The sequence below is a fragment of the uncultured Cocleimonas sp. genome, assembly GCF_947495625.1.
Classification (GTDB): domain Bacteria; phylum Pseudomonadota; class Gammaproteobacteria; order Thiotrichales; family Thiotrichaceae; genus Cocleimonas.
The window spans coordinates 1-57,671 of the sequence record NZ_CANLZW010000006.1; the positions used below are offsets into that span (position 1 = coordinate 1).

At 41.0% G+C, this 57,671-nt stretch carries 50 protein-coding genes and 2 pseudogenes (2 of these 52 only partly in view); 35 read left to right on the forward strand and 17 right to left on the reverse strand.

From position 1 onward, the window contains the following. Positions 1 to 219, forward strand: a pseudogene (locus Q1A31_RS04660) (hypothetical protein); the annotation flags it as partial. A gap of 140 nt (positions 220 to 359) precedes the next feature. Next, on the forward strand, positions 360 to 1,769 hold the full coding sequence (dbpA, locus tag Q1A31_RS04665; RefSeq protein ID WP_299873060.1) for an ATP-dependent RNA helicase DbpA: 1,410 nt from the start codon (positions 360 to 362) through the stop codon (positions 1,767 to 1,769). A 113-nt stretch (positions 1,770 to 1,882) separates the two neighbouring features. On the opposite strand, the gene Q1A31_RS04670 is transcribed toward dbpA, so the two are convergent. From Q1A31_RS04670 to Q1A31_RS04680, 3 genes are all read right to left on the reverse strand, one after another. Beyond that, the gene (locus Q1A31_RS04670) at positions 1,883 to 2,134 is read right to left on the reverse strand and encodes a hypothetical protein (protein WP_299873063.1); all 252 of its coding nucleotides are present in this window, start codon (positions 2,132 to 2,134) and stop codon (positions 1,883 to 1,885) included. 273 nt (positions 2,135 to 2,407) lie between these two features. Then, entirely contained in the window at positions 2,408 to 3,133 is a 726-nt protein-coding gene (locus tag Q1A31_RS04675; RefSeq protein WP_299873065.1) for a DUF3108 domain-containing protein, read from the reverse strand. A gap of 93 nt (positions 3,134 to 3,226) precedes the next feature. Further along, the gene (locus Q1A31_RS04680; protein WP_299873067.1) at positions 3,227 to 5,146 is read right to left on the reverse strand and encodes a 5'-nucleotidase C-terminal domain-containing protein; all 1,920 of its coding nucleotides are present in this window, start codon (positions 5,144 to 5,146) and stop codon (positions 3,227 to 3,229) included. A 493-nt stretch (positions 5,147 to 5,639) separates the two neighbouring features. Between Q1A31_RS04680 and Q1A31_RS04685 the strand changes: the two genes are divergently transcribed. The 3 genes from Q1A31_RS04685 to Q1A31_RS04695 all read left to right on the forward strand — a co-directional run bounded on the left by Q1A31_RS04685 (position 5,640) and on the right by Q1A31_RS04695 (position 9,091). Further along, positions 5,640 to 7,841: a PhnD/SsuA/transferrin family substrate-binding protein gene (locus Q1A31_RS04685; RefSeq protein WP_299873070.1), complete on the forward strand. Its 2,202-nt coding sequence runs from the start codon at positions 5,640 to 5,642 to the stop codon at positions 7,839 to 7,841. Next, a complete protein-coding gene (locus Q1A31_RS04690) occupies positions 7,838 to 8,449 on the forward strand; it encodes a response regulator transcription factor (RefSeq protein ID WP_299873073.1) in 612 nt (203 codons plus the stop codon). Before Q1A31_RS04685 ends, Q1A31_RS04690 begins: the two co-directional genes overlap by 4 nt. Before the next feature lie 123 nt (positions 8,450 to 8,572). After that, positions 8,573 to 9,091 (forward strand): hypothetical protein, encoded by a 519-nt coding sequence (locus tag Q1A31_RS04695; RefSeq protein WP_299873078.1) that lies wholly within the window; start codon positions 8,573 to 8,575, stop codon positions 9,089 to 9,091. Between the two features lie 120 nt (positions 9,092 to 9,211). On the opposite strand, the gene Q1A31_RS04700 is transcribed toward Q1A31_RS04695, so the two are convergent. From Q1A31_RS04700 to Q1A31_RS04715, 4 genes are all read right to left on the reverse strand, one after another. Next, on the reverse strand, positions 9,212 to 9,967 hold the full coding sequence (locus Q1A31_RS04700) for a VIT1/CCC1 transporter family protein (protein WP_299873082.1): 756 nt from the start codon (positions 9,965 to 9,967) through the stop codon (positions 9,212 to 9,214). 36 nt (positions 9,968 to 10,003) lie between these two features. Next, on the reverse strand, positions 10,004 to 10,345 hold the full coding sequence (locus tag Q1A31_RS04705; protein ID WP_299873085.1) for a chaperone modulator CbpM: 342 nt from the start codon (positions 10,343 to 10,345) through the stop codon (positions 10,004 to 10,006). An 88-nt stretch (positions 10,346 to 10,433) separates the two neighbouring features. Next, positions 10,434 to 11,399 (reverse strand): DnaJ C-terminal domain-containing protein, encoded by a 966-nt coding sequence (locus tag Q1A31_RS04710; protein ID WP_299873088.1) that lies wholly within the window; start codon positions 11,397 to 11,399, stop codon positions 10,434 to 10,436. 96 nt (positions 11,400 to 11,495) lie between these two features. Beyond that, positions 11,496 to 12,251 (reverse strand): endonuclease/exonuclease/phosphatase family protein, encoded by a 756-nt coding sequence (locus tag Q1A31_RS04715; RefSeq protein ID WP_299873091.1) that lies wholly within the window; start codon positions 12,249 to 12,251, stop codon positions 11,496 to 11,498. A 209-nt stretch (positions 12,252 to 12,460) separates the two neighbouring features. Here Q1A31_RS04715 and Q1A31_RS04720 point away from each other — a divergent pair, with 209 nt between their 5' ends. From Q1A31_RS04720 to Q1A31_RS04760, 9 genes are all read left to right on the forward strand, one after another. Beyond that, positions 12,461 to 12,808, forward strand: coding sequence for a TraR/DksA C4-type zinc finger protein (locus tag Q1A31_RS04720; protein WP_299873093.1), 348 nt, complete (start codon positions 12,461 to 12,463; stop codon positions 12,806 to 12,808). Between the two features lie 57 nt (positions 12,809 to 12,865). After that, positions 12,866 to 15,265 carry a Lon protease family protein gene (locus Q1A31_RS04725; RefSeq protein WP_299873095.1) on the forward strand — a complete coding sequence of 800 codons (2,400 nt, stop codon included), beginning with the start codon at positions 12,866 to 12,868 and terminating at the stop codon, positions 15,263 to 15,265. A gap of 9 nt (positions 15,266 to 15,274) precedes the next feature. After that, a complete protein-coding gene (locus Q1A31_RS04730) occupies positions 15,275 to 16,063 on the forward strand; it encodes a hypothetical protein (RefSeq protein ID WP_299873098.1) in 789 nt (262 codons plus the stop codon). 548 nt (positions 16,064 to 16,611) lie between these two features. Then, a complete protein-coding gene (locus Q1A31_RS04735) occupies positions 16,612 to 17,049 on the forward strand; it encodes a host attachment protein (protein ID WP_299873101.1) in 438 nt (145 codons plus the stop codon). Between the two features lie 39 nt (positions 17,050 to 17,088). Continuing rightward, positions 17,089 to 18,480: an MBL fold metallo-hydrolase RNA specificity domain-containing protein gene (locus Q1A31_RS04740; RefSeq protein ID WP_299873104.1), complete on the forward strand. Its 1,392-nt coding sequence runs from the start codon at positions 17,089 to 17,091 to the stop codon at positions 18,478 to 18,480. A 52-nt stretch (positions 18,481 to 18,532) separates the two neighbouring features. Next, positions 18,533 to 19,132 carry a flavodoxin family protein gene (locus Q1A31_RS04745; RefSeq protein ID WP_299873107.1) on the forward strand — a complete coding sequence of 200 codons (600 nt, stop codon included), beginning with the start codon at positions 18,533 to 18,535 and terminating at the stop codon, positions 19,130 to 19,132. Positions 19,133 to 19,235: 103 nt separating this feature from the next. Continuing rightward, the gene (locus Q1A31_RS04750) at positions 19,236 to 20,762 is read left to right on the forward strand and encodes a thymidine phosphorylase family protein (protein WP_299873110.1); all 1,527 of its coding nucleotides are present in this window, start codon (positions 19,236 to 19,238) and stop codon (positions 20,760 to 20,762) included. After that, positions 20,759 to 21,682, forward strand: a complete 924-nt coding sequence (locus tag Q1A31_RS04755) for a ribose-phosphate diphosphokinase (protein WP_299873113.1) — start codon at positions 20,759 to 20,761, stop codon at positions 21,680 to 21,682. The genes Q1A31_RS04750 and Q1A31_RS04755 overlap by 4 nt, the downstream gene beginning before the upstream one ends. A gap of 11 nt (positions 21,683 to 21,693) precedes the next feature. Then, positions 21,694 to 23,256, forward strand: coding sequence for a bifunctional aminoglycoside phosphotransferase/ATP-binding protein (locus Q1A31_RS04760; protein ID WP_299873116.1), 1,563 nt, complete (start codon positions 21,694 to 21,696; stop codon positions 23,254 to 23,256). Positions 23,257 to 23,324: 68 nt separating this feature from the next. On the opposite strand, the gene Q1A31_RS04765 is transcribed toward Q1A31_RS04760, so the two are convergent. Then, positions 23,325 to 24,101: a zinc-dependent peptidase gene (locus Q1A31_RS04765; RefSeq protein WP_299873119.1), complete on the reverse strand. Its 777-nt coding sequence runs from the start codon at positions 24,099 to 24,101 to the stop codon at positions 23,325 to 23,327. 209 nt (positions 24,102 to 24,310) lie between these two features. Between Q1A31_RS04765 and Q1A31_RS04770 the strand changes: the two genes are divergently transcribed. Further along, on the forward strand, positions 24,311 to 25,441 hold the full coding sequence (locus Q1A31_RS04770; protein ID WP_299873122.1) for a phosphatidylserine/phosphatidylglycerophosphate/cardiolipin synthase family protein: 1,131 nt from the start codon (positions 24,311 to 24,313) through the stop codon (positions 25,439 to 25,441). Between the two features lie 79 nt (positions 25,442 to 25,520). Here the strand turns inward: Q1A31_RS04770 and Q1A31_RS04775 are convergent, their stop codons facing one another. Then, positions 25,521 to 27,260, reverse strand: a complete 1,740-nt coding sequence (locus tag Q1A31_RS04775; RefSeq protein WP_299873125.1) for a DEAD/DEAH box helicase — start codon at positions 27,258 to 27,260, stop codon at positions 25,521 to 25,523. A 442-nt stretch (positions 27,261 to 27,702) separates the two neighbouring features. Further along, complete coding sequence (gene map / locus Q1A31_RS04780) at positions 27,703 to 28,491, reverse strand: type I methionyl aminopeptidase (RefSeq protein ID WP_299873128.1); 789 nt, start codon at positions 28,489 to 28,491, stop codon at positions 27,703 to 27,705. A 306-nt stretch (positions 28,492 to 28,797) separates the two neighbouring features. On the opposite strand from map, the pseudogene rpsB reads away from it, so the two are divergent. The 17 genes and pseudogenes from rpsB to Q1A31_RS04865 form a co-directional block, all read left to right on the forward strand. Continuing rightward, a pseudogene (gene rpsB / locus Q1A31_RS04785) lies at positions 28,798 to 29,469 on the forward strand (30S ribosomal protein S2); the annotation flags it as partial. Positions 29,470 to 29,499: 30 nt separating this feature from the next. Then, positions 29,500 to 29,907 (forward strand): helix-hairpin-helix domain-containing protein, encoded by a 408-nt coding sequence (locus Q1A31_RS04790; RefSeq protein ID WP_299873394.1) that lies wholly within the window; start codon positions 29,500 to 29,502, stop codon positions 29,905 to 29,907. A gap of 96 nt (positions 29,908 to 30,003) precedes the next feature. Then, entirely contained in the window at positions 30,004 to 30,885 is an 882-nt protein-coding gene (gene tsf, locus Q1A31_RS04795; RefSeq protein WP_299873131.1) for a translation elongation factor Ts, read from the forward strand. 398 nt (positions 30,886 to 31,283) lie between these two features. Further along, the gene (gene pyrH, locus Q1A31_RS04800; RefSeq protein WP_299873133.1) at positions 31,284 to 32,003 is read left to right on the forward strand and encodes a UMP kinase; all 720 of its coding nucleotides are present in this window, start codon (positions 31,284 to 31,286) and stop codon (positions 32,001 to 32,003) included. A 64-nt stretch (positions 32,004 to 32,067) separates the two neighbouring features. Continuing rightward, positions 32,068 to 32,625 carry a ribosome recycling factor gene (frr, locus tag Q1A31_RS04805; protein ID WP_299873136.1) on the forward strand — a complete coding sequence of 186 codons (558 nt, stop codon included), beginning with the start codon at positions 32,068 to 32,070 and terminating at the stop codon, positions 32,623 to 32,625. Between the two features lie 18 nt (positions 32,626 to 32,643). Then, positions 32,644 to 33,393, forward strand: a complete 750-nt coding sequence (locus tag Q1A31_RS04810; protein WP_299873139.1) for an isoprenyl transferase — start codon at positions 32,644 to 32,646, stop codon at positions 33,391 to 33,393. Beyond that, entirely contained in the window at positions 33,393 to 34,211 is an 819-nt protein-coding gene (locus Q1A31_RS04815) for a phosphatidate cytidylyltransferase (protein WP_299873142.1), read from the forward strand. Before Q1A31_RS04810 ends, Q1A31_RS04815 begins: the two co-directional genes overlap by 1 nt. Then, a complete protein-coding gene (gene ispC / locus Q1A31_RS04820) occupies positions 34,208 to 35,395 on the forward strand; it encodes a 1-deoxy-D-xylulose-5-phosphate reductoisomerase (protein WP_299873397.1) in 1,188 nt (395 codons plus the stop codon). The genes Q1A31_RS04815 and ispC overlap by 4 nt, the downstream gene beginning before the upstream one ends. A gap of 102 nt (positions 35,396 to 35,497) precedes the next feature. Beyond that, on the forward strand, positions 35,498 to 36,868 hold the full coding sequence (gene rseP, locus Q1A31_RS04825) for an RIP metalloprotease RseP (RefSeq protein ID WP_299873145.1): 1,371 nt from the start codon (positions 35,498 to 35,500) through the stop codon (positions 36,866 to 36,868). Positions 36,869 to 36,920: 52 nt separating this feature from the next. Beyond that, positions 36,921 to 39,206, forward strand: a complete 2,286-nt coding sequence (gene bamA / locus Q1A31_RS04830) for an outer membrane protein assembly factor BamA (RefSeq protein WP_299873147.1) — start codon at positions 36,921 to 36,923, stop codon at positions 39,204 to 39,206. A 129-nt stretch (positions 39,207 to 39,335) separates the two neighbouring features. Next, positions 39,336 to 39,929 (forward strand): OmpH family outer membrane protein, encoded by a 594-nt coding sequence (locus tag Q1A31_RS04835; protein ID WP_299873150.1) that lies wholly within the window; start codon positions 39,336 to 39,338, stop codon positions 39,927 to 39,929. After that, entirely contained in the window at positions 39,926 to 40,963 is a 1,038-nt protein-coding gene (gene lpxD / locus Q1A31_RS04840; protein ID WP_299873153.1) for a UDP-3-O-(3-hydroxymyristoyl)glucosamine N-acyltransferase, read from the forward strand. Before Q1A31_RS04835 ends, lpxD begins: the two co-directional genes overlap by 4 nt. Positions 40,964 to 40,971: 8 nt before the next feature. Then, on the forward strand, positions 40,972 to 41,448 hold the full coding sequence (gene fabZ, locus Q1A31_RS04845) for a 3-hydroxyacyl-ACP dehydratase FabZ (RefSeq protein ID WP_299873156.1): 477 nt from the start codon (positions 40,972 to 40,974) through the stop codon (positions 41,446 to 41,448). Next, complete coding sequence (gene lpxA, locus Q1A31_RS04850; protein ID WP_299873159.1) at positions 41,448 to 42,221, forward strand: acyl-ACP--UDP-N-acetylglucosamine O-acyltransferase; 774 nt, start codon at positions 41,448 to 41,450, stop codon at positions 42,219 to 42,221. Before fabZ ends, lpxA begins: the two co-directional genes overlap by 1 nt. Positions 42,222 to 42,384: 163 nt before the next feature. Further along, on the forward strand, positions 42,385 to 43,551 hold the full coding sequence (gene lpxB, locus Q1A31_RS04855; RefSeq protein ID WP_299873162.1) for a lipid-A-disaccharide synthase: 1,167 nt from the start codon (positions 42,385 to 42,387) through the stop codon (positions 43,549 to 43,551). A 2-nt stretch (positions 43,552 to 43,553) separates the two neighbouring features. After that, positions 43,554 to 44,135, forward strand: a complete 582-nt coding sequence (gene rnhB / locus Q1A31_RS04860; RefSeq protein WP_299873400.1) for a ribonuclease HII — start codon at positions 43,554 to 43,556, stop codon at positions 44,133 to 44,135. 70 nt (positions 44,136 to 44,205) lie between these two features. After that, entirely contained in the window at positions 44,206 to 44,859 is a 654-nt protein-coding gene (locus Q1A31_RS04865; protein WP_299873165.1) for a glutathione S-transferase family protein, read from the forward strand. A gap of 268 nt (positions 44,860 to 45,127) precedes the next feature. On the opposite strand, the gene dauA is transcribed toward Q1A31_RS04865, so the two are convergent. Both dauA and Q1A31_RS04875 read right to left on the reverse strand, forming a co-directional pair. After that, the gene (gene dauA, locus Q1A31_RS04870; protein ID WP_299873168.1) at positions 45,128 to 46,846 is read right to left on the reverse strand and encodes a C4-dicarboxylic acid transporter DauA; all 1,719 of its coding nucleotides are present in this window, start codon (positions 46,844 to 46,846) and stop codon (positions 45,128 to 45,130) included. A 564-nt stretch (positions 46,847 to 47,410) separates the two neighbouring features. After that, positions 47,411 to 48,781, reverse strand: a complete 1,371-nt coding sequence (locus Q1A31_RS04875; protein WP_299873171.1) for a hypothetical protein — start codon at positions 48,779 to 48,781, stop codon at positions 47,411 to 47,413. 298 nt (positions 48,782 to 49,079) lie between these two features. On the opposite strand from Q1A31_RS04875, the gene dnaE reads away from it, so the two are divergent. Further along, positions 49,080 to 52,601, forward strand: a complete 3,522-nt coding sequence (gene dnaE / locus Q1A31_RS04880) for a DNA polymerase III subunit alpha (RefSeq protein ID WP_299873173.1) — start codon at positions 49,080 to 49,082, stop codon at positions 52,599 to 52,601. Between the two features lie 8 nt (positions 52,602 to 52,609). Here the strand turns inward: dnaE and Q1A31_RS04885 are convergent, their stop codons facing one another. Together Q1A31_RS04885 and Q1A31_RS04890 are read right to left on the reverse strand one after the other, a co-directional pair. After that, a complete protein-coding gene (locus Q1A31_RS04885) occupies positions 52,610 to 53,140 on the reverse strand; it encodes a hypothetical protein (protein ID WP_299873176.1) in 531 nt (176 codons plus the stop codon). A 90-nt stretch (positions 53,141 to 53,230) separates the two neighbouring features. After that, positions 53,231 to 53,605, reverse strand: coding sequence for a metalloregulator ArsR/SmtB family transcription factor (locus tag Q1A31_RS04890; protein WP_299873179.1), 375 nt, complete (start codon positions 53,603 to 53,605; stop codon positions 53,231 to 53,233). Between the two features lie 188 nt (positions 53,606 to 53,793). Here Q1A31_RS04890 and Q1A31_RS04895 point away from each other — a divergent pair, with 188 nt between their 5' ends. Then, complete coding sequence (locus tag Q1A31_RS04895) at positions 53,794 to 54,795, forward strand: ArsJ-associated glyceraldehyde-3-phosphate dehydrogenase (RefSeq protein WP_299873182.1); 1,002 nt, start codon at positions 53,794 to 53,796, stop codon at positions 54,793 to 54,795. 24 nt (positions 54,796 to 54,819) lie between these two features. Continuing rightward, positions 54,820 to 56,040 carry an organoarsenical effux MFS transporter ArsJ gene (gene arsJ / locus Q1A31_RS04900; protein ID WP_299873185.1) on the forward strand — a complete coding sequence of 407 codons (1,221 nt, stop codon included), beginning with the start codon at positions 54,820 to 54,822 and terminating at the stop codon, positions 56,038 to 56,040. A gap of 234 nt (positions 56,041 to 56,274) precedes the next feature. On the opposite strand, the gene Q1A31_RS04905 is transcribed toward arsJ, so the two are convergent. Next, positions 56,275 to 57,300: an energy transducer TonB gene (locus Q1A31_RS04905; protein WP_299873188.1), complete on the reverse strand. Its 1,026-nt coding sequence runs from the start codon at positions 57,298 to 57,300 to the stop codon at positions 56,275 to 56,277. A 5-nt stretch (positions 57,301 to 57,305) separates the two neighbouring features. Further along, a protein-coding gene (locus tag Q1A31_RS04910; RefSeq protein ID WP_299873190.1) for a biopolymer transporter ExbD crosses the window boundary here: on the reverse strand, positions 57,306 to 57,671 show its 3' portion. 9 nt of this gene lie beyond the right edge of the window; the window shows 366 of its 375 coding nt (coding positions 10-375); its start codon lies beyond the right edge, outside the window; its stop codon occupies positions 57,306 to 57,308. Beyond that, positions 57,667 to 57,671: the 3' end of a TonB-system energizer ExbB gene (gene exbB / locus Q1A31_RS04915; protein WP_366942974.1), read on the reverse strand. 487 nt of this gene lie beyond the right edge of the window; only the last 5 of its 492 coding nucleotides appear in the window; its start codon lies off the right edge, out of view; the stop codon is at positions 57,667 to 57,669. Before exbB ends, Q1A31_RS04910 begins: the two co-directional genes overlap by 14 nt.

The following is a 57,671-nucleotide window of genomic DNA, read 5'->3' on the forward strand; positions in this document are numbered from 1 at the left end:
CGTTACATCCGTGAAGCACTTTATATGGCAGCATTAAGCGCCTCAAGTCATGACCCTCATGTTCGCGGGTTTTATTTGCATATGGTTGAAGATAACGGGTTAACTAAATTACAAGCCATCTGTGCTGTTATGCGTAAAATGCTGCTTGCTATGCATGGCATGTTGAAAGAGAACAAGCCTTTTGATGGTACACGGTTTTATGATTTAGTAGCATCGTGATTCATTAGTTTTTTCTATTCGTAATGGGATTATTCACTTGACGGCGAACAGAGTATCTTTTAGGCATTTTTTTGAAAAAATGCCTAAAAGGTGGGGGGTGTGTTTTAATACCCTTTTTTTAGACCAAATTGATTATTACCATGTCTAGCAACACATCTGAGCAACAATCCGCAACACAGAGTTTCTCTGTTCTCAAACTTCCTCAAGCACAACTCGAGAACCTGGATTCTTTAGGGTACGTGAACATGACCCCAGTGCAGGCAGCGAGCTTGCCACAGATCCTTGATGAGAAAGATTTAATCGTTCAGGCGAAAACGGGTAGTGGTAAAACCGCTGCGTTTGGTCTGGGTTTGCTGGATAAAATCAATCCGCGCTTTTTCGGTGTTCAATCTATGGTGCTTTGCCCAACGCGAGAGCTCGCAGATCAAGTGGCCAATGAATTGCGTTCGCTAGCGCGTTGTATTCCCAATATTAAAATTGTCACCCTGTGTGGTGGCACCAAGCTAAGACCTCAGGCTGATTCCTTAGAACATGGCGCACATATTGTGGTCGGTACACCAGGGCGAATTCAAGATCACTTGAGCCGTCAAACGCTGGATATTTCCCAACTCGAAACTCTGGTTCTGGATGAAGCTGACCGAATGCTAGATATGGGTTTCCAGGATGAGATCAATCACATCGTTAGAGAAACGCCAGAGAGTCGACAAACCCTGTTGTTCTCAGCAACATTCCCCGATTCAATTAAAAAGATGTGCCGCTCGATCCAAAAGGATTCAATTACGGTAAAAGTAGACTCTGAACATCAGGCAGATGTTATCCAACAGGTGTTTTATAAAACGAATCCTTATCAGCGCAAAGATACGTTATTGGGAATATTGGAGCATTACGCTCCCCAAAACACAGTGGTTTTTTGCCATACCAAAATTCAATGTGCAGAAATCGAATTATTCCTGCAAGAACATGATATTGATGCGTTAGCGTTACATGGTGATTTAGAGCAACGCGAACGTGATCAAGTCTTGGTGCGTTTTTCGAATAATAGTTGTTCGGTGTTAGTCGCGACGGATGTTGCTGCTCGTGGTCTGGATATTAAATCACTAGGGGCGGTCATTAATTATGAATTACCGCATGATCCTGAAATTTACGTGCACCGTATCGGGCGAACAGGCCGCGCTGGCGAGAATGGTTTGGCGCTAAGTATTTATCTTGAAGATGAAGTGTCGCGCATTATCGCGATTGAAGATTTTCTGGAAACAGAATGTATCAACGAAGAGGTTGAATCGCTCAATCGTAATATCAGTTTTAGTCTGGTAGCACCCATGACTACCTTGCAATTAGACTCAGGTAAAAAGAACAAGCTCAGACCTGGTGATCTACTGGGTGCATTGACCAAAGATGCAGGCTTAGACGGCTCTCAGATCGGTAAGATCAATATCTTTGATACGATGAGCTATGTCGCCATTGATAAAAGTGTGGCGGCAAAAGCATTGCAACACTTTAGGAATGGCAAAGTGAAAGGCCGCAATATTAGAGCCCGCGAAATCCGATAGGCATTAATGCGTTAAACGCAAAATACACCCCCACACTTTTAGGCGGTTTTTTCTCAAGAACTCTGTATAGACAGTTAGAGCAAAGTAATTAAATACTAGCCCTTTTAAACGGCTTACTTAGTACTTGATAAGAAGTGTTTAGCTCTATGCAAATGACTTTGTACGGCATAATCACGACGCTCACGATTTAACGCATGTGCTTCACGTTCGGTGCGTGCGGTGTTTGCCTGTCGACCATGATTTGAGACATATTGAGACGTTGATGATAGATATGCTCTTTCACAAGCCTTGTCATCGCAGGCTAATGCGCCTTGTGATGCGATCATGAAAGGAATGGATAATAATGCTGCTGCAAGTTTCTTCATTTTACTCACCTAGTTAATGGGATCTGTAATTCCCTAAATATTAACCCCGTGCTTTTTTGTTCTTTAAATGCGAAAGCTTAAAGACAGTTTGTCATATGAAAATGAAGCATTCTGTGTCTAATGTCACAGAATTGTTAGGACTTTGTATAAAAAGTAGGCAAATATAGTAGAAAATAAGCGCTCAAAGAGAAATAACTAGAATCTAAAGATTCTCATTTTTAAAGAGTATTCGATCGACCAGGAGTTAAAAAAATTAAGTGCCTAGTCGTTCGATCAGATTTTTTTGTAGCTTCTGATAACAGTAGTGATGACATCATCCTTCTCACGATGGCGTATTTTAACCGGTATGAAATCTATTTCTTTTGCCAGCCAAAAAACGGTTTCTCGTTTATTGCCGGTTCTAACTACTTTTACCTTAACCGTGTTAAAGGTACCAGCTGGTGTTTTAATCTGTTCATTACCTAATTTCTGGAAGTTGTATTGCTTTACTTTGCCTCGTTCGACAACGGTATAGTTTAGCTGCTGTTTATTGCTGCCAATATCATTCGCTAATACTAGTTCTAGCGATGCTCTATCTTGAATGCCAGATTGTACTGCCAGATTGAATTTATTATCTTTGTAACTACCAACGGCACTTTTGCCATTGAAGTGTACTTTGTCGATACGTGACTTACTGCGACGAGATTGATTGTATAGGTAATTTTGAGGCACAATATTTTGTCCAGAAAATAGACCATCTGTTTTTTCGGTGATCGTAATTCCTGTTAGCATCGCGGCAATGCCAGTGGCTTTTGTTGATTTTGAATAGATATAGCGATTGCCAGAATACTGGAGTGAAGCATTCAGGTTTCCAAGGCTCATGCTGCCTTTGGCAACTGAATAGTCAGCTTCAAATGCTTTGGGCAAAGCCTGAACAGCCTGAGTGGAAAGCAAGATCAAACTTAGTAGAAATGTATAGAGAGCATTCTTTTTGGTATTAAAAACTGTAGCTAGTCTCATTATGTAAACTCAAAAGGGATTACTATAAAGACTAGCACAGAATTTAAAAGTTCAGATTGTTTCAATCAGCAATGCTGTGTTGCTTGTTTTGAATTAACCCGTTTCACCTGCATAGTCAGCTAAGCCAGGGTTATCATTGATACCAACCAGTTTAGGACGATTCATTTTAGGTAGTTTAAGCACGTCGTCCTTGTCTTTATTTGCCAAGATATAGTCACGTACTACATCCCACATTAAACGACCATCAGGGGTGCGATTAACAGTGGCCCAACCTGCAAGCTTATAGGTTTTGTCTGGCTCAATTTTTTCACCATTGTCTAGGCGTGCGTCTGTAATACGTTCATAAAGCTTCTTGCTTGGGTCTATGGTGTAATCCAAACCACCCACTCGCACCATATCGCCGCCAGATTGTAAGTAAGGGTCTGGGTCAAATAGGTTATCAGCGATTTGCTCAAGGGTTTCTAAAAGCGCTTTACCTGTTATCTCACTGCCATAGGTTTCTGCGTAAGTCATGGAACATTGAGTCATTACATCTTCCATGGTGATCCAGTCACCTTTAAGGGTTGATGTACCCCAGCGAACGCCAGCAGAGAATGAAATATCTGCTTTATATTCGTGACGCAGTGCATTACACAACACCTGATCCCAGGTACCCATGAAATTTCCACGGCGGTATAAAGTGCGATCAGCTATAGCCAGTTTTTCAGTGAGGATTTCATCGTAGGTTTTACCTAATCGATCTTTATTTACTTTAAATTTTTCATTGCGCGCTTCGACAATTTTGTCATCATATTTAGTGCTACGCATTTGAGAAAGATATGCTTCCATTTCTTTATCTGCTGGCAACCAGTTCGTGATCACAGGCTTCATGTGGTAATGCATATTGGTTTTGCCATCAGAAATGTCAAAGTCCATCACGCCAACAAATTTACCGTTAGAACCAGCGTTCGTAACTAGCGTTTTATTACCGCCTTTGCTCGTAACTTCAATGGGTTTTGGCATTCCGTCGTGTGTATGGCCACCGAAGATTGCATCAATGCCACCCACGTTTTCTGCCATTTTGATATCAACATCCATACCATTATGAGAGAGCATGACGACTGCATCTGGTTTTTCTTCTGAACGGATTTTCTTAACAAGGTTTGCCATGTCTTCTTCGCGTAAGCCGAATGACCAGTCAGGGAAGAATTCAGGTGGATTTGCATTAGCCGTTCTTGGGAAAGCCTGACCAACTACCGCGATACGCTTGCCGCCCACTTCTTTCATTACATAAGGTTGGAAGGCATAGCCATTATCTTCATCAAATAAGCCTAATCCATCGTTTTCTTCAACCAGTTCGGCATAAGCGTCATCCATCAAAGAATCTTCTTTAACGCGAACATTCTGGCCGATGAAATCGCCTTTGAATAAAGCCACGTTACTCAGAACTTCTGCTTCGTTATAAGTGAATTCCCAGTGACCAATCATGACATCTACACCAAGAATGTTAGAAGCTTCAACCATGTCGACACCACGTGTCCAGAGCGAAGTACCGGAACCTTGCCATAAATCGCCACCATCCAGGGTAATGGTATTATCAACGCCACCCGCATCTTTTCGTAACGAATCTAGCAATGTTTTAAGGTGGGAATAACCCCCCATTTTTCCGTATTTTTTTGCAGCATTATAAAAATCAAGATAGGTATAAGCGTAAGCTTCAGGGCCATCTAATGGTAATTCCATTTTTTCTAAGAGTTTTTTACCAACGATATGTGGTGGTCTACCTAAAGCAGGTCCAACACCGAGGTTTACATTTGGCTCACGAAAATAAACCGGAAGTAACTGACCATGCACATCAGTCGTATGAAGAATACGTGCCTGACCTTTTTTGGGTATGGAATAATAACCTTCTGGCATCGGCGCTTGTTTGCCGCTAGCGGCTTGTGCCTGCTGCATTAGCCACGGCAATGATCCAGCACTAGCGGTGCTCACGGCAAGTATTTTTAGAAAGGTTCTTTTATCCATTATTGGCATGGAGGACTCCTGATTTGTAAGGGGATACGTAAAGAAGTCTGCTCAAGTTCTATAATTTCAAGTTCTGTAAAAACTAGGAAATCTCCCTGAAGCACCGATATATCAAGCGTCTCAAAGGCTCTCCTCTTGAACTTTACAGGCATTTTTGCATGCCTTTCATTATTATTAACTCGAATAGTCTTCCTTGGAATTTACTGAAATGAGTAACGAAAGTCTAGCTCATTATTAGAACTAATAAACAGTATTTCGGGCAATTCTGAGCTTCCATAATAATTGAGCGAGTTTGTAAGGGGCTATATAGTGATTATCATTACCGCTATGGTGGTATACCAGAATTATTCTTTTTCACAGATAATAAGCCATAGTTTTAGGCAGGTTACAAAGACCGCTTGGGTTATTGTTAAGCCCATCTTGCAACATAAATAGGCTAGACTGTGTTTACTTACCCCGTTACTTTTTATCTATGATACGAATTGTTTCTTTACTGTGGTTAATGCTTTTATTGACAATAAATGGTTTAGCCTATGCTGAAGAACCATTTATAAAAATTGGCGTGCTCAGTCATCGTGGCGATGCTTTTACGGTAAACGCATGGAGCCCAACAGCGCGTTATCTTACCAATCAACTACCCGATTACGATTTTGAAATCATCCCTTTGGATTTTGATAAGGTTGATAATGCTGTTAAGCAGGATGAAGTTGATTTCATTCTTGTTAATCCCGGTATCTATGTGAATCTGGAATATAAATACCGGGTTTCTCGTTTGGCGACAATGCATAACTTGCGTGGAGAAGAAGCTTATAAGGTATTTGGTGGGGTGATTTTTACCCGTAAAGACCGAAAAGATATCCAGACACTTGAAGACCTCAACGGTAAATCGTTTATGGCGGTCGACTCCACATCTTTGGGTGGTTTCCAAATGGCCTGGAGAGAATTGCAAGCCAAAGGCATTGATCCCTATAAAGACTTCACTAAATTAGAGTTTGGCGGTATTCATGACCGAGTCGTTCGTTCTGTAATAAACGGAGAAGTAGATGCCGGCACTGTACGAACCGATATTTTAGAACGTATGTCGAATAATGCTGGTCTGGATTTAGATCAGGTACGAATCATTAATCCGCAAACGGATATTAATTTTCCATTTAGATTGAGCACACGTTTATATCCTGAATGGCCTTTTAGTAAGCTGCAAAAAACTTCCGATGAGTTAGCAAAAAAAGTCGCGTTAGCGTTATTTGCCATGCCTAAAGATCACCCCGCTGCTTTGGCTGGTAGTTATGCGGTATGGGACTTGCCTCTGGATTACCAGCAAGTGCATGAGTTATTTCAGGAATTGAGGTTGCCCCCATACGATGTGATTGGAAAATTTACAGTCAGGGATGTTGTGCAAAAATATTGGTACTGGGGTTTGGCCGCTTTACTGATTTTATTGGGAATGGGCGTGTTGACTTCTGCCGTGGTTCGCCGAAATAAACGCTTGAAACGAATTCAACTTCGTATGGAAAGACATTATGAAAGGTTACTGGATTCTGTCGGTGATGGCATATATGGTGTTGATTTAAATGGTGATTGCACTTTTGTGAATAGAGGGATGGAGAAAATTACTGGATGGAAAGCTGATGAATTGATTGGTAAAAACCAGCATGAAATTCTCCACCATACGCATGCTGATGGTTCTAACTTTCCAGCAAATGATTGCCCTGTTTATCGAACGTCAAATGATAGTAAACCACGATTTATTAATGATGATGTATTTTGGAAGTCAGATGGCACATCTATGTCAGTCGAATACAGCTGTACCCCAATCAAAGGACCAAGAAATACAACGATAGGAAGTGTGGTGGTTTTTCGTGATATCACGGAACGTGAGCTTGTTAAGAAGAAAACCACAGAGCATCAGCTGCAGCTTTTTCATGTTGCTCGATTAAGTACATTGGGAGAAATGGCATCGGGTATTGCGCACGAGTTAAACCAGCCATTGACCGTGATAAATAACTATTCTCGAGCCTGTATCCGCATGCTGGGGTCTAAAGACAAATCAGCGGAAGGAAAATTAAAAGAAGGCCAATCAACGGAAGATCAATGTGCCGAAGTGATGGAGAAAATTTCAAAGCAGGCTGAGCGCGCCGGTGCAGTGATTAAACAAATCAGGCATTTTGTGAATAAGGATTTGCCTGATAAAAAACCTGTCAAAGTGTCACAAATGCTCAATGTGGTGCTAGAACTAACGCATATGGAAATTGAACGAAGGCAGGTCGATCTTCATTTAGATATCGACGAATCTGTAAACTGGGTGTTGGCGCAAGACACACAAATTGAGCAGGTTATGATTAATCTGGTTAGAAACGCAGTTGAGGCGATGGAAGACATTCCAGAAGAGCAGAGAAATCTGATCATCAAGACTGAAAATCAACATGATGGTAAGTTAAAGTTTAGTATTTCGGATTCTGGTACAGGTATTGATAAAGAGGTATTGGAGCAGCTTTTTGACCCATTTGTTACCACCAAAGAACAAGGAATGGGTTTAGGCTTATCAATCAGTCAGGGTATTATCGAAACACACGATGATAAGATAATCATCGAAGATAATGTCGACGGTGGTGTTAGCTTTAGTTTCAAGTTACCCATTATTAAAGCTTCAAAATTGGAAATGGAAAATAACAAAAGAAACGCCAACAACAAGGAAGTTACATGAGCGAGCAAATCACAGTTTTTATCGTAGATGATGATGAAGAAGTCAGAAGCTCTTTAAAGCTATTGATAGAATCGGTCGGACTCGAGACAGAAACCTACGACTCTGCGCAAAGTTATTTAGATAGTTTTGATGGTTCCAGAGCAGGTTGTTTGATTCTTGATGTGCGCATGAAAGGTATGAGCGGACTCACATTACAGGAACAACTGAGTAAAGAACCTATCTGCCCTCCCATTATTATCATTACTGGTCATGGCGATGTGCAAATGGCGGTTAGAGCCGTTAAAGCAGGTGCTTCTGAGTTTTTAGAAAAGCCATTTAATGAACAGGAATTATTAGACAGTATCCACGTTGCCATCGAAAGAGATGCAGAGCAACGCGGAAGAGCATCGCGCCTTGCTGAGATACAATCTAAAGTGGATAACCTCACAGATCGCGAAAAAGAAGTGATGGAATTGATTGTAACCGGCATGCAAAATAAGAATATCGCCAGCGAACTTCACATTAGCCAATCGACGGTAGAAGCACACCGTTCCAAAGTCATGGATAAAATGGAAGCTCGAACACTTTCTGACTTGATGCGCATGATTATTTCTTTAAAGCCCATGTGAGCAAATAAAAAAGTGCCTATAAGTACGGGGGTGTCAATTCAAAAATAACGAAATCAGATTTAAACAGGGAGCAATATGAAAAACACAATTAATCAAAATTTAAGTCACTTTTCCGGACTGCTTATGAATTTTAGTCTTTCCCGTTTACTGCTTGCCCTAATACTAATATCGTTTATTTATCCTCAGATAACTTCGGCTTCAGAGAAAAAACCATTTAGACCAGATCTGCATAAGTTCTGGGATAAAAATTGTTCTGAATGCCATGGTCATTCGGCTGATTTCGCACGGAAATTTCTAAAGGTTGTCGATGGCAAGCTACAAGGCCCCTTACATAAAGATAGCTTTCATTTGTTTCTACATAACCATTATTTGGTAAAGAATCAGCAAGATGCCATTTATGACATGCTACTTGCAGAAACAGAAACCCTGCCTCGTTTTAGAGATGAATGCAGTTCCTGCCACAAAAGAGCGGCGGAATTTGTGCGAGAGTCTTTGGTGTTGAAAGATGGTGAGCTTTATAACAGAGAAGATGATTCGGAAACTGGAGATTTTCTCCAATCCCATCAAGACTTGAAGGCAGAGGATATTGAGTTCTATATGACTTTATTAACACGGGTAGCAAACGAAGTTTATCGGCCATAAATCTCCGATATAGAATTTTTTATTCAACCTTCGAGATTTACAACTAGAGCAGTTTTTAGTAATTATTTAAAAAAAGCGCCGGAAGGATGGGGGGGGGGTGTTAAGAAATGCTAAGCAACGTTAAGCAATGTTAAATACTGTTCTTAATATATAACCAGTAAGGTAGGCAAGACCAGCTGCCGCACTTCCGGTCAGAAGCGTACGTAAGCCAGATACGAACACTGGCATGGCGAATAAAAAGCTTTTCAGCATGCCGATCGAAAAGAACATAACCCCAGCAATTCCACTGCTGATTAAAAACTGTTGCTGCATGCTTAGTGAATTAATAAGAAAAGGTAACAGCGGCATTGCACCCACTATCAAAAATGCCGCAAACGTAGTGAATCCGGATCTCCAAGGAGATGCGGTTGCTTTTGGTATTCCATACTCTTCAGTAAGCATGGTTTCTACCCATAAACGCCTATCCTGGCTGATAGTTTTTACAATTTCTTCTAAGATTTCCCCAGAAAACCCTTTTTGCTGAAAAATTTGTCTTATCTCTTCTCGTTCACCTTCAGGGATGTTATCTATGTGTTCTTCTTCGGTGCGTTTAATCGCTGCAGTAAATTCTTTTTGAGCAATAATAGACTCATAATTACTCACACCCATGCTAAAACCATCTGCGAATAAATTCGCAAAGCCTAAGACCAAAGCAACACTGGAGGGGAAGCCTGCACCCACTGCTCCAGAAACTATAGCAAAGGTGGTAACACATCCATCTATTCCACCCAAAACGGCATCGGATACATTTTGTGGCTTTGAAGCATTTTTCAGACGTAGTTTGATTGCCTCGGGACTGTGCTCATGACTAAGTTTTTTATTTACTTTTTTTTTCATTTAAAGAAAGAGTTGATTACTGAAGTAATAGACCAATCAATCAAATAGCTGATTTTGAGCGATATGTTTAAGCTGGTTTAGCTCTTTCTTCAAATTATCTATTTCATCCAGTAACTCCAGAGATAGTGCCACTCCGGACAAGTTAATGCCCAAATCTTGTCTTAAGCGCAGTGCTTTGTGCGTGCGTATTTGTGCGCTTTGATGGAACCGCCATTGACGGGTGGATTCGCCTTCGAGGGGTGCAATAACGCCTTGATCAACCAGCCGGATGATAAACTCGGCAGGGGTTTGACAGCACTGGCATAGCTCGGCAAGATTTAGGGTTGGTTCTTCTTCGAGTATGCTTCCAGATATAATATTTATCACATTTGTACTCATCGTATTTTCTCTATGTTCTTGTTTGTCGCCTTATTATTACGTTTTTAAGTAATTAAAGAAGGCTTTCAATAATTGGCTTTAGCCGATTTTAGAATAAATAACTGCGCGGATTAAAGTCGATCTCGTCGCGCATTTTTTCATTGTATTCCTTCACTTTAGGGTTTGAAGATGGTGGCAGTGTAATTTGTAACACTACATAAAAATCCCCTGCATTTTTACCCGGCAGACCTTTTCCTTTCAATCTAAGCTTACGCCCCTGTTGAGAATCTGGTGGAATTTTCATATCCATTTTTTTGCCATCTGGCGTGGGTACTTTTATCTTTGCGCCTAAGGTGGCTTCCCAAGGAGCAACAGGGACATTCAAGGAAATATCTTTTTCGTTGATGTTATATAGTTTATGCGGGTTGAAGGCGACTTCAATCAGCAAATCACCTGGCTCGCCGCCGCCATGTCCGGGATTACCTTGTTTGCTGAGGCGAATAGTTTGGCCTTCTTTGATTCCCTTGGGGATTTTTATGCTTAAGGTTCTATGTTTGCTGACGATTTGCCCTTGTTCGTTGATTTCGGGAATCGCCATTTTTACGGATTGCTTGGTGCCGTTTAGTGAGTCTTCTAAGTCAATCATGATCTTGGCGCGAACATTCTCACCCTTGGCCTGAAAGCCACCACTTGGACCGCCAGAGCGATGGTAACGACCACTGCTAGCACGATCGCCACCAAACAAGTCTTCAAAAAAACTACTGTAATCTTCAGCATTGCCTTGTGTATAGCCACCGCCACCAAAGTCAAAATTCTGTTCCCAATCGGGTGGCGGTTGAAAGCCATCCTGACCAGCTTTCCAGTTCTCGCCTAATTGGTCATAAGCTTCGCGCTTTTCCGGGTCTTTAAGGACTTCATAGGCTTCGCCGACTTCTTTGAATTTCACTTCGGCATCTGCTTCTTTGCTAACGTCAGGATGATATTTACGTGCAAGTTTTCGGTAAGCACGTTTAACTCCATCTTGAGGGGCATTTTTTTTCAGCCCGAGAATTTCGTAATAGTCTTTATATTCCATAGTTTTCTACTTTAAAGCTGTAACAACAGTGAAGCATTATCGGCGTAGTAAATGAGCAATGCGCTGTTGAAAATGGTTAATAAATATCGGTAACAATTAATCAAATAATTCAAATTCAGTAATTATCGGCAAATGGTCGCTGGCTATTTTAGATAACTTGTAACGACAGCGTTTCGCTGAAAGTAACCGTAAACCACCGCGATAATAGATACGATCTAAGCCACCTCTGGGTGAGAACGAAGGGTAGGTTTTAATCGCCTTGGGTGAACCCGTTTTACTCTCTTTATCGGTGGCACACTGGAATTCTAAACCTTCAATAAATAATGAGCGTAATAGAGAGCGCCAGTCGTTAAAGTCACCGCCGATAAGACAGGCAGCATCCTTATCTAAATCTTCATATTCTTTCGATCGGCATAACACGCCTGCTTGCTTTTGGCGTTCTTTCGCAGACAACCCTAAATGTAAATTGAAGACTTCCAAAGGATAGGTTTTACCGCTACTGCTTTTAACTTCTATGGTTGAATGCTGGCAACCTCTGCGCTTGCGCTGACCAATGGTCAGGTCGATATTACGCTCGCGTAAAATAGGGAAACGGCTGAGTGTGGCATTACCATACCAGCCTTTTTTTACACTGACGTTGTGCCCCATAACGTAATGAGGATAGCCCAGCGCTTCGGATAATTCCTTGGCTAGCTCTAATTCACGAGAGCGAGGTACGCCTTCATCAACCTCTTGGAGTAGTACGATATCGGCATCGTGTTCGCTTAAAATTTCAACAATTCGCTCAGGAGCGAAGCGCCTATCAAACCCTATGGCACGGTGAATATTGTAACTGAGAACACGAATTTTCAATTATCGATCCTTTTTCATTCTTGTTTATCATTAATCATACTCAGTTTCTATTATTTAGCATAAGTTCTGAGAATAATATGACACTCATCAAGTCTTTGGTGCTTAAGGCGGTCTATTCTAAATAGAAAAGCCACCCCCCTACTTTAGGGCGTTTTTTTCGGGTGAGCATCCTGTTTATTGAGCATAGCGTTAATTTTGGAGATAGGAACATGAATAATCAAATAAATAAAAATAGTAACAAAGAAAACGAGGTAGCCCTGCAACAATTGACTGAGTTGCAAGATGAGTTAGCGCAGCGTTTAAAAAATTTATCAGCAGACAGATCAAGCAGCCACAGTATTGACTCATCCGAACAAGCAGTAGAGCGAGAAAATGATGAAGTTGTCGATCAGTTAGAAAACGATACCAGAGAAGAATTAGAGCAAGTGCAACATGCAATAAAGCGCATCGAGAATGGCACTTATGGAATTTGTGCTAAATGCGAAGAAGAGATTTCACCGCAACGTTTAAAAGCAATACCGTATGCAACCCTTTGTATTAATTGTGCGGACACCTAGGATTTGATCAGCTAATATAAATACTATAAAAATTAAATAGAATGAGACAAGGGTAAGATGAGTAGTATCAAATTAAAGCCCGAGGAACTTTATAGGGTAACGAATCCGGCAGACATTAAATATGACACGACTGCTGAAATCGATAACTCGAAATACGGTGCTATAGGTCAATCACGCGCTTTAGAGGCGATTGAATTTGGCGTTGGCATGCGCCGTGAAAACTACAATATTTATCTGGCTGGTTCCAAGGGGCTGGGCAAACATGCGGTTATGCAAAAAATATTGGAACAGCACGCCAAAGATGAGAGCCCTCCATCAGATTGGTGCTATGTCGATAATTATGAGGAATTCTATAAACCAATTGCGCTTGAGTTACCAGCGGGAGTAGGCTTCAAATTGCGCACAGACATGGCGCAGTTAGTGAGTGATTTATTACTGGCAGTGCCCGCCGCTTATGAGAATGACGAATACCGCACTCGCATTCAAGAAATAGAAGGTGCCTTTGAAGAGCGCAGAGAAAAGGCGTTTGCAGAACTTGCCGAAGAGGCTGATGCAGAAGGCATCACCATGATCAATACGCCGACAGGCTATACCATCGTCCCTATTAGTGACGGCAAGCCGATGTCGCAGGAAGATTTCAAAAAGCTGGATGAGATTGAGCAAAACACAAAACAGGAAAAAATAGACGAGATAAAGGAAAAACTAAAAGATCTGGTGATGGAAGTACCTGTTTGGGAAAAAGAAACCAGAGAGCAATTCAAAGAGCTAAATACCAGCTTTGCTAAATCATCCGTTAAACCCTTTCTGAAAGCGTTAATGGACAAGTATTCGAAAACACCAGAAGTAAAGAAGTATCTTGATATCGTCAGTAAAGATATCGTTGAGAATATGCAGTTTTTCCTACCGGTAAATACGAACCCTGGCTTACTTGAAGGGCAGGGAGCACCACCATCGGCAGAACTTAGGCGCTATGAAATCAATGTGCTGGTTAATAATGCCGAGCTCCAAGGTACGCCCATCGTATATGAGAATAACCCTACCTATAATAACCTTATCGGCAGGATAGAACACATCGCACAAGATGGCGCTTTGATTACCGATTTCACGTTGATCAAACCCGGGGCATTACACAAAGCCAACGGTGGTTATTTGATTCTTGATATGCAGAATCTTTTAATGAATCCATTTGCATGGGACGGTTTAAAACGGACCTTATACGCCAAAGAAATTCGCATGCAATCGCTAGAAAGAATGCTCAGTATCGTGAGCACGGTGACTCTAGAGCCAGAAGCGATTCCTTTAAACATCAAGGTTGTATTGGTTGGGGATCGATATCTTTATTATCTGTTAAAAACCTATGATCCCGAATTCAATGAATTATTCAAAGCGACCGCTGATTTTTCAGAATCGTTTGATCGAGATGCGGATTCCGTCAATCAACTGGCGCAGATTATCTCTATCGTTACAAACATAGAAAAAACACGCCCAATAAAACGCGAAGGTGTTGCCCGAATCATTGAGCATTGCTCCAGGGAAACGGGCGATGCTGAAAAGCTCTCTTTGCATCGGGGAAAGCTCAAAGATTTGATTGTCGAATCAGATTACTGGGCAGGCAAAAATGGTAAAGATGAAGTTGAAGTAGCGCATGTACAAAGCGCTATTGATTCACGTATTCGTCGAGCCGATCAAATACAGGAACAAGTTCGGGAACAAATTTTACGTGACATCATTCTCATTGATACGGAAGGCGAATGTGTCGGTCAAATCAATGGCTTATCCGTTTATCAGCTTGGCGAAGACAGTTTTGGTCAGCCATCGCGGATAACGGCAACGGCGCGTTTGGGTCATGGCAATGTATTGGATATTGAGCGTGAAATTAAACTTGGCGGACCGATTCATTCCAAAGGTGTGATGATTTTATCGTCGTGTCTGGCGAATCGTTATGCCAAAGATCGACCCCTTTCACTCTCTGCCACACTGGTGTTTGAACAAAACTATGGTGGTGTTGATGGCGATAGCGCATCCATTGCTGAGTTTTGCGCGCTGATTTCAGCCCTCTCTGGGCTACCCATCAATCAAAGCTTTGCGGTGACAGGCTCCATTAATCAGCATGGTGCAGCGCAGGCAATTGGTGGTGTTAACCATAAAATCGAAGGCTTTTTCGATATATGTAATGCCAGAGGTCTCAGCGGAAATCAGGGGGTGATTATTCCTCGCGCTAATCTAAAACATTTGATGTTAAAGCATGATGTTGTTGCAGCCGTAAAGAAAAAACAGTTTCACGTACACACAATTGATGACGTTAATGATGCACTTGAATTGCTCATGGGAAAGAAAGTGGGCGTTGCCAATCGCAAAGGCAATTACCGCAGGGGCACGATAAATCATCTGGTAATGAAGCGTCTGGAAGAGCTGCATCAACTGCACGGTAAATACGCCATGACAGATAAAAGCTAGATAACCGTAATGTCGAATGAGCTAAATCAGAGAGGTAGAGGAGTACAGATTTTACTGGATAATCAGAAGGATCAACATGAATCGCTTTTGACTGCTGCTTTAATAGCCAGAAAACTAAAACTAGTACTGCAAGGTTTATTTATTGAAGAAGAGAACCAGATACGAGCTGCAGATTTGTCCTTTTCACGTGAAATTTCACTCTGGTCTGCTAAGGAAAGACAGATATCTAGTGAGAGCGTACATAGGATTTTACGCGCAAATGCGCGCCTTACACAAAAAGAATTAAAGAAGGTCGCGAATAGTGTAAAGGTCGATTGTTCATTTCAAGTTATTCGTGGTGAAAGAGTTCAGTGGATAAAAGACAATATTGATTCAGCGGAAATACTTTTTTTAGGGGGGAATAAATTAGTAAATAGATCGTTTCAGTCGCTTAAGTATTGTTGTGAAGTCACCCCCCCACTTTTAGCCGTATTTGATGGTTCAAAGGCATCGGAAAATGCTTTTAAAATAGCGGTGCAGATAGCCGAGAATAATAAAAAGTCTTTATTAGTACTCTTGCTTGTTAATGATTTGTCAGATGAACAAGCTATAAAAGATCAAATAAATCTGTTGATCCAAGACCATCCAGATATCACTTTAGGCATTGAAACAATGACACAAAGCCAGTTTTCTAATAAATCAGGACAGATGCGCGCTCATATGCTGATCATTCCCCGTGATATGCAGTGGCTGCAAAATAAAGCACATTTTGGTGCATTTATTCAGCAAGCACATTGTCCGGTTGTATTAGTTAGATAGGGGTTAGGTAATAGCTTGGTTTTTGCCTAAAAAAAGCCCCACATTTGCCTGACTATTTAAATACTGAGCATGTTGGCTGAGTTTAGTGATTCTAAGATTATAACCAGCCTACCAGCTGTGCATGTACTCCACTATCTTTAACCCCATTAAGTACCTGCAAAGATTTTGTAGTCTCAGAATTAAAACCAACAATCATTAGATGAGGTTGTTTGTCAGGAAGTTCGGCTGAGACCACGCCTGCAAGTTTACAAACCTTTTGCGATAAATCATCTCGGTGTTGTTTATTTAATTCCTAGTTGATGTGCACGACTACTTCTGTATTTTTCATGGAATTAATCCTCTGATTATTCTTGTTAAATGCGCATAATATTCTCATGAACGAATATAGGCCTTTGGTTTTTTGAGTTCTGTGAAATAAGTCACTTATGAATAAAAATTAAGACATATTAATGATAGAGGTCAAGACGTTAAACAGACATTCATGCCAGTATGACGTCGAAGTGGTTTAATAGAAGATTTGTCCTTAACTCAAAAAGAGGAGAATTAAAATGTCTAAGATATGGATACTAGTAGCAGATGAAGCGAGAGCTAGAACTTTCACTGCCGATAAACCTGTAGATCCAATGGTTGAAATTAACTCAATGACCTCACCCGAGGCAAAACTGCGAGATCAGGATTTGGTATCTGATAAACCCGGTAGAGTAATAGGCGGCTCTGATCAGAGCAAGCATGGTGTCGGAGAAAAATCAGAACATAAAGAGCAATATGCTGTTCGATTTGCAAAAGAAATTGGTGCTTATCTTGATGATAATTTACGTGATAAGTCATTTGGTAAATTAATTCTGGTAGCGGCGCCTCATTTTCTGGGTTTGCTCCGCAAAGAATTAAGTAAAGAAGTTGAAGCGGTTATTTCACTTCAGCTTGATAAAGACTTAAGCAATATGGAAACCGAAGAGATTCGAGAGCATTTACCAAAATATTTATAGTTATTCTTCGTTAGCTAACTTACTACAAGGATTGGATTAATGAAAATTAGTTTTCATGGTGCGGCAGAAGGAGTGACAGGTTCTTGTCACCTTATTCAAGTAGCGGGTAAGAAGCTATTGATAGACTGTGGTCTGTTTCAGGGTTCAAGAGAGGTTGAGGAAGACAACGCTAAACCTTTCGGATTTGATCCCGCCGCTATCGACTACCTTTTATTGACTCATGCGCATCTGGATCATTGTGGTCGTATCCCATTACTCGCTAAGCAGGGATTTGAAGGGGAAATTATTACGACCATGGCGACTCAGGAATTAGCCCGAGTCGTGATGCTGGATTCTGCTCATCTAAATGAAGAAGACGTGCGCCGAAAAAATCGTAAGCTGAAGCGTAAAAGACATGTTAAAGCACTGATTGAGCCTTTGTACACAACAGAAGATGCACTTTATGCGCTAAATTACTTCGGTCGTAGAGCAAGCTATAACAAGCCCATTCAAGTAGCAAAAGGCATCAAAGCAACCTTTATAGATGCCGGGCATATTCTCGGTTCGGCATGTATTTTTCTTGAACTGGAAGAGGAAGGTCGTAAACGCACCGTATTGTTTTCTGGAGATTTGGGTACTAACGGTAGAGCTATCCTTCGAGACCCTGACACCCCTCCGCATGCTGATGTTGTGGTTATGGAAACGACTTATGGTGATAGAGCACATAAAGAACTTGAGCCGTCTATTGATGAGTTTTTTGAAGCGATTAATCAAACCGTATCACGTGGTGGAAATATCATTGTTCCAACATTTGCGCTAGAAAGAGCGCAAGAGCTTTTATATTACTTGCACGAGGGCTGGAAAGAAAAGCAGCTACCAAGAGGTTTGCAAGTGTTTCTTGATTCTCCTATGGCGATCTCAGCAACCAATATTTTTGCGCGCCATCCTGAATGCTATGACAGCGAAACCAAAAAGTTATTTGCCAGTGGTCATGATCCGTTTGATTTTCCATCCCTACATTTTTCTCATGAGGCATCAGATTCAATGGCGTTGAATAATATTCATAGCGGCGCGTTGATTCTTGCAGGTTCTGGCATGTGTACGGGTGGGCGAGTTCGTCATCACCTGAAAAAAAATATATGGCGAAAAGAATGTAGCGTTATCTTTGTTGGCTTTGCTGCCAGAGGAACACTCGCGCGTCGAATTGTTGATGGTGCTAAAACCGTTTCAATTTTTGGTGAAGAAATCGCAGTCAATGCTCAAATTTATACTATCGGTGGTTTCTCTGCGCATGCCGGACAAGGTGAGTTACTCGCATGGCACAAAGCGATCAATAAACCTCAAATCACCTATCTCGTGCATGGTGAAGTGGATGCGATGGAAACATTTGCAGGACTTTTAGAAGATACAGAAGTACGTATAGGTAAGCGCGGTCAGGAGTATGACCTTTAGTTCTCATTAGACAGTTTTACCTTCAACTATTGTCGAAAATAGGAATAACATCATGACTAAAGTATTAGCAGTGAATGGTTCTTATCGGGATGATGGTGTAACTGATAAAGCGGTAGATATACTCATTCAAACACTCTTGATTCAGGGGGTTGAAGTCGAGTATATCCATCTGCGTGATCATCCCATTGAATTCTGCCTAAATTGCCGAGAATGCACACAACAAGCCGGAGAGAAGCCTGGCAAATGTGTCATCGATGATGGCTTAAATGAGTTGGTAGAAAAAATAGAAAACGCAGATGCTTACATCTTCGCTTCCCCAACGAATTTTGGCTCTGTTACCGCCTTATACAAACGCTTCATGGAAAGATTAGTCGTTTATGGTTATTGGCCGTGGGGTGCGAAGTTTCCCCTGTTTCGAAAAGCTAAGATAAACCCGAAAAAGAAAGCTATTTTAGTGTCTTCGAGTGCGGCTCCCGGCTTTATGGGGCGGTGGTTGTTCGGAACGATTGGGCAACTAAAAAAATCAGCAGAAACGGTGGGCGCTAAACCTGTAGCGGTTTTATTTACGGGTATGGTAGCAAGTAAACCAGATCAGGAATTAACCGAAACAAAAATAATGGAAATACAACAGATGGCTGAAAAACTAATTTAAAAAAAACGCGTCAAAGTTGGCGGGTGGGTTAAAAATGAATTGTAAGATTTATCCTCTATTATTTATGCAATAAACTGGTTTTTCAGCTGCTTATGGACTCAATATGACCACTTTAAAATTACGTAAAATTGCCATCGATACCTACAAGGAAAATGTCGCATATCTGCATCGCGATTGTCCCCTTTATCACACGGAAGGTTTTCAGGCGCTGAATAAAATCGAGATTTGGGATGGCGATGGAAGAGCGCCAGTCATTGCGGTACTAAATATCGTTGATGATGAAAATATCGTTGCGCCTGACGAGTTAGGATTGTGCGAACGAACGTTTCGCCAGTTTGGCGTAACCGAAGGTGAGTCTGTCAGCATCAATCACGCGACACCTCCTGCTTCTATTCTTGCGGTACACAGTAAAATCGCGGGTAATAGTTTAAGCGCCGATGAGTATTTGAATATTTGTAAAGACATCGTAGCGAATCGTTATTCTAAAATTGAGATTGCCGCATTTTTAGTGGGAACGGCAGAATCAGGTTTGGAGCGCGAAGAAATTCTCTATTTAACGCAGGCTATGGTTGCCACAGGTGAAACGCTCGATTGGGAAGAATCTCTGGTTGTTGATAAGCATTGTATTGGCGGCATTCCCGGAAATCGTACCACCATGATTGTTACCCCTATTATTGCTGCGCATGGAATGCTGATGCCAAAGACATCAAGCCGTGCAATTACATCACCTGCAGGAACAGCCGATACGATGGAGGTGTTGGCTAATGTCGATTTGCCGCTAGATAAACTGCATTCGATTTTACGCCACCAGCGCGCATTTATAGCATGGGGCGGCACCGCTAAACTCGCACCAGCTGATGACTTTTTTATCTCCGTGTCGCGTCCGCTTTCACTGGATTCATCCAGTCAAATGATCGCGTCCATTTTGTCGAAAAAAGTTGCTGCTGGCTCAACGCATTTACTCATCGATATTCCTATCGGCCCCAGTGCAAAAGTGAAATCACAATCTCATGCCTTAAAACTCCGTAAAATGTTTGAATATGTCGGTGACCGAATGGGGCTTGAAATTGATGTGGTGATCACTGATGGTAAACAGCCCGTAGGCAAAGGAATTGGGCCGGTGCTCGAGGTTCGCGATGTGATGCAAATACTGCAGAATGATCCTGAAGCGCCTCGTGATTTACGCGAAAAGTCATTGCAATTAGCGGGTCGTATACTCGAGTTTGATCCTGATGTTAGAGGCGGTGAAGGTTATAAATTAGCCTGCAATATACTCGAATCAGGGCGTGCGCTGGATAAAATGCAATCGATTATCAAAGCACAGGGTGAAAATACTGAGCCGGCTTTGCTGGGAAAATTAAAACATACTGTTACTGCGCTGGAGAGTGGAACTGTAGAGGCGATAGATAATTTACAAATGGCGAAGATAGCAAGATTGGCAGGCTCGCCAATGGATAAAGGAGCGGGGGTTGATTTGCATAAAAAAATAGGCGATCAAGTTAGCCAGGGCGATCCTTTATATACTATTTACGCTGAAATTAATGCTGACTTTAATTTTGCCAAAGACTCTAGTGATAAGAATAATGGTTATCGAATCGAGTCTTCTAATCAGACATCGAGCCAGACATGACATCGTCTTCAACGTATTTATTGCTAGGTTTTCCTGAGTCAAAACGACAAGCCCAAGAGTTGGCGAAACTCACAGGAATTTCGTATGCAGATATTGATATCCACGTCTTTCCTGATGGTGAAAGCAAAATCACTTTGCCAGCAGATGCATTGAAATCTACAACTCAGATAGTCATTTATCGTAGTCTCGATCATCCCAATAATAAACTCTTAGAGCTAATTATGGCCGCACGAGGCGCAAGGCAACTCGGGATTAAGAAGATTATACTGGTAGCCCCTTATCTGGCTTATATGCGCCAGGACATAGCGTTTAACCCCGGTGAAGTCGTCAGTCAGAAAGTGATTGGTAAACTATTGTCAGAAAGCTTTGAGGGCGTGATTACCGTAGATTCACATCTGCATCGCATCAGTAAACTGTCTGAAGCCATCCCGGTTGAATATGCGATTAATTTAACCGCGACTGAGCCCATGGGAGAATTTCTAAAACAACATGTTGATAGTCCTTTTTTGCTTGGCCCTGATGGAGAATCACGGCAATGGGTCGAGGCTATTGCCTTACCGAATAAAATGGACAGCAGTGTCGCTACTAAAGTACGTCGTGGTGACAAAAACGTAGAGATCAATTTGCCCGCTGGTGATTATCAAGGGCGGAATATGGTACTGGTTGATGATGTGGCAAGTTCCGGTCAAACACTGATTCAGGCGGCAAAACAACTTCAGCAATATCAACCTGCTTCTATATCGGTATTGGTGACGCATGCTTTATTTATGGAAGGTTCTATCGAAGCGTTGAAAGAGCAAGGTGTAATCAATATCTGGAGTTGTAACAGCATTAAGCATCCAACGAATCAGGTTTCTTTGACGGGTTTATTAGCAAGAGAATTAAAGGAAATTCTGCAATTAACTGGTGAAAATACTTAAAGGTCCTGAAAATGAGTTTTAACATTAAGAAGCTGTTAAATCCCGATGTTTATGATCATCCTGTTAAAAACATTGAGTTAATTGAAACCCATATCTCCTGGGTTGTGTTAACCGGTGACTATGCCTATAAAATTAAGAAACCGGTGAATTTTGGCTTTCTGGATTTTTCCACCTTGGAAAAAAGAAAGAAATACTGTGAGCAGGAATTAAGCCTCAATCGCAGATTAGCCCCTGATATCTACTTGGATGTTGTTACTATTTCAGGCACTCCTGAATCTCCTTTGATTTCAAATGGCAGTAATTCAATAGAATATACAGTTGAATACGCGGTGAAAATGCGCCAATTTCCACAATCGGTACAACTCGATAATATGCTTCACGCAGGTAAACTCGGGAATAAGCATATCGATAGCATTGCGCAGATGGTTGCAGCGTTTCATGAAAATACAGCGGCAGCAGGCGCTGACACGAATTACGGTAAGCCTGAAAGAATTTCCCAACCAGTCAAAGAAAACTTTGAGCACATAAGCGAAGCGTTGAAAGTATCTGCTTATGACGAAAAGTTGAGTGCGTTAAAAAAATGGAGTGAATCTGAATTTGCCCGGTTACAACCGGTTTTCTCCCAGCGCAAACGCGATGGTTTCATCAAAGAATGTCATGGTGACATGCACTTACGCAATCTCGTGTGGTTGAATGACAAAGCATTGGCTTTCGATTGTATAGAGTTTAATGATAACTTACGTTGGATTGATGTCATCAGCGAAATAGCTTTTTTGATTATGGATTTACAAGATCGCAAGCAAGATCATCTCGCTTATCGTTTTTTAAATGCGTATCTGGAAATTACAGGCGACTACGAAGGGCTTTCAATCCTCCCTTTTTATCTCAGTTATCGTGCGATGGTGCGAGCCAAAGTTGATGCCTTGCGTATTCAGCAAATAACAGATGATTCGAAAAACACAGCGCTGGCAGAGTTTGATTCTTACATCGCGTTGGCTTTACGCTATGCCAAAGAACGATCTCCTGCATTAATCATTATGCGGGGTTTATCTGCATCGGGTAAAAGTACGGTATCCCAGCAAATTCTGGAGAACACTGGCGCGATAAGAATACGTTCCGATGTCGAGCGCAAGCGCATGTTTGATGTATCTCTTGATGTTACAGCGAAAACGTCGAATGGTGTTAATGAAGGCATTTACACTTCTGAATCATCTGAACAAACTTATGAAAAGCTTCTTGAGCTAGCATCGATAATCATAAATGCTGGCAATACCGTTTTTGTCGATGCTGCATTTTTAAAACAACAACAACGAGAGCCTTTTAAAAAACTGGCTAAAAGTAGGGGGGTGTCATTTGTTATTGTCGAAGTCACTGCTTCCCATGATGTGTTGCGAGAGCGAATTATTGCGAGAAAAAATGACGTGTCGGATGCGGATCTTGCGGTGCTTGAGCATCAAATAGCTCAATGGAAAGCGTTGAATGAAGAGGAGCTTGAGTTTGCTGTTACCGTGAATACTGAAAAGCCGTTGCAGTTGAAATGCCTGCTTGATGAGATTAAAACGTTGACTGACTAATCCCAATTATTGTTGTGGGGTTAGATATAGTCTCAGTTATAGGTCACCCCGCCACTTATGGGCACTTTTTAGTACTTATCTAATTTTAAATAATCCTGCTTATAAAACAGCACCAATTGCTTATAGACCTCTGCACAATATTCAAAGAGAATTTCAGGCGCAGTAAAAAAGTATTCACTGATCACGGCAAAAAACTCAGCGGGATTGGTCGCAGCGTATTCGTTGATTGTTGTTGGCTCGAAATTTTCTATTTGATTCACCAGAATATCGTAAGCGTGGCTGAGTGAATCGGTCCATTGCTTGCGGTGCATTTTCGGATGCAATGGTGGCATACCATTGGCACGACCATTGAGCATATCCAGTTTGTGCGTAAATTCATGAATCACAACATTACGCCCGGGGTGATTATGTAAGCTGTCGCGTTCGACGTCAGTCCATGCGAGTATTACTGGTCCTCTGGACCAGGCTTCACCACTTAACGCAGAACTGGTTTCGTGAACTAGCCCGAAATTATCGGTGACGTTTCGATATACCACAAAGTTATCAGGGTAGACGACGATTTCTATCCAGCCATCGTAATAGCTCATATTGAGGTTTAAAATAGGAAGGCAGGCCTGTGCAGCGATCATCAGCTTTTTTTCATCATCGACGACAAACCCACGAATGCCAGTGAAGGTTTTTTCGTAAATAAATAGACTGCTGAGCCTTTTTAATCGCGCTAACTCTCTGGGTTTTAATGATTTTAAAATTTGAATTTTATTGATTGCCTTAAGCCACAAAGCATCATCAACTAAATGTTTTCGCAGGATAAATTCTTCTTTAAATTTTCTAATCAAATCGAACATGAAATTGTTACCGTGTAGTGCGTAAACTCTGTTATTGAAAAAGTTGGCCAGTTTGTAAAGGTTATTTTCTAGAATGCGCTTAAATTGTTATTGTGGCTTTTAAACTATAGTTGGGCTGGACTACAGTTATTCAATAGGTATCTATATGAGCCACAATCAATACAGGTTAAGATCAGAGCATTTATTCATGAATATGACAGCTTAAGTTAATGAAGCACAAGCACTCACAAGAGACCTTTCCATGGCGTGAAGGACATTCTATTGAATTCCTCATCGATGGTGAGCAGTTTTTTCCTGCTATGTTGAAAGCCATAGAAAAGGCAGAAAACTATGTGTTAATGGAGATGTATTTATTTGAATCGGGGGCAGTCGCAAATAAATTCATCAAAGCCTTTTCTAACGCGGCATTAAGAGGCGTCTGTGTGCAGTTACTTGTTGATGGTTATGGTGCAAAGGCATTGTCTTCGCAGGATAGAGAACGACTCACATCTTCAGGTGTGCAGTTGGCTTTTTACAATCCGCTCAGTTTCAAAACGCTCAAAGGACTAAAAAATAATTTAAAACGAACCCATCGAAAGTATCTGATTATCGATGGCGAGAGTGTGTTTGTCGGTGGCGCAGGTATTACAGATCATTTTTATGGTGATAACGCCTGGCGTGAAACGGTTGTGGATATTAAAGGAGAAGTGATCTCTGATTGGCATACCTTGTTTCTCGATATGTTTAGTCAATGGTCAGGCCAGCCTGTACCAGCAGCGATACAACCAGCATCGATTGATAATGATATTCTGGGGCGCTTGTCCTACACCAGCGGTGGTGAAAAATTAGAAATTAAACGTGTTCTACTTAATCGCATGAATAAATGCCAGAGCCGCGTCTGGTTTGCTTCCGCCTATTTTATCCCCTCGAGAAAAGTCAGGAAAGCGCTGCGACGTGCTGCATTGCGAGGCAATGATGTGCGTTTATTATTGCCGGGACCTATTACGGACCATCCATCTGTGCGTTACGCCAGCAGACGATATTATGCGAGATTGCTACGTTTTGGTGTCCGAATTTACGAATACCAGGGGCGTTTTACGCATACTAAAATGGTGTTAATCGATGATTGGTATACGATCGGTTCTTCAAATGTGGATCGCTGGAATTTTCGCTGGAATCTGGAAGCTAATCTGGAAGTTCGGAGTAAACAAAGTGCTGACATCGCCCGAAAAGTTTTAGAAGATGACTTCCATAACTGCGAAGAAATTCACTATAAATTATGGGTCAATCGCTCGAAAATACAGCGATTTAAAGAGTGGCTATGGGGCAAAGTCGATCTGTGGATGACTCGAAACCTTTAAAAGTCACCCCCCTACTTTAGGGGGCTTTTTTAATGATGTTTAATAGTTGTCTAGAGCTTTGTTGTTTAGAGCTTTAAGCTTAATCGGGATCAGGTGATTCGATTTCTTTTGGTCTCTTAACGCTCAATGAGCGTTTTTTACTATAGCGAATAGCTACAGCTGGCTTGTCTTTGTCGGCTGATCTTTCCTTCGGTTCTGCAAAGTCTGATTGCCAACCTCTACCACTATCTTTAGGTGCATCAGTGCCGACTCTGCTAACGCCAACCTTTTTGCCATTATTCTTTCTGTGCGTTCCACCATTTAATCTGCCAAATGGACCTTTATGCTGGCGGCGAGAAGTTGCCGTACCGTCAGCCGCTTTTTGTGTATTGTTATTTGGGTTCGCTCTACCACCTGGTTTTGTTCTTCTTGGGTTTTTGGCGTTCTTGGCATTTTTAGGATTTTTGGGTTTTAGGTTTTTCTTGCCGTTTTGATTTCTTTTTGGCTGGTTTGATCGATTGTTTGGCTTTGGCTTGCTTAAATTCACAAACGGTTTTAACGGCTCAAGCCCTGGAATCGTAGCTAATGGAAGCTTTTCTCCAAAGGTTTTTTCAAGATGCTTTAATTCATTAAAATTGTAGCCATCTATGATCAGCAGTGTAGGTTTTTTCCTGTCTTGATTGTGATGTTCTAGTCTTTTTAGATAGTTTTCAGTTTTGTGTGGCAGGTCGAAATTGATGATATTAGTGTCTGCAGTTTGAAGTTCTTCATTGCTGAATGAGTTATTCTCCTGATCGCTATAAATGAGGATATCGCATTCATCGAATTCTTCTGCATTAAGCTCACTGATTAGTTCCGCAGTGTGCCCGTGATTAGCCAGATTTTCTTGCAGTGTTTTAGCCGCTTTATTAGTTGCTGTGTATATCAGTGTCGACTCACCAGAAAACTCATCCATGAGATAATCCATCATGGCTATTTTATGCGTGTAGTCGTCTGCAATGTGTACTTTTTGTGGCATCAGTGACTTTATGTCGACCTTTTTAATGTTTTCTTCCGCTTTCTTGGTATCGTTATTTGCGTTTTTATTAGGACTTTGAGCAGTTTTCTTCGCTGAAACTTCTTCTTTTGAATTCTTTTGTACTTTTTGTCGCGGTTGTTGTTTTTCTTGTTGGACCATAACTTCGTTTGACTCTTGTTTTTCTTCTTCCTCTTCCTCATCAACAGTGATTTGAACCGCATCAGGAAATAGGCTAGTGGCATAAGGGGTAATTTCTTCATCACCTCTTACAAATGTAATCGATGAGCAATCAGGGTCTGCCTGTTGCAAAATATTTTCTACTAAACCTTGTAAATTCTTTTTATAAATACTCGATAGATCATCGATGATTAACATTTCCAATTGAGAAAAGTCGGCTTTGCCATTATTCATCAAGTCATTAAGGCGACCTGGTGTTGCAATCATGATGTCTAAAGGGCGTCTCATTAAGCGCATTTGCGTTTGATAAGGACGACCGCTAACAATAAAACCGAAGCGCATGACTAAATCATTACTCAAACGTTTTATTGTGTAGTTGATTTGGCTAACCCGATCGCGTCGAGAAGTAAGAATTAAAACGCGTGCACCACGCTTTTCTGGAGCTGGGTTTTCAAGAATATAATTCATTGCAGGAATTAAGAAAGCGCCGGTTTTGCCCGATGCGGATTGGCTCCAGATGAGCGCACTTTTTCGTTCTGCTACTAAAGGAATCAGTTGTGTTTGAAGCTCTGTCGGTGATTTATAACCCGACTCTTCAATCGATTTAATGAAGTCTTTATTTAAATTAAAGTCTGAAAATGACAAATTTTGTCCCCCCCGCCTGAATTGCGGGTGTTACTCTATGGCTGATGTTTTATAATATTATTAATAAAAATAACGGCTTAGTTAGTTTGAATGGTTTATTTCGCTCTGGAAATTTACATTATTAGAAAATATTGGATGCCAGTCCCCATCGTTCTTTGTATAAATCACCATATTAAATATGATTTAATTGATTGGCATCACGACACCCCTAACGGGTGTAAGCATAAGCAATGTTTCATGAGGATAACGCGTTATAAAACTTTCGTTACAAAGCAATTACTTGGTAGTTACTTGAAAAATACATTGCACTCAAATATAAACTTATAACAATTGAGGTTTTTAGTCAAGCATAGCGGCTCTGAGGGCTGTTTTGTCAGCTTCAGCGGTCATTTTTGTGCTTTATGGTGTGTAAATTATAAAGGTGCAAACTATGATCTTTCAATTAGCTAGGCAAAAGATCGCGCCAGTTTTTCTCTTCATCTCGCAAAGTGAGGATTTCAACACCATCAGATGTCACATTAAGAGTGTGTTCCCACTGTGCTGAAAGTTTGTGGTCCTTAGTTATTACGGTCCAGTTGTCTGGCAGAGTTTTTATATGACGTTTGCCCTGATTAACCATAGGCTCGATAGTGAATGTCATCCCTTCTTCTATAGTAACGCCAGTATCTGGTTTGCCGTAGTGTAGAACTTGAGGTTCTTCATGGAATACTTCTCCAATACCATGCCCGCAATATTCACGAACGATAGAGTAGTGCTGTGCTTCTGAATAAGTCTGGATTGCATGTCCGATATCACCCAGTTTAATCCCAGGTTTAACCATGTCGATACCGATATATAATGCTATTTGAGCAACCTCACAAAGGCGTTCAGTCGCTACATTTGGCTTACCAACATAGAACATTTTACTGGTATCGCCGTGAAAACCATCTTTGATAACCGTGATGTCGATGTTAATGACATCGCCTTTTTTAAGTTTCTTGTCACTAGGAATGCCATGACAGACTTGATAATTGACTGATGTACAGATTGATTTAGGAAAGCCGTGGTAATTCAGCGGGGCAGGAATGGCTTCTTGTTCATTGACGATATAGTCATGACAGATTTTATCCAGTTCATTTGTTGTAACTCCCGGAACAACGTGCGGACCTATCATATCTAAAACATCTGCGGCGAGACGACCGGCAACACGCATTTTTTCTATTTGCTCGGGTGATTTGATCTGAATAGCCATAATGTCCTTTAGATATTTATGTAATAAGTTAGGTAAACGCGAATTATGCTACTTTTTTAATGATAGTGAAACAGTTGTGAGATGTATCTGTTTATGATATAAAGTGCGCCGCGTTGAATTTGCTAGATATTTGGTGGTTTTTCGCGAAATTAAATGGAATATCGAGGGTAGTGCCTTTTTATTTCAAATTCACACACATGTCGTCAAGATGTAGCAGGGTGCTTGTGGGTCTTTTTCTCAATTATAGAAAAAACTTACAGGTTGTTATGTTGGATATGTGGAGGCCTAACCCAAGAGGATATTATTATGGCTAAAGTTACTATGCGCCAAATGCTGGAAGCTGGTGTTCATTTCGGACATCAAACCCGCTACTGGAACCCTAAGATGGCACCTTATATTTTTGGTGACCGAAATAAAATTCATATCATTAACCTTGAAAAGACGTTGCCGTTATTTAACGACGCGTTGAACTTTGCTGGAAATATCGCAGCGAAGGGTGGCAAGGTAATGTTCGTTGGTACTAAACGTGCTGCACAAATCTCAGTTCGTGATGAAGCAACTCGTTGTAAAATGCCTTTCGTTGACCAACGTTGGTTGGGCGGAATGCTTACTAACTACAAGACTGTTAAGCAGTCAGTTCGTCGTATGCAAGAAATCGAAAAGATGGAAGCTGATGGAACAATCAATCGTGGTGGTAAGAAAGAAGCATTAATGCTTACTCGTGAATACGAAAAATTGAACAAAGGTCTTGGTGGAATTAAAGACATGCGTTCTCTCCCTGATGCGCTTTTCATTGTCGATGTAGGACATGAAAGCATTGCTGTTAAAGAAGCAAAAACGCTAGGCATTCCAGTAATCGGTATTGTTGATACAAATAACTCAGCAGATAACATTGATTATGTAATCCCGGGAAACGATGACGCGATTCGCGCGATCCAGCTTTACACGTCTGCAATTGCTGATTCAGTAGTTGAAGGTCATTTAGCTGCTGCAACTAATGCTGAAGAAATGGCAGCTGCTGCGCCAGCTCCTAAAGCTAAAGCTGCTGAGAAGCCAGCTGCTCCAGCTGCAAAAGTAACAAAGAAAGAAGCTCCTACTGCTGCGAAAGAAGAAGCGCCAGCTAAAGAAGCGGCTCCGGCTAAAGAAGAAGCACCTAAAGCTGTTGCAGAAGCAGACGACCTAAAGAAAATTGAAGGAATCGGTCCAAAGATTGCTGAAGTTCTAGGCGAAGCGGGTGTTACTACTTATGCTCAATTGGCAGGTATGGAACGTGATGCAATTAAGACGATCCTTGATACTGTAGCTACATTAAAGTCTAAAGAGCCTAAAACTTGGCCACAGCAAGCACAATTAGCTGCTGATGGTAAGTGGGATGAGCTAAAGACTTTGCAAGATGAGCTTATGGGCGGCCTTTAAGCCCCCATTAAAATTCAATACGTTTAAATTTAGATTTTAGGGGGAATGTTTCAGAGATGAATGCATTTCCCCTATTTAATTTCTGAGGAAATAGACATGGCTATTACAGCTACAATGGTTAAAGAACTCCGTGAGCGCACTGGCGCTGGCATGATGGAGTGCAAGAAAATGCTTACCGAAACAGGTGGCGATATGGAAGCTGCAATCGACTTGATGCGTAAATCAGGTGCGGCTAAAGCTGACAAAAAAGCAGGTCGCGTTGCTGCTGACGGAACGGTTGTTATAACAGTATCTGAAGATGGTAAAGAAGGTTCTATCGTCGAAGTTAACTGTGAAACTGATTTTGTTGCTAAGGATGAGAATTTCATTAACTTTTCTAATGCAGTTGGTGCTCGCGTACTTGCTGATAAGCCAGCTGATGTTGAAGCATTGTCTGCAATGCCATTGGATTCAGGCGAGACTGTTGAAGAAGTGCGTGCAAACCTAGTTGCTAAAATTGGTGAGAATATGCAAGTTCGTCGTTTTGAAGTGCTTACTTCAGACGCTGGCCAGGTATATGCTTACAGCCACGGTGTTCGTATCGGTGTTGCAGTGGCAATGACTGGTGGTGACGAAGCGCTTGGTAAAGACGTTGCTATGCATATTGCAGCAAGTCGCCCAGTTTGTATTTCAGAGAATGAAGTTCCTGCTGAAACGCTTGAAAAAGAGAAAGAAATTCTTATCGCTCAAGCAGAAGGAAGTGGTAAGCCAATGGAAATCATCGAGAAGATGGTTGAAGGTCGTATGCGTAAGTATTTGGCTGAAATCACTTTAGTTGGTCAGCCATTCGTAAAAGACCCAGATCAAACTGTTGGTCAATTATTGAAAGCTGCTGGCGCAGAAGTTACTGCATTTGTTCGCTACGAAGTGGGTGAAGGCATAGAGAAAAAACAGGAAGATTTTGCGGCAGAAGTTATGGCGCAGGTGAAAGGAAGCTAAACTAATGTTTCATTAGTTGGAAAAGGAGCGTTTACGCTCCTTTTTTTTGTCTGAGATTTTTATATAGTGGTCATGATTTATGCGGATTAAAAAAACGGCCTAAAAGTAGGGGGGTGACTTAAATTTATTTTATTGAGCGCCAGTAGTTTTGCTTAATATGTTTCAATGCTTTCTCTCTATATTTAAATGCTAATTTATGGGTTGTTGATGCGCTTATCGTTTTGTTATTTAAAACATAAAACTAAACAGTTTTAATTATCGTTTAAGGATCAGGCTTTGTCAGGAAGTGATAATCAACTTCGTTAAGTATGTTTTGCGGGAATTGTGCAAAAATACATTATGGTAAGTAATCATATAATTGTGTAGTCTATGCAAAAATTTAAAGGAGCCGAGCTACTATGAACCAAAACTATAAAAGAATCTTACTAAAGCTGAGTGGCGAAGCCCTAATGGGTCAATATGAATTCGGAATAGATTCTGATGTGTTGGCACAAACAGCTACAGAAGTCGTTAAACAACAACAGTCTGGTACTCAGGTAGCCTTAGTCATCGGTGGTGGCAATATCTTCAGAGGCGCAGGTCTCGCACAAGGTGGAATAGACCGAGTGAGTGCTGATCAAATGGGAATGTTAGCTACCGTTATGAATGCACTGGCTATGCAGGATGCGATCAAAAAACAAGGAGTGAATTGCCGTGTAATGTCAGCGTTAAAGATTGATCAGCTGGGTGAAGAATATTCTGCTATTAAAGCTCGTGAGTTTTTATCTGAAGGTGAAGTGGTGATCTTTGCGGCAGGAACGGGTAATCCATATTTCACTACGGATACTGCTGCGAGTTTGCGTGCGATTGAAATCGAGGCTGATTTGTTGTTAAAAGCAACTAAGGTTGATGGCATATACGATTCTGACCCAATGAAGAATCCAGATGCGAAACGTTATGATCAACTTGGTTTTGATGAAGCAATCGCTAAAGAGTTAGGTGTAATGGATCTCACTGCGATGGTATTATGCAGAGAGAATAATATGCCGCTTTGTGTGTTTAATATGTTTGAAGCAGGCGCGCTAGATAAAATTGTTAATGGAGACAAGCTCTCTGGAACACTTGTAATGCCTGTGTAACGGCGTTATAACAAAAAGAATTTGTGAAATTTAAAAAGTTTAAAGATTAAGCAGGGACTGAAACATGATTAATGACATTATTAAAGATGCTGAAACAAGAATGAAAAAGAGTATCGATTCTTTAAGAGGTGAGTTGGCAAAAGTTAGAACTGGACGTGCACATCCAAGTCTTCTTGAACATATCATGGTCGATTATTATGGAAGTGATACTCCGTTAAGTCAGGTAGCAAGCATCGGTGTTGAAGATGCGCGTACGCTAACAGTAACGCCTTGGGAGCGTCCAATGGTTCAGGCTGTTGAGAAAGCTATTATGAATTCTGATTTGGGTTTGAATCCTAATTCAGCGGGTACTGTAATACGTATACCCATGCCACAACTTACGGAAGAGCGTCGTCGTGACCTTGTGAAAGTAGTTAAAGGTGAAGGCGAAAATGGGAAAATTGCAGTACGTAATATTCGTCGAGATGCAAATTCTGATTTTAAGATGTTAGAAAAAGAAAAAGAAATATCTGAAGACGATGAAAGAAGAGGTCAGGAAGAAATTCAGAAATTAACGGATAAGTATGTCAAAGAGATTGATGATGTGGTTGCCATTAAAGAAGAAGACTTGATGAAGGTTTAATACCTTCAACTCTCTGATATGACTGATAAATTAACAATTCCCCGCCACATTGCCATTGTCATGGATGGTAATGGTCGCTGGGCAAGAGCTAAACACCGCCCTCGTTTGTTAGGGCATAAAAAAGGTGTGGAAGCAGTTCGCGAAATTGTAAAAACCTGTGCTAAGTTAAATGTTGAGTGCCTGAGTTTATTTGCTTTTAGTAGTGAAAACTGGAAGCGCCCAGAAGAAGAAATATCAAATTTAATGTCTTTGTTTATGTTGGCATTAGAGCGTGAAGCAAAAGCCTTGGCGAGAAATAACGTTAGACTTCAAATTATCGGCGATCTCAGTCAGTTTTCAGAAAAATTACAACAAAAAATTAAACAAGTGGAAGATCTTACTGCTGATAGTGATGGCCTGAAGCTTGTGGTTGCTGCTAATTATGGTGGTCGCTGGGATGTGACTCAGGCAACTAAATCGATTGCCCAGAAAGTTGTCGATAAAGATTTGAATATTGATGATATCTCTGAAGATGATATCTGTGAGAGCGTTTCGACTTATGGAATTCCAGATCCAGACTTGTTTATCAGGACTGGTGGTGAAAAACGCATTAGTAATTTTTTAATTTGGCAGATGGCCTATACAGAATTGTATTTTACCGATGTTTTATGGCCCGATTTTGATGCTAATGAACTGAATTTGGCGATAACAGACTATTCATCTCGCCAGAGACGCTTTGGTAAAACGAGCGAACAGGTTCTTGCAGAAAAAAATGGTGAAGGTGAATAATGGATTCAGTTCTTAAGCAGCGAATCATTACTGCATTTGTATTAATCGCTGCGGTATTTGCGTCTGTATTGTTGTTACCGAACATTTGGTTTGCCGTAGTCGCACTGCTGGTTTTTGTCAGTATCAGTGGCTGGGAATGGTCTCGTTTAGTTTCTTTAGAAGGTTTTCACCGTGGCTTGTATGTGGCCTGGTTGTTATTAGTTGCCTACTTTGCTTATCGATGGAATGATTTTCGTTTGATAGTCATGGTATTAGGGCTTTTCTGGTGGGCCTTTGTGCTGGTTCTTCTAGCTATATACGAGCAAGGTACAATGCTTTATAAAGAAAATAAGTGGCTATTAAGGGTATCTGCATTTTTTGTGTTAATCCCGGCTTGGGTAGGATTAATCACTCTGCATCAACTTCATCCTTCATTGGTTATATATCTTATTGCTTTGGTTGCAATGGCAGATACAGGTGCTTACTTCACTGGAAAGGCATTTGGCAAAAACAAACTTGCTCCAGAATTAAGTCCAGGTAAGACCAGAGAGGGAATGCTTGGTGGTCTTTTAGGGGCAACGACATTATCCATTTTTGGAGCTTGGTATTTTGCTTTGCCTGTTCATGACTGGGTTTACTTTATATTTCTTTCAATGGTAGTGGCAATAATGTCAGTCGCTGGTGATTTGTTTGAAAGCTTAATGAAGCGAGAAGTAGGACTAAAAGACTCCGGAAATATACTTCCGGGTCATGGTGGTATTTTGGATAGAGTTGACGGGATATTGGCTGCTCTTCCTATATTTACTATGGGTGTTCTTTGGGGCGCAATTCAAGTATGAATTCTAAAAAAGGAATTTGTATATTAGGCTCTACTGGAACTATTGGTGTTAATACCTTAGATGTTATCTCAAGACATCCAAATGATTATGAAGTCATTGCACTTACTGCTAACGAAAGTACGAACTATCTAGAAAAACAGTGTCTGGAATACCAGCCCCTCTATGCTGTGATGGTCAATGAAGAGAAGGCTGAAGACTTACATAAACGTCTAGCGGCTGTTGGAAGCAATACTAAAGTTCTGGGGGGTAAAGACGCTTTAGAAGTAGTTTCGGCATTAGATGAAGTCGATTATGTCATGGCGGCAATCGTGGGGGCTGCTGGCTTGTTGCCAAATCTGGCTGCTGCAAGAGCGGGTAAGCGCATAATGCTCGCTAATAAGGAATCCCTTGTTATGTCCGGTTCTCTTTTTATGGATACAGTCCATGAAAATGGTGCTGAGTTATTGCCTATAGATAGTGAGCACAATGCTATCTTTCAATCCATGCCTCCCTTAGTAAATGGTTTGCACGAAAAATCCGGTGTTACAAAGATATTGTTGACCGGCTCTGGCGGGCCATTTCGTCAGAAATCTTTAGAGTCCTTGATTAACGTAACTCCAGAGCAAGCGGTAGCTCATCCTAATTGGGTGATGGGGCGGAAAATATCTGTAGATTCTGCAACAATGATGAATAAAGGACTGGAAGTGATAGAAACTTGCTGGCTATTCGATGTGAAAGAAGATCAAATTCAAGTGGTTATCCATCCAGAAAGCACGATTCATTCAATGGTTTCTTATAACGATGGATCTGTGCTCGCCCAGCTTGGAAATCCTGATATGCGTACACCTATCGCCTATGCCTTGGGGTATCCAGAGAGAATTGAATCAGGGGTGGAGCAGCTTGATATTTTTGATGTTGCCCAGTTAAATTTCGAAAAACCTGATTTTGAACGGTATCGTTGTTTGCAGTTGGCCTATGATGCTCATCATGCGGGTGGTTATGCGACAATTGCGTTAAATGCAGCGAATGAAATTGCAGTTGAGGCTTTTCTGGATAATAAAATCAGATTTACCGATATACCGCCCATCATAGAAAACGCACTGGCGCAGGCTTCATCGGGGACACCGTCGAAAATAGATGATATACTTGCTCAAGATTTAGTCAGTCGAAAACACGCAAAGAGCTGTATGAAAGGGTTGCAATAAAAAAATAATTAAACCTTTTTAGGTATGCTTTTCTTGAAACTTATCTTTAACGTTCGATGACTAACATTACACAATTATTTACAAAAATTAAGTTTAATAACTATGACAATATTAATCTCGGCTCTATCTTTCCTTGTTGCCATCGCTATTCTTGTTGGAATTCATGAATTCGGACACTTCTGGGTTGCGCGTAAATTAGGAATTAAAATCATTCGTTTTGCTATTGGTTTTGGTAAACCAATATGGACGTATAAATCCAAGGATAAAGATGGCACAGAGTATGTATTAGCTGCTATTCCTATGGGGGGCTATGTAAAGATGCTCGACGAAAGAGAAGGCGATGTAGCTGAAGAAGAAAAGCATCGAGCGTTTAATACTCAACCAGTTTGGAAGCGTTTCCTAGTTGTTTTAGCCGGTCCTATGTTTAATTTCTTTTTTGCTATTGCTGCGTTTGCGGCAATTCAAATGATGGGTGTGGAGTCGGTTAAGCCTTATGTTGGTGTAATTCAAGCGAATACAGCGGCGGCACAATCTGGTTTTGAGACAAAAGATTTAATCACTGCAATAAATGATGTTGAAACTGACTCAATGCGTCAGGTTCGTTTAACCCTATTGAACGAGTATCTGAAAGATCCTAAGTTAACAGTACATGTTAAGACCGAGTCAGGAAGCACGGCAACAAGAAATCTAGATTTGAGTGACACCTTGTTATTAGCTGATGAAGGTGATTACTTTGCTAAAACAGGTATGGGGTTCTGGCAACCACCGCATTCAACTATTATTAATACCGTACTTCCGGGCAAGCCTGCTGAAGAAGCTGGCTTACTGCCAAAAGATAAAGTTCTCCAGGTTGACGGTAATCCTGTTGTATCGACCGAATATTTTTCAAAATATATTAGTAGCCACGCAGATAAACCTGTTGAGCTATTAGTAGATAGACAAGGAAATAAAAAGACTTTAGTACTTACTCCTAAGTTAACCGAAATAGAAGGGCAACAGCGTGCTTTGATTGGTGTTGGACTCGCTAGAGAGTTTGATCAGGAGCAAATAAAAGATTTGTTCTTTATCAGAGAAGCCCCATTTTTCGAGGCTTTGCAGTCAGGGGTTGTAGAAACCTGGGATATGTCGATAATGACGTTAAAAGTGATGGGGCGCCTGATTACAGGTGAAGCATCACTAAAGAACATCTCTGGTCCGATTACCATAGCCAATTATGCGGGAAAAAGCGCGTTAATCGGATTTTCTGCCTTTCTGACCCTATTAGCTATTGTAAGTTTGAGTCTTGGGGTGCTAAATTTATTGCCTATACCTATGTTAGATGGTGGTCACTTGCTTTATTACATCATCGAACTGGTCAAGGGAAGTCCAGTTTCAGAACGGGTAGAAGCTATTGGAATGCGCATAGGGATGAGTGTGGTAGGTGTTCTAATGGTAGTGGCTATATATAATGATATTGGTAGACTTATAAACTAATTATAAAATCAATTATAAATAGACCGATTAAAATAAGATTAGGGTTAATAATATGAAAAAACAGGTACTTCAAGCCTCATTGGCGGGCTGTTTATTTGCAATAAGTCATGGTGCATGGGCTGATAGTTTCGTACTTAACGATGTTCAAGTAAGTGGCTTAGAAAGAATAGCAGCTGGAACTGTTTTAAGTAATGTTCCTGTCCGGGTTGGTGAAAAATTCGATGATAGGATGACTGCTGATCTTGTACGTTCTCTTTATAAAACAGGTTTCTTTGAAGATGTTAAAGTCAGTCGAAGAGGGAATGTTCTTTTAGTAAAAGTTCAAGAGCGTCCTGCAGTTGGTGATATTACCGTCACCGGTAACAGTGCAATTAAAGATGAAGCTTTACTAGCTGCTTTAAAACAAGCCGGAATTGCCAAAGGAAGACCTTTAGATAAATCTGCGCTCAATCGAATTCAACACGAAATAAAACAACAATATCTGGCGCGCGGAAATTACGGCGCAGATGTTGCAACAAATATAGAAAAATTACCAAGAAACCGAGTCGCTGTAAAAGTAAAAGTCACTGAAGGTGCTGTCGCTAAAATTAAGCGCATTAAAATCAGTGGTAATAAAGCGTATTCAGAGGCTACGTTAACTAAGCTTTTAGAATCAGGTCCAAAAAGTAAATTTTCTTTATTTAGCTCTAAAGATAAATATGCAAAAGAGAAGTTAGTCGGTGATATTGATAAGCTTACTTCTTTCTATCGTGACCGCGGTTATCTGAATTTCGAAATTGTATCTACTCAAGTATCTCTGTCGAAAGATAAAAGTTCTGTATTTGTAAATATTAATATCAATGAGGGTGATCAATACCGCATTGGTAAAGTTAAAGTAGCTGGTAACTCGGGTATCAGTAGTAAAGAACTCAGCAAAATTTCTTCTTTGAAAGAAGGTCAGGTATTTTCACAGACTAAATTAGCAGAAACACGTAATAATCTAAAAACGAGAATGGGCAAAGATGGCTTCGCTTTCTCAAGAATAGGTGTTCTACCGCAAGTTGATAAAGTTAATAAACGTGTTAATTTAGTTTTTCAGGCTGAGAAGGGTCAACGAACTTACGTAAGAAGAATTAACATTCGTGGTAATTTCCGTACGAAAGATGAAGTATTCCGTCGTGAGATGCGTCAGCTAGAAAGCTCTTTCTTATCAAAAGAAAAAGTAGATCGTTCAAAAGTTCGAATCCAGCGTTTACCTTATGTAGAGAGCGTTAAAATTACAACGTCGCCTGTTGCAGGTAGAAGTGATCAGGTAGATTTGGATGTAATCATCAGCGAACAATCTTCAAATCAGTTTAATGCTGGCTTGGGTTATTCACAAAGTAATGGTTTGCTGTTTAATGTTGGTGTTTCACAAAACAACTTTATGGGTACTGGTAAGAGTCTTTCTGTCGCCGGTTCTAAAAGTGATTCAACCAAGAATTTCCGTTTAAGCTATAACAATCCTTACCACACGGTAGATGGCGTTGGTCGTGGATTTAATATCTTCCTAGAAGAAGATGATGCTGACGAAGATGATATTTCAGATTACACCAGTAAAACCTTTGGCGCGGATATTAACTACACCATTCCGCTTACTGAAGATAATTCACTACGTTTCAGTATTGGTGGTGAGCATAGAGAGATAGAAACAACTGATTCTTCACCAGATCATGTCAAAGAGTTTATTGCCAAGAATGGTGATAGCTACAATAATATTTTAGGTAAGCTAAGTTATATCCACGATACTCGTGATCGTTTCTTGTTCCCTACTACGGGTGTAAGACACAATATTTCACTCGAAGTTGGTTTGCCAGGAAGTGATCTTGAGTACTATAAATTAAGATACCGTGGATCATCATATTTCCCTGTTAGTGAAAATGTGACTTTTGCCGTTAAAGGTGGAATTCAAACAGGTGATGGTTTTGGTGATTCATCGGAGCTTCCTTTCTTTGAAAGATTCTACTCAGGTGGTATTAGTACAGTTCGCGGATTTGAAAACAACAGTTTAGGTCCTCGTGACTCTAATGATGACCCTATGGGTGGTTCATTTGCTGTAGATGCAAGAGCAGAACTTCAGTTCCCTGTACCGTTTGCCGCAGATGTTAAAGGATTACGTATGAGCGCCTTTGTTGATGCAGGTAGTGTTTACAAAGACTTTGACGCATTTGACGCTGATGAAATTCGTTATTCTGCTGGTTTAGCTGCCACTTGGATGTCACCACTAGGGCCATTCACCTTGAGTTATGCGAAACCACTTAATGCAAAAGATGGAGATGACGAGCAAGAAATCCAGTTCTCAATTGGTGCTAGTTTCTAATCATTTTTAAGTGATAAGAGTGCTTGATAAAAGTAATTAGTAATTTATCAGGCTGATATTAGAGTTTATAGGAGTGAATAATTAGAGTTACTCTGTAAAAACTAATGCACAGCTAGTACAATCTGTCTCATGTTAAGAGACAACCATATATGTAGTGACAACAAAGGCAATAAACGTTATGCGTTTATTGCCTTTGTTTTTTTAGTACAACTGTTTATCAGTAATAATTTATTCGCCAAAGAGTTTGTATCAGTAGGTGTGGTTAATGTTACTTATTTAATGGAAAAAGCCCCTCAGTCCGAGGTGGCTAGCGCACAATTAAAAAGTAAATTTTCCCCACAAGAAAAAAAATTAGCGCTTGAATTAGATGAATTGAATAAATTAGAAGTTGAACTGGATAATATAAAGAAAACTAAAAAGAATATTAATCTGCAGCGTCAAAAAGAACGTGAGTTAAGATCCAGGAAACGCATTCGCAGTCGAACACTTCAAGACTTTAGAGAGGAGCTGCGTTTTGCACGTGATTCAGCTCTCGATGATGTGCAAAAAGAAGTTTTCAGAGCGATAGATGAAGTCAGAATTCAGCAAAATATCGACATCGTTCTACAAGATTACGTTTCTGCCAGCCAGGCTGTAGACATCACTCCCTTAGTTCTCGAATATCTTAAGAATAAGCTGGATGCTTCTCAATCTGGGAATACGGCGGATAACAAAACTCAATGATGTTTTTATTAGAAAACCTAGCCGAGCTAACTGGCTCTGCGCTTAAAGGTGATAAATCTGTAGAAATTAATGCCGTTGCTTCTTTGCAGGATGCTAAGCAGGGACAAATTAGTTTTGTTAGTAATCCTAAATACATATCCTCTTTAGAAAGTACTAATGCATCAGCGGTTATCTTGTCTCCAGAACTGGCACAAGAGTATTCAGGAAATGCGCTCATCAACAGCGATCCTTATCTTACGTTTGCCAAAGTTTTAAACATAATCTATAAAAAACAAAAGCTAAATGGTTTTATTCATCCTAGTGCCAGTGTTGCTGAGGATGTAAATATTGCTGCTGATGTGAATATCGCCGCCAATGTGATCATTGAATCAGGGGTGACTATAGAAAAAGATACACAGATTGGTGCAGGTAGCTATATAGGTGAAGGCTCGCATATACAGCAAAATGTAATCATTAATCCCAATGTAACCTTATATTCTGATACTAAAATTGGAAGGGATTGCATTATTCATTCAGGAGTCGTTATAGGTTCTGATGGATTCGGTTTTGCGCCGACTAAAGATAAAAGTTGGTATAAAATTCCCCAGATAGGAAATGTGATCCTTAAAAAGGATGTTGAAGTTGGTGCGAATTGCACAATCGATCGCGCTGCTTTAGGTTCTACAATAATAGGTGAAGGCGTAAAGCTTGACTGTCAAATACACATTGGCCATAACGTTACCATTGACGATTTTTCAATTATGGCAGCAGGCTCTGTAGTAGGCGGAAGTACTTCCATCGGCAAGCGCTGTCAAATTGGTGGAGCATCAGCTATATCAGGTCATTTAGAAATCGCTGATGATGTCGTTATCACTGGTAAATCAATGGTAATAAAATCGATTAAAAGTGGGGGGGTGTATTCTTCAGGTATACCATCTGATGCTAATAACAAATGGCGTCGTAATGCTGCTAGATTTAGACATTTAGATGAGATGGCTAAAACAATCAAAGAGCTTGAAAAAAAGCTGAATATAAAAACGACAAAAAGCGAGTAAAACTAATCATGACTGAAAGTAACAGCAGTGAACAGAAAACCGTTATGGATGTTAATGAGATTAGAAAATTTCTTGCTCATCGTTATCCGTTTCTTCTGGTTGATCGAGTTGTACAACTCGAGCCCGGAAAATCCATTACTGCGATTAAAAATGTAACCATTAACGAACCCTTTTTTAATGGGCATTTTCCAGAAAAACCAATTATGCCCGGTGTACTTATTGTAGAGGCAATGGCACAAGCAACGGGTCTGTTGGGTTTTAAAACCATGGACGCTGAGCCACAACCCGACTTATTGTATGTCCTGGCAGGCATTGATAAAGTCAAATTTAAGCATCAGGTTGTTCCTGGAGATCAATTGGAACTTTATGCAGAGATCATCCGTCATAAAGGACCTATGTGGATCTATAAAACAGAAGCACGTGTGAACGGAGTTGTAGTGACTTCAGCCGAAATTAAATGTGTAGCAACGAAAACAGAAAAGTAATGAGCATTCATCCAACAGCAATAATAGATCCTTCAGCCGAGTTAGCTGATGACGTAAAAGTTTCCGCTTACGCCGTCATTGGGGCAGGCGTTACAATAGACAGTGGCACATGGATTGGTCCGCATGCGGTTATCGAAGGGCCTACGACCATTGGTAAAGAAAATCGAATATTCCAGTTTGCTTCCGTGGGTGCTGAGCCACAAGACAAAAAATACAAAGGCGAAAATACGACACTAATCATAGGTGATCGAAATGTGATTCGTGAAAGCTGTACCATCAATCGCGGAACGGCACAGGATATTGGTTATACCGAAATTGGTGATGATAACTGGATCATGGCCTATGTGCACATTGCCCATGATTGCGTCGTAGGCAATAGTACTATTTTTGCTAATAACACCACGCTTGCAGGTCATGTCACAATTCATGATTTTGCCATTTTGGGTGGTTTCACACTGGTACATCAATTCTGTCATGTGGGTAAGCATTCATTTACTGGAATGGGAACAGCGTTGGGCAAAGATTTACCGCCTTTTGTGATGGCAACAGGTGCGCCCGGAATACCTCGTGGAATCAATAACGAAGGGCTCAAGCGTCATGGCTATAGCTCTGAAGAACGCGCGAACCTCAAACAAGCGTATAAAAAACTCTACCTGAAGAATTTATCATTAACGGATGCTATTGCAGAGTTAGAAAACGAAGGAGATTCTCACACCAAATTGATGGCTGAATTTTGTCAACGCAGCCAAGCCGGGCGTGGAATTATTCGTTAAGGACTGAGGGTATTAATTATATGCAAAACTATAACTTGTCTTTTTGCTCCAGTTCGAATGATCTCAAATCGTTGTATAGAATAACTATGCGCCTTTTGCGGTTATTCGAGCTGAAACAAAAATTCAGCTTCTACTTTCGCAAATTATTAAATCCTAAGTCCTGATGCGGATCGCAATCATAGCCGGCGAGGCATCCGGTGATATTCTAGGTGCGCGTTTAATAGAAGCACTCAAAGTCCATTACCCGCAAGCCACATTCGAAGGTATTGCGGGCAAGGAAATGCAGCAAGCAGGTTGCACAACAATGTACGCGATGGATCGTTTGTCACTGATGGGGTTCAGCGAAGTATTGCCCCGTTATCTCGAATTAACTAAATTACGCAATAGATTGATAAAGGACTGGATTGCAAATCCACCCGATTTACTCGTAGGCATCGACGCGCCGGACTTCAATTTAAAAATAGAAAAAAAACTCTACCAGGCGGGGATTCCAGCGGTTCATTATGTAAGCCCTTCTTTCTGGGCATGGCGTGAAGGTCGTGTAAAGAAAATGGTGAATGCGATGAGTTTAATGCTCACCCTTTTTCCTTTCGAAGTCGACTTCTATAAAAAACACGGCATTAAAGCAGAATTTACTGGGCACCCGCTGGCTGATGAAATCCCTGTTGATGCAGACCCGATAGTTGCCAGAGAGCAGCTAGGTTTAGCCAATGATGCATTTATTCTGGCGGTGCTCCCTGGCAGTAGAATGGGTGAGATAAAACGAATTGCGCCTGATTTTTTAAAAGGCTTGAAGTTAATTTATCAGAAGCACCCAGATTGGACATTTGTCTCACCTTTGATCAATGAAAAAGTAAAGCAAGAATTCGATAACTTAAAGCAAGAAATTGCTCCTGAAGTGCCGATCACTTATATTGACGGACAATCAAGACTTGTGATGCAGGCGGCAGATCAAATCTTAATGGCTTCAGGTACCGCTGTATTGGAAGGTATGTTAGTTGGCAGGCCAATGGTGGCAGCTTATCGCGTTACGCCTACTACGGCTAAAATAATACGTTTATTCAATATGATTAAGTCGAAGTACTATACTTTGCCAAATAATCTCGCCAATGAATTTCTGGTGCCAGAACTGATACAGGAAGATATCACTGCGGATAAGGTCTTTCACGAAGTAGAGCAACAGTTTTTACAAGATGAAGCACAGAGAAATCACATGCTGAATCGATTCGATGAAATCCATAAGCAACTATCGCAGGATGCCAGCAAAAAAGCAGCGCAAGCAATATATAACTTGTTGCAAGACACAAAAGCCGAAGGAGCAAACTCTTGAGTATTAGGTTCGTAGCAGGTGTTGATGAAGTAGGGCGCGGCCCTTTAGCCGGAGCAGTAGTTGCGGCAGCGGTGATTCTTGACCCGAAAAAGCATATAGAAGGCCTCGCCGATTCGAAAAAGCTTAGCGAAAAAAAGCGCAACGAACTGAATATAGAAATTAGAGAAAAAGCACTTTGCTGGTCTTTAGGTAGGGCAGAAGTCGATGAAATAGATGATATCAATATCCTTCAGGCAAGTTTACTGGCGATGAAACGCGCTGTTGAAGGGCTTTCTATTCTTCCTGATCACGTCAAAATCGATGGCAATAAAGGCATTGATATGGATATCTCGATGGAGACCATTATCAAGGGTGATTCTAAAGTTGCCTCTATCAGTGCGGCATCGATTATTGCGAAAGTTGCCCGTGATAAAGAAATGACAGAGCTTGATCTTCTGCATCCAGAATATGGATTTGCTCGTCATAAAGGTTATCCTACAAAGCAGCACCGAGAAGCGTTGATAAAGTTTGGCGCTTTAAGCGAACATCGCAAAAGTTTTAAGCCAGTTAAAGAGGCTTTGCAATGCAGAGTTCAGCAGAACTAACAATGAAAAATAATCGATAGATTATTACTTAACTTATCAATACTTAACCTAAAAATACAGGTACACACTTATGTCAAAGCCACGTCTTATTAGTTTTAATGTATGTCCATTTGTGCAACGCAGTGTCATTTTAATGCAGGAAAAAGGCGTTGAATTCGATATTGAATTTATCGATGTTTATAATCCACCAGAGTGGTTTTTAGAAATTTCTCCAACGGGTAAAGTGCCTGTATTACAAGTTGGCGATGAGGTTTTATTTGAATCGGCAGTCATCAGTGAATACCTTGATGAAGTTTACCCACCATCGCTTCACCCTGCGGACCCATTAATAAAAGCAAAGAACCGTGCCTGGATAGAATACAGCTCGGGGCTTTACTCTGGCACATTCCAATTATTGATGGCAAAAACCAAAGAAGATGCGGATAAAGTCATTGCAGAAATGACTAAAAATTTAGAAGGGTTTCAAAAAGCCAAGCAGGCTGAGCCTTGGTTTAACGGTGAAGCGTTTTCATTAGTGGATATTGCTTCTGCTCCTTTCTTCATCCGCGCTGAATTCTTCAAAACGCATTTTCAAGTCGATGTTCTAAAAGACTTTCCTGTATTGCAACAGTGGTCTGCATTAGTGCGTGAAAGACAAAGTGTTAAGGATTCAATCGTCGATGGTTTTGAGGATCTATTGAAGAAAAGAATGATTGCTAACGAAAGCTATCTAACAAAATCGTAGTTCGGTTTATTCGCACAACAAAAAATGGGCTAAAAGTAGGGGGGTGACATTTAAATACTCCAAATCACAGTAAACACTGTTATGGGAAATAAAAATGACACCCCCCTACTTATGAATGATATTTATGCGGCAACGCCTTCTCTTCGGGTCCGCATTAAACAACAATGCTTTTGTCTCGATTAGTCTCGGCTCGTTTTTTTCGTTTAAAAACGCAAATAGAATTTATGCTTTGCGAAGCACTTTTTTGTTATAGACACTTTTTTGATCGTTAGTGAGCTTCACTGCTCTTAAGCATTTCCTTAGCGATTGAAACACCATCTGTCAGTGTCCTCGAAAATTGAATTCGTCCTTTTTTATAACGGATGCCAGCACGCCGTAATTTAAGTATCATTCTCGGTTGTAAGTTATTAATAATCAGACCTATTTTCTGCTTCTCAAGGCTATCCTTAATAGATTCCATGGCAATTATGGCGCTCATATCAAGCAAATTGACTTTTGACATATCGAGAATAATGACGCGTACATCCGGAGTCACCTGTGAAATAATCTGTAGTGCTTTTTGCGCGGAGCCAAAAAATAATGGGCCATTGATATCATAGGCTGAAATATTATCTGGAAGCTCACCATGTTCTCCAAACGCTTCATGATTTTTCTCAACCCGGGTTGTATTCGTCAGGCTAATACTTCTGCGAATAAACAACATCGCCGCCAAACCCATGCCGACCGCAACGGCTATGGTCATATCAAACAGTACTGTCAGAATAAAGCATAGCAACAGCACGATAACATCATCTTTAGGACCGATTTTTATGGTTCTAATAAAGTGCTTCGCTTCACTCATATTCCACGCAACCACCAATAACAAAGCCGCCATCGAAGCCATTGGTATATAAGCAAGCAAGGGTGTAAGCGCTAATATCGAAGCTAAAATAAACAAGCCGTGTACAACTGAAGATAAGGGCAAGGTACCACCTGCTTTTATATTTGCGGTGGTGCGTGCAATCGCAGCAGTGGCAGGAATTCCACCAAATAATGGCGCAAGTAAATTGCCAATGCCCTGACCGATCAATTCATCATTTGGGTTATGTTTTTTACCAGACATACCATCTGCAACGACGGCACACAGCAGTGATTCAAGCGCTCCTAAAATCGCTATAGTGATCGCCGAAGGAAGAAGAAGCTTAACCAGTTCAAAACTAATGCCAATCGGTTTGCCATCTGCATCGGCTAAATTCCAGGGCCAGTCAAAGGCAGGTAGAAAAGGAGGAATACCGTTGCCAGTAACGCCATTGGTATCATAATGGAATCGACTGCCGATCGTCGCTACTGAAAAATCCTGACTCATTTGACTAAGCAACCACGCAACCACAGAGCCTAAAAGAAGCGCTACCAAATGCCCCGGAATTTTTGAATGCAAACGCGGCCACAGCAATAAAGTGGTAATAGTGAGCCCGCCAATCAATAGTTCCTGCCAGTCAACACTCGGTAATGCATGTACTATTAAAGACAGCTTTTCCAGATAATCGCCATCCAGCGCTTCTATATCGAGCCCTAAGAAATCTTTGATCTGGAAAGTGGCAATAACGACACCAATGCCCGCGGTGAAACCTATGACAACGGGATAAGGGACTATTTCAATGAGTTTGCCCAACTTGCCGACGCCCATGAGTATCAAGATAATCCCCGCCATAAAGCCACTAACCAGCAATCCGCCAATACCAAATTGGTGAACAATAGGAAGTAACACAACGACAAATGCCGCAGTAGGACCGGATATATTGACTTTAGAACCGCCGCTGATTGCAATCACTATGCCGGCAACGATCGCCGTATATAAACCATGTTGCGGAGGAACACCACTGGCTATAGCAAGTGCCATAGAAAGCGGAAGCGCGATAACACCAACCGTTAGACCGGCAAGAACATTTGATTGAAAATCGGAATAAGTGGGTTTGCTAGATAAAGACTTTTTTAATGCTGAAAACAATGGGGTTTACCTTCAAAGATTTGATACTCGTTTTTTAAAATGCGAGCAGTCATTGAATTTCTTCAAAGATGTTAATCGTTTAGGATAGTACTTAAAGCTCGCTGATTCGATTGTGACTCATGAATCTATTTCTAGCCCGAAAGAATGTGGGCGTTAAAATACGTAACTTTGTCTAAAGAGAGAACAATGTTAAGGGGCTTAAAAATTAATGGCTTTATCGCCATGAAATCCTCAAAAAGTACTTAAAACGTTGTATCACCAAGCAAGATAATGCTTGTACAGACTTTGTATTTTATCAGGTCTGAAGTATGTTTTGGTTTATTTTATCTACTGTTTTTGTTTAGTAAAAGTTAAATAAAACTATTGATAGGGATATGAAACAGAATCAACCAAGGCAAATCACTTCTATTAAGATGCCAAAAGTTACTCGTTAAAACTGTTTTAATTTAGGATGCATTAGTGAGACAAAAGTTATTTTTGTATTTCTTGTCCCTTTACACGTTTAATAAAACTAAAAAAGGCGCTTTATAAGCGCCTTTTTTAGTTTTTACGTTGATTAACTACTCATTCATCTTCTAAACCGACATTAATAGTATCGGTTATTATTTTACGAGTGATTGTTGGGCTAGTTAATATATCCACGTGAATTACATTGTTAGCAATATCCACTGAACTTATAGATAGAGAATTGTTGAAATCAGAGGAGCTATAAGCTCGGTAAGGAGTTTGGCCTACATATATTACGTTTGCGTCACTATCGATTTTGTAATACATAATATCGGTAGTTATTGCTTCAGAAAAGTCATAAGGGATAAGATTTTTCGAAACCAATAAGAAGTCCCTCATTGAACCTTCAACAATCTTTATATTACCGTCAGCAAAAATCATTTCATCTTGCATCGAATCTATGGAGAGAGAATGAAGTTCCTCTACTCTATCTGGGCCGTATACATCGCCGATTTGAGTTGAAGGATTTTGAATGGTAACAAAATATAACTTTCCTGCTATCGCACTACTCAAAGATGAATCAAACCCATATTGGCTAGTGTAAATAGTCGTTATGTTATCTGCCCCATCATCTTCTAATATTTCAGTGTCTAAAATTCCGTACCATTTGCCATTTAAATTAACGACACTAGTAATATTTTGGATATTTTCAAAAGGCGTGTAAGGAGAATTTTCCTCAATAGAAAAAATAGATCCTTCACTCCAGTTTTGCCAGATACCTGCTACCTTTTCTCTTACCCACCATGTTTTATTGTCCCCATTACTTAAAGTCGAAGGATTAGGGGTGTAGGTACACTCTGTAGATTGACAATTAGCTTGATCTGTTGAAATCGTGTAGCTTATCCAGTCAGATTCATCATATTTTTCCATACCAAATTCATAGTGAGTTGCACCATTTCCAGGGGTCCATTTAAAAGTTGGAGAAGTAGTGTTTATAATTCCTTTCGGACTTACTGGTTGAGAAGAGGGTAGAGTAATTAAACCATCGGTTACTGTGAAAACATAAGCATCAGACCAGGCTTGCCAACCTGCTGATGTCTCTGCTCTGACCCACCAAACCTTTTCATCACCAATCGCAAACTCAATGTCATTGGGAGTATAGCTACAAATATCAGCTGTTTCGCAATTCGCTTCTTTTGCAGATACTTTATATTCTTCCCAACGCATTTCGGTATCTGTATCTTCATGACCGAATAGATAATTGATGGCTCCTGTCGTTTTCTTCCACTTGAAAGTTGGTGTGGTGTCCTGGATTTCGCCAACAGGTTGAAAGAGGCTCGATGTCTTTGCTAAGAGGCGAGAGAATTTCGGGTGTGGGGTATTAGCTGTTGTTGATGTTGATGTGCTATCTCCGCCGCCACAAGCAATCAGTAATATGGATGTTGCTGTAAGCAAACTGATTCTAGAAATAAGTAAGTTATAATTCATTATTTTTCCTGGATCATTATCTTTGAGTTAGGACTTCAAACTTTCTTACAAAATTCATTCTCGTAAAAAGGCTACTGTTACATGGGTAATATACAAATATCTTATGCGTAGCATATCTGCCTATATACAGTGGGTTATTGTGAGCAGATAAAAGGCATCTACAAAGTTAATGGTAGAAATACTAAAAAGTTGTGAAGGGGTATATTTTAATATCCTAAAATAACTTCAAATTAGATATACTGTCCTCCTAAACACACCCCCCTACTTATAGCCCTTTTTTTGCTGGTATAGTTATTTAATGTCCTTTGTCCACCTTCGTTTACACACCGAATATTCACTAGTCGATAGTACCATTCGCATCAAACAGTTGATGCCCGTCGTGGAAGAGGGCGGTATGCCTGCGGTGGCGATGACGGATCAGAATAACCTGTTCGGCATGGTTAAGTTTTACCGTGCGGCACGTGGCGCTGGAATTAAGCCAATTTTCGGTGTGGATGTGATGCTTGTCGATGAAGAAGACGATAATCTGACTTATCACATGATCTTGCTCTGCCAGAACGACGCGGGTTATAAAAATGTAACGAAGCTGATTTCCCGTGCCTATATGGAAGGCCAGAAACTCGGCGTACCAAGGGTGCAACGCGACTGGATTAAAGAAACCAGCGACGGCGTTATTATGCTTTCAGGCGGTCGTCAGGGCGATGTAGGGCATGCACTATTAGCGGGTAATAAAGAACTTGCACAGAAGCTTGTAAATGATTGGAAAAGTGTTTTTCCTGATCGCTATTATGTGGAATTACAACGCACGGGCAGGGCAGGCGAAGATGAATATTTGCACGCTGCTGTAGAGCTTGCTGCTGAAAATGAACTTCCTGTGGTCGCTACTAATGATGCGCGTTTTCTGACTCAGGATGATTTTGAAGCGCACGAAGCACGTGTGTGTATCAACAGCGGTTATACCTTAGACGATAATACACGCCCGAAACACTATAGCGATCAGCAATACCTTCGAAGTGCGGCTGAAATGGAAGAGTTGTTTTCTGACATTCCTGAAGCGCTGGAAAACACCATTGAAATCGCCAAGCGCTGTAATGTGGAACTCACTTTAGGTAAAAACTATTTACCTGCATTCCCGATTCCTGAGGGAATGACTGAAGGTGAATTTTTCGCCCAAGAATCAGTAAAAGGTTTAGAGGAACGCTGGCCCCATATATTTGATGAAAGCGTATTAAATAACGCCGAAGAGTTTGCCGAAAAACGTAAACCTTATGATGAGCGTCTACAAATTGAGCTAGATGTTATCAACGGTATGGGGTTCCCGGGTTATTTCTTAATCGTTGCGGACTTTATTCAATGGTCTAAAGATAATGATATTCCTGTAGGTCCGGGTCGTGGTTCGGGTGCGGGCTCACTTGTCGCTTATGCCTTAAAAATTACAGATATTGATCCACTTTTATATGATTTGCTGTTCGAGCGCTTCTTGAACCCTGAACGTGTCTCGATGCCCGATTTTGATATCGACTTCTGCATGGATAAACGCGAAAAGACGATTGAATATGTGGCCGAAAAATATGGTCGCGATAAAGTATCGCAAATCATTACCTATGGTTCGATGGCGGCAAAAGCGGTGGTGCGTGATTGTGGTCGAATCCTGAATCATCCTTATGGTTTTGTCGATCGCATCGCCAAATTGATTCCATTCGAAATGAAGATGACGCTTACCAAAGCGATGGATCAAGAGCCAGACTTAAAAGATCTGTACGAACAGGATGAAGAAGTTAAAGCTCTGATGGATCTGGCTTTAAAACTCGAAGGTTTAACCCGAAACGCGGGTAAACATGCGGGTGGTGTTTTAATCTCGCCAAGTAGTCTGGTTGATTTTACCCCGTTGTATTGTGAAGAAGGCGGAAGCATTGTTTCGCAATTCGATAAAGATGACGTCGAAGCGGTGGGCTTGGTTAAGTTCGACTTCCTGGGTTTAAGAAACCTGACAATCATCGACTGGGCAGTAAAGAGTATTAATACTCTTAAAGAGAAGAAAGGCGAAGCACCGATTCGCATAGAAGATATTCCACTGGATGATCAGGCATCATTTGATTTATTGCGTGCGGCAAAAACAACTGCGGTATTCCAGCTGGAATCACACGGTATGAAGGAGCTTATAAAGCGACTTCAGCCAGACGTTTTTGAAGATATCATCGCTTTGGTGGCGTTGTATCGTCCCGGTCCATTGCAGTCGGGCATGGTAGATGACTTCGTCGCGCGTAAAAAAGGTGACCAGAAAGTTACCTATCAACATCCTGATTTAGAGCCGCTTCTGAACACAACTTACGGCGTAATCGTATACCAGGAACAGGTAATGCAGATCGCGCAGGTGCTAGCGGGCTACTCGCTCGGTGGCGCTGACATGTTACGTCGTGCGATGGGTAAGAAGAAGCCCGAGGAAATGGCTAAACAGCGTGAAATCTTCATGGAAGGTTCTGCCAAAAATAACGTTGAGCCAGACAACGCGACAGAAATATTCGATTTGATGGAGTTATTCGCTGAGTATGGTTTCAACAAATCTCACTCGGCTGCTTATGCATTAGTTTCGTATCAAACTATTTGGTTGAAAGCGCATTATCCAGCGGCATTTATGGCGGCGGTATTGTCGGCAGATATGGATAACACCGAGAAGGTTGTGACTTTTGTAGACGATTGTCGCCAACTAGGACTGGACGTCGTGCCACCAGATATTAATCGTTCCCATTATCGTTTTATAAGTGAAGACGAAGGCAATGTTATTTTCGGTTTAGGTGCCATTAAAGGTGCAGGTGAAAGTGCGATTGCCGAGATTATTGAAGAACGAGATAAAAATGGTCCATTTAAATCGATGGCTGAAATGTGTCAGCGAGTTAAATCGAGAAAGATCTCAAAACGTATTTTAGAAACACTAATTCGCGGTGGAGCATTCGATAAGCTTGGTACAAACCGTAATAGTTTGCTGGAAGGTTTACCTGAAATCGTGCGCATGGCCAATCAACAGCATCGTGATGAAGATGTTGGACAAAACGATTTATTCGGCGGTTCAGTTGCCGTTTCACACGATGAAAAAGTTACGCCACATTTAGAAGAATGGGATGATAAATACCGTCTAAAACTGGAAAAAGATGCGCTTGGTTTGTATATGTCAGGCCATCCAATCAACGCTTATGAGGAAGAAGTGGAGCAACTTCGTTCTAAAACTTTAAAGCAAATGAATGAAGATAATGGCACTGAAAGATATCAGAAAAAGCCGATTACTCTTGTTGGTCTTATTTCAGGTGTGGGGATCAGGACTACTGATCGAGGTAAGATGGCGAATATTCTTTTAGAAGATAAAACGGGTTATTATGAATTCCGTCTTTTTGATAAGAATATTGAGAAGTTTGAACATCTTCTCGTAAAAGATGAGTTGCTTGTTATTGAAGGTACGTTAAATACCATTTATGGAACAAGTGACGTACGCTTTTATGCGAATGAACTGCACGATATCGAAGGTGCGCGTAATCTATTCCTCAGGCGTTTAAATCTGAATATCGATAAGAGTCAGACAGCGAATGGTTTACTGGATAAGTTGGACGAGCTTTTGCCGAATAAGTTATCGAATGAAAGTAGTAATAACCCTGACAATAATCCAGATAGCAATGCTGGCTACTGCCCTGTATTTGTTTCATACGAAACTGAGAGTGAGAAGGCAGAATTGCGCCTTGGTCCTGATGTCAGTGCGCCATTGGCAGACGAAGATATCAAGCTACTGAAAAAAGCCTTGGGTGATGATCGAGTGAATCTGGTCTACTAATCAGGTATTCAATCTAGATTAGGCTTCGCGTATTCAAAATATTTTGAATTATCAAACGGCATACTTTCGTTAGACTCAGGATTCCATAGACTCCGAGGTTGGTTAATCAAATCCCCTAGATAATAGTGAATCGCCCGTGAAGTCGCTTGCCCATAATTGGTAATAGAGTGAATGACGTTTGTATCCAGTTGCCCTACACACGGTGCTTCGAAATCAATGCGCTCAGTTTGAAGCAATTTACCATTTGGCTGTTTCTTATAGATCAGATTCGTTTCACAACCTTGGTAAAAACCAATGATTACCGGCATTTCATGAGAGTGGGGAGGAAACTGTAATCCAGGGGTTAGTTTGATGGAATAGATAGTCAGCTCGTTTGACGCGTGTAGCAGTATTTCGTCATCATCTGTTACTGGCAGAATGTCGGCGAACCAAGCAGGCTTGCTTACCGTCTTTTCCAGTAATTCTGTCAACGCCTTTATTGGCTTTGAAGAATCTGCAGCAACTAGGCTTGCGTTGATGAAGTCATCTAAACTCTCCATAATATCTCGCTCCTTATATTTCGTGTATTGGGACGTTTTAGCCTGTATTAGCGTGGTTTAAGACACCCCCCTACTTTTGGCAATATTTTTCTAAATGCAAACACTAGCACCATCGGGTAAAAGCGTCTTTTTGATTTTTGCTAAATCCGCTTTATAGGGTTCGTTATCAAAACAGCCCGAAGACAAGGCGAGTAATGTCTTATGACACCAAGTCGGCATTTCAGGATGCAGGCGATAAAAAATCCAGAGTCCTTTGCGATTATCCAGTAAAATTTTCTTTTCTCGTAACACCGCAAGATGTCGTGAAATCTTCGGTTGCACCATATCCAGTGCCTCTGTTAACTGACAGACACACAACTCGTCTACTTCAATCAGCAACATTAAAACGCGCAGACGGGTAGGGTCAGAAAGGGCTTTGGTAAATTCTTCCGGAGTTATTTGTGAAGTTATCTGTGAAGTCATCATAGTGCTAAGAGTTTAACATTCCGTTAAATAAAGAGTGAGATAAGAATAGTGTAAAGAGCCACAACTCTTGGCGTAAATAGTCGTAATTATTAAATTTTTATGACAATAGTATATATGTTAATGCATATATCTGTTTTGGCGAATATACTACGTATCACTTTTATATGCATTATTGACGGAGTAATACTATGACAACAAGCATCGGAATTAATGGTTTTGGCAGAATGGGGCGTTTAGGTCTTCGTGCTGGCTGGGAAAATCAAAATTTTAACTTTGTTCACATCAACGAAATTAGTTGTGATGCTGCAACCTCGGCACACTTGCTCAAGTTCGATTCGGTGCATGGAATATGGGGGCCAGAATGCGATAGTAGCGATGCTGGGAGCATCAGTATTAATGAATCAACCATTGCTTATAGTTCTAATCAGGCGATCGCAGATACCGATTGGTCTGGGTGTGAGATTGTCATTGAAGCGACGGGCAAGTTCAAAACAGTAGAGCAATTACAAGCGTACTTTGATCAGGGTGTTAAAAAAGTCATTGTTGCTGCTCCCGTTACTGGGGCTTTGAATATTGTTTATGGCGTTAACGATGATTTATATGATCCGAATGAACATGACTTAATCACGGCAGCTTCTTGCACCACCAATTGCCTCGCGCCAGTGATTAAAGTCTTGCATGAAAAAGTCGGCATTGTTCATGGCTCCATGACGACCATTCACGATATAACCAATACGCAGACCATTATCGATAAAGGCCATAAAGACTTGCGTCGTGCGCGTGCCTGCGGTGAGTCGTTAATCCCTACGACATCAGGTTCTGCAAAAGCCATTATTCAGATTTTCCCCGAACTTGAAGGCAAATTGAACGGAATGGCAGTGCGTGTTCCATTGCTAAACGCATCATTGACTGATCTTGTCATAGAAGCTTCTCGCGCTGTCACCGCAGAAGAAGTTAATGCCTATTTCAAAGAAGCAGCAGAAGGTGAATTAAAGGGTATTTTGGGCTACGAAGTACGCCCGCTGGTATCGGTAGATTATAAGAATGACCCGCGCTCTGGCATTGTTGATGCGCCTTCGACAATGGTTATTGATGGCACACAGCTTAAAGTTTTAATCTGGTACGACAATGAATGGGGCTATGTGAATCGCATGATGGATATAGCGAATAAAGTGGCTAGTCATTTATAAAAAGCGCTTTAAAGAACAAATAAAATGAATACTGATCTTAAAAACTATCTGGTTGTTACGGCAGGGTACTGGGCGTTTACGCTAACAGATGGCGCAATCCGCATGTTGGTAGTGTTGTATTTTCACATGCTCGGTTATTCGCCATTTGAAGTGGCGATGTTATTTTTGTTTTATGAGTTCTTTGGCATTGTCACCAATCTGGTTGGTGGCTGGATGGCCGCTCGCCTAGGGTTAAATGTCACGATGCATCTTGGTATGGCAATGCAAGTGGTAGCATTGCTGATGCTGACAGTACCCGACGCCTGGCTATCTGTAGCTTATGTGATGGCAGCGCAGGCGTTATCTGGCATCGCCAAAGATTTGAATAAAATGTCGGCTAAAGCCAGTGTGAAAACACTCGTGTCTTCGGATGCAGATTCAACGCTGTTTAAATGGGTCGCTATTTTAACGGGCTCTAAAAATGCGCTCAAAGGTGTCGGCTTTTTTCTCGGTGCTTTATTGCTCGAAATTGCCGGTTTTCGTGTTGCTTTGGCAATACTCGCGGGTGGATTATTTATCATCTTGGTCATCACCTGGATAATGCTACCGAATGAAATAGGTAAAGCAAAAGCAAAGCCTAAATTTACTCAGGTATTCTCTAATATCGCCGCAATAAACTGGTTGTCTGCGGCACGTTTCTTCCTATTTGGTTCTCGTGATGTTTGGTTTGTCGTCGCTTTGCCGGTGTTTTTTTATGAAGTGCTGCATTGGGACTTTATGAAAATCGGCGGCTTTATGGCGCTGTGGGTGATTGGTTACGGTATTGTTCAGGCAAGTGCGCCGATGATATTAAAAGGGCATCACCCAACTGGTCGAACAGCGTTATGGTTAGCGTTAATTTTAGCTTCAATTCCAGCGGCAATAGCATTGGCAATGAGCTCATCTTTTTCTCCGTTCAATGCGGATAATCTCGGTAATGTAACGTGGATAGTGGTTATTGGTCTGCTGGTTTTCGGTGTCGCGTTTGCGATTAATTCTGCCGTGCATTCTTACCTGATTCTTGCTTATTCAGATAACGACAAAGTTTCGATGAATGTAGGTTTTTACTATATGGCCAATGCGGGTGGTCGTCTTGCAGGGACAGTATTGTCGGGCTTGGTTTATCAAAGCTATGGTCTGGTAGGATGTCTGTGGATTTCCGCTGCTTTTGTTCTAATGGCGGCTATTTTATCACTGGGTTTACCTGCGAAAGTTGAATTGGAATAAGGCTTTATTTGAATTGGCGCATATAGTAGTTTGCTCAATTTTGAATCAATCTATCTACCATTTAAGTCTAATTAAGGGGTGCTTCAAACTTCATAGGTCACCCCCCTACTTATGGGCACTTTTTTGTTTAACTATCTTCTGAATATGAATGCTGAAGCTATATTCAAACAAATCTTATCTATTCATTTTAGTTAAGCCAATGAGAGCTAAATGTTTGCTTCATGAAATGCTGATTTACCTAAGTCGATAAGCGATAGGGATGATATAGCTTAGAGAATTTTTCCTTAAAGCATCCGGAATAGGCGGGAACCGACCTACTTTTTTCACTGCAGACAACGCTGCTTCATCCAGACTTTTCACGCCCGAAGATTGATGTATGCGTAAGTTCGAGATACCGCCGTTTTTATTGATCGTAAATGAGACTTTAACCACACCTTCGTCGCGTCTTCTTTTGGCATTTCTTGGGTAAATTTTCTTTCTTTCAATCTTAAGCCTAATTGTTCTCTGATAGCTTTTCTCGAGGTTAGGGTTCGCTGATGCAGAAGCTTGTGATGGGCGTTGATTGGTAGCCTGTTTAACTGCTTGTTGTTGTGCCTGACGCGGTGGCGTTGGTTTGCGAACCACTTTTTTAGGTGGCGCTTTTTTCGCTGCCTGACGAAACGGTGGTCTCTTTTGGACGACTGGCTTTTTTTGAACAACGACCTTTTTCTTTACCACAGGTTTCTTTTTAACAACGGGCTTCTTTTTTGGTGGCGGTCTTTTTTTGACGACTTGCTTTTTGATAACCTTCTTTTTCTTGACTACCTTTTTCTTAACTACCTTCTTCTTAACTTCTTTTTTAATGATCTTTTTCTTAATTGGGGGAGCAGGTGTTGGTTTGACCGTTTCAACAACAGGTTCAACAACAGGTTCAACAACAGGTTCAACAACAGGTTCAACAACAGGTTCAACGACAGGTTCAACGACAGGTTCAACGACAGGTTCAACGACAGGTTCAACGACAGATTCAACGACAGATTCAACGACAGGTTCAACGACAGGTTCAACGACAGGTTCAACGACAGGTTCAACGACAGGTTCAACGACAGGTTCAACGACAGGTGGCGCCGGAGTCTCTGTTTTAAACATGGTCATTTCCATGCTTATGCTTTCAGGCTCCGTAGGAGGCGGCGGAGTCTTCTGATGCAGGAAATAACTAGCCGCTGCTCCGTGAACGAGAAGCGACAAGGCGAGGCCAATAATAGAGCGGAAAGTAAACAAGGGACTTATTTCTGTTTAGTGATGATGGAGAACTTGGCTAACTCAAGTTCTTTGAATGTATCAATAACGGTAACAAACTGGCCAAACTCAACACTGTGATCAACACGCAGATTGATCGGTGTCATTTTATCGATGCCAGATAGTTTATCTTCGAGTTGTTCAGACGGTATTTCGACGTCATCAAAATACATAATTGAATCTTTATCGATGTCAATTTCGATTACTTTATCGTCATTTACGACTTCATTTGTTGAAGACTTTGGAACATCAATATTCAATTTACTAGACACAACAAACGTTGCGGTGGTTAGGACAATAGCAAGAAGTACCAACATAATATCGATAAATGGAATGACATTAATGGATTCAAA

Excerpts from the sequence above, each read along its gene's own strand:
- dbpA (WP_299873060.1), top strand. The coding sequence starts at position 360 with ATGTCTAGCAACACATCTGAGCAACAATCCGCAACACAGAGTTTCTCT.
- Q1A31_RS04670 (WP_299873063.1), bottom strand. The coding sequence starts at position 2,134 with ATGAAGAAACTTGCAGCAGCATTATTATCCATTCCTTTCATGATCGCA.
- Q1A31_RS04675 (WP_299873065.1), bottom strand. The coding sequence starts at position 3,133 with ATGAGACTAGCTACAGTTTTTAATACCAAAAAGAATGCTCTCTATACA.
- Q1A31_RS04680 (WP_299873067.1), bottom strand. The coding sequence starts at position 5,146 with ATGCCAATAATGGATAAAAGAACCTTTCTAAAAATACTTGCCGTGAGC.
- Q1A31_RS04685 (WP_299873070.1), top strand. The coding sequence starts at position 5,640 with ATGCTTTTATTGACAATAAATGGTTTAGCCTATGCTGAAGAACCATTT.
- Q1A31_RS04690 (WP_299873073.1), top strand. The coding sequence starts at position 7,838 with ATGAGCGAGCAAATCACAGTTTTTATCGTAGATGATGATGAAGAAGTC.
- Q1A31_RS04695 (WP_299873078.1), top strand. The coding sequence starts at position 8,573 with ATGAATTTTAGTCTTTCCCGTTTACTGCTTGCCCTAATACTAATATCG.
- Q1A31_RS04700 (WP_299873082.1), bottom strand. The coding sequence starts at position 9,967 with ATGAAAAAAAAAGTAAATAAAAAACTTAGTCATGAGCACAGTCCCGAG.
- Q1A31_RS04705 (WP_299873085.1), bottom strand. The coding sequence starts at position 10,345 with ATGAGTACAAATGTGATAAATATTATATCTGGAAGCATACTCGAAGAA.
- Q1A31_RS04710 (WP_299873088.1), bottom strand. The coding sequence starts at position 11,399 with ATGGAATATAAAGACTATTACGAAATTCTCGGGCTGAAAAAAAATGCC.
- Q1A31_RS04720 (WP_299873093.1), top strand. The coding sequence starts at position 12,461 with ATGAATAATCAAATAAATAAAAATAGTAACAAAGAAAACGAGGTAGCC.
- Q1A31_RS04725 (WP_299873095.1), top strand. The coding sequence starts at position 12,866 with ATGAGTAGTATCAAATTAAAGCCCGAGGAACTTTATAGGGTAACGAAT.
- Q1A31_RS04730 (WP_299873098.1), top strand. The coding sequence starts at position 15,275 with ATGTCGAATGAGCTAAATCAGAGAGGTAGAGGAGTACAGATTTTACTG.
- Q1A31_RS04735 (WP_299873101.1), top strand. The coding sequence starts at position 16,612 with ATGTCTAAGATATGGATACTAGTAGCAGATGAAGCGAGAGCTAGAACT.
- Q1A31_RS04740 (WP_299873104.1), top strand. The coding sequence starts at position 17,089 with ATGAAAATTAGTTTTCATGGTGCGGCAGAAGGAGTGACAGGTTCTTGT.
- Q1A31_RS04745 (WP_299873107.1), top strand. The coding sequence starts at position 18,533 with ATGACTAAAGTATTAGCAGTGAATGGTTCTTATCGGGATGATGGTGTA.
- Q1A31_RS04750 (WP_299873110.1), top strand. The coding sequence starts at position 19,236 with ATGACCACTTTAAAATTACGTAAAATTGCCATCGATACCTACAAGGAA.
- Q1A31_RS04755 (WP_299873113.1), top strand. The coding sequence starts at position 20,759 with ATGACATCGTCTTCAACGTATTTATTGCTAGGTTTTCCTGAGTCAAAA.
- Q1A31_RS04760 (WP_299873116.1), top strand. The coding sequence starts at position 21,694 with ATGAGTTTTAACATTAAGAAGCTGTTAAATCCCGATGTTTATGATCAT.
- Q1A31_RS04765 (WP_299873119.1), bottom strand. The coding sequence starts at position 24,101 with ATGTTCGATTTGATTAGAAAATTTAAAGAAGAATTTATCCTGCGAAAA.
- Q1A31_RS04770 (WP_299873122.1), top strand. The coding sequence starts at position 24,311 with ATGAAGCACAAGCACTCACAAGAGACCTTTCCATGGCGTGAAGGACAT.
- map (WP_299873128.1), bottom strand. The coding sequence starts at position 28,491 with ATGGCTATTCAGATCAAATCACCCGAGCAAATAGAAAAAATGCGTGTT.
- Q1A31_RS04790 (WP_299873394.1), top strand. The coding sequence starts at position 29,500 with ATGGCAGCTGCTGCGCCAGCTCCTAAAGCTAAAGCTGCTGAGAAGCCA.
- tsf (WP_299873131.1), top strand. The coding sequence starts at position 30,004 with ATGGCTATTACAGCTACAATGGTTAAAGAACTCCGTGAGCGCACTGGC.
- pyrH (WP_299873133.1), top strand. The coding sequence starts at position 31,284 with ATGAACCAAAACTATAAAAGAATCTTACTAAAGCTGAGTGGCGAAGCC.
- frr (WP_299873136.1), top strand. The coding sequence starts at position 32,068 with ATGATTAATGACATTATTAAAGATGCTGAAACAAGAATGAAAAAGAGT.
- Q1A31_RS04810 (WP_299873139.1), top strand. The coding sequence starts at position 32,644 with ATGACTGATAAATTAACAATTCCCCGCCACATTGCCATTGTCATGGAT.
- Q1A31_RS04815 (WP_299873142.1), top strand. The coding sequence starts at position 33,393 with ATGGATTCAGTTCTTAAGCAGCGAATCATTACTGCATTTGTATTAATC.
- ispC (WP_299873397.1), top strand. The coding sequence starts at position 34,208 with ATGAATTCTAAAAAAGGAATTTGTATATTAGGCTCTACTGGAACTATT.
- rseP (WP_299873145.1), top strand. The coding sequence starts at position 35,498 with ATGACAATATTAATCTCGGCTCTATCTTTCCTTGTTGCCATCGCTATT.
- bamA (WP_299873147.1), top strand. The coding sequence starts at position 36,921 with ATGAAAAAACAGGTACTTCAAGCCTCATTGGCGGGCTGTTTATTTGCA.
- Q1A31_RS04835 (WP_299873150.1), top strand. The coding sequence starts at position 39,336 with ATGTTAAGAGACAACCATATATGTAGTGACAACAAAGGCAATAAACGT.
- lpxD (WP_299873153.1), top strand. The coding sequence starts at position 39,926 with ATGATGTTTTTATTAGAAAACCTAGCCGAGCTAACTGGCTCTGCGCTT.
- fabZ (WP_299873156.1), top strand. The coding sequence starts at position 40,972 with ATGACTGAAAGTAACAGCAGTGAACAGAAAACCGTTATGGATGTTAAT.
- lpxA (WP_299873159.1), top strand. The coding sequence starts at position 41,448 with ATGAGCATTCATCCAACAGCAATAATAGATCCTTCAGCCGAGTTAGCT.
- lpxB (WP_299873162.1), top strand. The coding sequence starts at position 42,385 with ATGCGGATCGCAATCATAGCCGGCGAGGCATCCGGTGATATTCTAGGT.
- Q1A31_RS04865 (WP_299873165.1), top strand. The coding sequence starts at position 44,206 with ATGTCAAAGCCACGTCTTATTAGTTTTAATGTATGTCCATTTGTGCAA.
- Q1A31_RS04875 (WP_299873171.1), bottom strand. The coding sequence starts at position 48,781 with ATGAATTATAACTTACTTATTTCTAGAATCAGTTTGCTTACAGCAACA.
- dnaE (WP_299873173.1), top strand. The coding sequence starts at position 49,080 with ATGTCCTTTGTCCACCTTCGTTTACACACCGAATATTCACTAGTCGAT.
- Q1A31_RS04885 (WP_299873176.1), bottom strand. The coding sequence starts at position 53,140 with ATGGAGAGTTTAGATGACTTCATCAACGCAAGCCTAGTTGCTGCAGAT.
- Q1A31_RS04890 (WP_299873179.1), bottom strand. The coding sequence starts at position 53,605 with ATGATGACTTCACAGATAACTTCACAAATAACTCCGGAAGAATTTACC.
- Q1A31_RS04895 (WP_299873182.1), top strand. The coding sequence starts at position 53,794 with ATGACAACAAGCATCGGAATTAATGGTTTTGGCAGAATGGGGCGTTTA.
- arsJ (WP_299873185.1), top strand. The coding sequence starts at position 54,820 with ATGAATACTGATCTTAAAAACTATCTGGTTGTTACGGCAGGGTACTGG.